The following is a 57,671-nucleotide window of genomic DNA, read 5'->3' on the forward strand; positions in this document are numbered from 1 at the left end:
CGAAGCGCAGCGTAGGGGGCCGGATGATGGGAGCAGGCGGCTTTGCCTACTTTGGCCAAGACCAAAGTAGGCCGCCGTAAGGGCGGAAAGGTGACGAAAAGCCGCTATCCTCAATGAATGCGCATACATCTACCAAAGCAATCACGATAAGCCCCGAACCCGAACCCCCAGCGCAAATCTGCACAACCCTTAAGACATAAGTCCCATGGCAGCCCCACCCCCGCCAGCCATACTCAACGTTCGCCCTTCAATAACAACAAGTACCGGGTAGCGAACCAATGACCTATCAGCACAGCTACGCCCATTCCATCGCCGACCCCGCGGCCTTCTGGCAGGCCCAGGCCGAACAGCTGGCCTGGCAGCGCAAGCCAACCCTCACCCTGCAACAAAACCCCGACGGCACCCACCGCTGGTTCGAAGACGGCCGCCTGAACACCTGTCACCTGGCCCTCGACCACCAGATCGAGCAAGGCCGCGGCGAGCAACTGGCGCTGATCTACGACTCACCCGTCACCGGCACCCAGCAAAGCTTCACCTACCACCAGCTACGCGATGAGGTGGCGCGCCTGGCCGGCCTGCTGCGCTCGCTGGGCGTGGGCAAGGGTGACGGGGTGATCATCTACATGCCCATGGTGCCCCAGGCCGCCATGGCCATGCTCGCCTGCGCGCGCATCGGTGCCGTGCACTCGGTGGTGTTCGGCGGCTTTGCCGCCAATGAGCTGGCCCTGCGCATCGACGATGCCCGGCCCAGGCTGCTGCTCACCGCCTCCTGCGGGCTGGAGTTCGACCGGGTGATCGAATACAAGCCCCTGGTCGACCGCGCCCTGCAACTGGCCCGCCATCAGCCCGGGCATGTGCTGGTGCTGCAACGCCCCCAGGCCACCGCCCAGCTGCAACCTGAAAGGGATCTGGACTGGCAGCAGGCGCTGCTAGGCGCCGAACCGGTAGCGCCGGTGGAGCTGGCCGCAGGCGACCCGCTGTACATCATGTATACCTCCGGCACCACCGGCAAACCCAAGGGCATCGTGCGCGAAAACGGCGGCAACGCCGTGGCCCTGTGCTACGCCATGCGCCACGTCTACGGCATGCAGGCGGGCGATGTGTGGTGGGGGATTTCCGACGTCGGTTGGGTGGTGGGCCATTCGCTGATCGTCTACGGGCCGCTGATGAGCGGCTGCACCACGGTGTTCTACGAGGGCAAGCCGATCCGCACCCCGGATGCCTCGGCCTACTGGCGGGTGGTGCAGCAGTACAAGGTCAATGCGCTGTTCTGCGCACCCACCGCCATGCGTGCGATCCGCAAGGAAGACCCCGAAGGCGAGCTGATTCGCCGCCACGACCTCGGCTCGCTGCGCCAGCTGTTCCTGGCCGGCGAAAAGCTCGACTCCAGCACCCATGAGTGGCTGGAGCAGGTCAGCGGCAAGCCGGTGCACGACCACTGGTGGCAGACCGAGACCGGCTGGCCGGTCACCGCGCCCTGCGTTGGCCTTGAAGGCAGCGCGGCGCGGCCAGGCTCGAGCAACCGCGCGGTGCCGGGCTATCACGTGCAGGTGCTGGACGACGACGGCAAGCCGCTGGGGCCGAACCAGCAGGGCGCCATCGTCATTGCCCTGCCATTGCCGCCGGGCTGCAGCCAGACCCTGTGGGGCGACCACCCGCGCTACCTGGAGGCCTACCTGCATAGCTACCCCGGTTACTACCACACTGGCGACGGCGGCTACCTGGACGATGATGGCTTCGTCTACATCATGGGCCGCACCGATGACGTGATAAACGTGTCCGGCCACCGGCTGTCCACTGGCGAGATGGAAGACCTGGTCGCCCGCCACCCGGCGGTGGCCGAGTGTGCGGTGATTGGCGTGCATGACGAGATCAAGGGTCAGGTGCCGCTGGCGCTGGTGGTGCTCAAGGACGGGCAGGGCATTGGCGAGGCGCAGTTGCAGGGCGAGTTGGTGACCAGCGTGCGCGAGCACATTGGCGCGCTGGCCTGCTTCAACCGTGTGCGGCTGGTCAAGCGCCTGCCCAAGACCCGCTCGGGCAAGATTTTGCGGGCGGTGCTACGCAAGATCGCCGACGGGCAGGCCTATGTGCCGCCGTCGACCCTGGATGACCCGGCGGTGCTGGGGGAAATCGAAGGGGTGCTGGCGGACCTGCCCAGGGCGGGGTGAGGTAGTGGCCGTACTGGCCTCATCGCCGGCAAGCCGGCTCCTACAGGAGATCGCATGCCCTTGTAGGAGTCGGCTTGCCGGCGATGAGGCCGGTTCAGGTTAACCCATCCTGCGGCCCCACCTGATGCAACTGCCCCAATCGGCTGCGGGTGCGCATCAGGTCGGCCAGCGGCCCGTCCAGGCTGTCGGCCAACGGTCGCTGGCCAATCACGGTCACCTGCCGGTCCTGGTCGTACAGCACATCCACCAGGTTGACGAAGCGCTGCTGCGCCGCCAGCGAGCATTCGGCCAGGTCGTCCAGGCCGTCGATGATCCAGTGCGCGTAGCGCTCGGCGAGCACCAGGTAATCGATCACCGCAGTGGCCTGCTCGCACAGGTCGGCAAAGGCGAACATCACCCGTTGGCCGTCCTCGGCCAGCACCCGCAGCGGGCGCTTGTTGACTTCCAGCACCTGCGGTTGCGGTGCAGGCAGTTGCAAGGCTTCGCGCTGCGCCGCATCCCCCGGCCACACATAGTGCCCCTGGGTGAACCGTTGGTGCGCGCGGTTGGCCGGCAGGCTGCGAAAGTCCGTGTCGCCGCCGACTTCCAGCACCTGCATGCGGCCATGGATCAGGCGGATCACCGGCAGGAAGCGTTCGTGGTAAAGCGGGTTGGGCAACAGCCCCTCGGGGGCGTAGTTGGAGGTCACCAACAGCAGGATGCCGCGCTCGAACAGGGCATTGAACAGCCGGGTCAGCAGCATCGCATCGCCGATGTCATGCACGTGGAACTCGTCGAAGCACAGCACCCGCACCTCGCCCAGCAGTTCGTCGAGGGTGGCGCCGAGGGCATCGGGCAGCGCGCGGTGGCGGTGCATGCCCTGGTGCAGGCGGGCAAAGAAGTCGTGAAAGTGCAGGCGACGTTTTTCAGCCACCGGTACCGCCGCGAAAAAGTTGTCGAGCAGCCAGCTCTTGCCGCGGCCCACCGAACCGTACAGGTACAGGCTGCTGGGCTGGCCCTGGTCAAGGGCGGCCAGTTGCGCGGCCATGGCCTCGATCACCCGGCACTGGCCCTCGCTCAGGGTGTAGCCGCGCTCGGCGGCCTTGGCCTGGAAGTGCGTCATCAGCGTGCATTGCTGCGCGGCGGTGTGGCGCTGGCGGCGCAGCGGGGCGGGGATCCAGGTGGACAACGGGTGGCTCCTAGGCGAGGGCAGGGCGCGGCTTGCTTGGGGGATGGATTTTGACCAATAGGCAGGCGGGTGGGCAAGCGCCGGGTTCAGGGTCAGAAACTGTCCTGTGCCGGCCTCATCGCCGGCAAGCCGGCTACAGGTACAGCGCAGACCCGAAGGCTTGCGCTCCCACAGATGTGCTGCTACAGGGGCAACCTGCTTTCAGCCCTTGCGCTCCAACTGCCGCTCGATCATGTATTTCACCGCCAGGCGCTTCTCCTTCAAATGGCGTAAATCCTCGTCGACGAAATTTCCCGCCGAAATGGCCTCGGCCGCCAGCACCTGGTTGTCGATATCGACGTATTCATCCAGCAGCCGATCGAGCACCTGATCGTGCTGGCGGCGTTGCTGAACGATTTCGCGGGGGTAGTGCAGGTCCTGGTACAGGTCGTGGGAAACTGGCATGGCGCCCTCCTTGTGTCTGCGCGGGTAAGCTCTACCTGATTGGAAGGGCCGAACACGATTGTGTTGAAGCGAAGCGGAAGAAAAACGACGGATGGTTGCCGCGCGCCCCATGGCGGGGCTGGCCGGTTATCAGGCAAACACCAGAGGGAAATAGGTGGGTCGGAGTAACTTGCTGTTTTCCAGCGTTTTTTTTCAAAAAAAGCTTCCCAACCGAAAACTTCGCTGGTAAAGTGCCGCCCATTCCTGCACAGCGGCTCACGCAGTTGGCAGTGAATAGTCAGGTCGACGGTTGCATCAGCCAGCCGTCCTATCCGATACAGGGGCGTCGCCAAGCGGTAAGGCAGCAGGTTTTGATCCTGCCATGCGTTGGTTCGAATCCAGCCGCCCCTGCCATTTCTCTCTGAAGTAGTTGCACATCTCCCCAATCGCCTTCTGGCGATTTTTTTCATTCTGCCTTTTGCTTTTCCAGCAGCTCGGCCAATGCCAGGGCCAGCGCCTGCTCGTGCACCGGTTTCTGGATGACCAGGCTGCGCTCCAGGGCAAACTCTTCCAGCTCGGCGTAGCCTGTCAAAAACACCACCGGCAACTGCGCGAAGCGCTGGCGGGCGGCCAGGGCCAGTTGCTCGCCGTTGAGCCCCGGCATGGCGAAATCGGTCAGCAGCAGGTCGGTGCTGTCATCCAGCAGCGCCAGTGCCTGCCGGCCGTTATCGGCCTGGCGTACCTGGTAGCCCAGGCGGCGCAGCACGTCACCGATCATTTCGCGTACCAGGTGGTCGTCGTCCACCAGCAGAATCCGCTGCCCGGCGCCGCTGGCCGGCAGGTTGCGCGCTTTGCTTTGTTCGGCGAGCGGAGCGGCCTGCGCCGTGCGTACTGACGGCAGGTACACGCTGACTTCGGTGCCGCGCCCGGGGCGGGTGTCGATGCGTACGCCGCCGCCAGACTGCTTGGCAAAGCCGAATACCTGGGCCAGGCCCAGGCCCGAGCCCTTGCCGATATCCTTGGTGGTGAAGAAGGGTTCGAACACCTTGGCCAGCACTTCTTCGCTCATGCCGCAGCCGGTGTCGCCAATGCTCAGCACTACGTATTCGCCAGGCTCGGGGTCTTCCGGGCGGCGCGGGCGGGCGCTGACCCGGGTGTTGCGGGTGGCCAGGGTCAGCTGGCCGCCACTGGGCATGGCATCGCGGGCGTTGATCGCCAGGTTGAGGATGATCATCTCGGTCTGGGTCGGGTCGGTCAGCGCGTGCCACAGGTCACGGGCCAGGTCCAGGCGCACGGCGATGCGCCCGCCCAGGGTGCGGCTGAGCAACTCCTCCAGCCCCGAGAGGGTGTGGTTGAGGTTCAGCGGCACCGGCTCCAGGCGCTGCTTGCGCGAGAAAGCCAGCAATTGCGCGGTGAGCTTTGCGCCACGCTCGCCCGCTTCGCGAATGTGCTGCAGGCGCTTGTCGGCCTTGTCCAGCTGGCCCTTTTCCAGGTCGCGCTGCAAAAAGCTCGCACCAGTGAGGATCACCGTCAGCAGGTTGTTGAAGTCGTGGGCCACGCCGGCGGTGAGCTGGCCCACCGCTTCCAGGCGCTGCATCTGTTGCAGCGCGGCCTCGACGCGCTCGCGCTCGGCGATCTGCTCGCGCAGCCGGGTGTTGGCCTCGGCCAGGTCCAGGGCGGCTTCGCGCTCGCTGGTGATGTCGCGGGCGACCACATGCAGCAAGGTGTCATCGGGCACCACCACCCACGACAGCCAGCGCTGCTGGCCGCTGGCATGCAAAATGCGCCCGATGAAACGTGCACTGGTGCGCCCCAGCGACAGCGCGGCCAGTTCGGCCAGCAGGGCGTCCTGGTCGACCTCCGGCAGCAACTGCAACAGTGAAACTTGCCCAAGGCGCTCGCGGGTGAAGCCCAGGCTGGCTTCCCAGGCCGGGTTCAGGGCAACGGGTGTGAGGTCTTTGTTCAGCACCGCCAGCAAGTCCTGGGACAGCTCCCAGGCGCGGTCGCGCTCGCGGGTGCGGCGCTCCACGCGTTCGCCGAGCATCTGGTTGAGCTGCTCCAGGGCGCGGGTGGCCTGGCGTTGCTGGTGAATGTCCTGCAGCACGCCGGAAAACCGCACGCAGTGGCCATCGACGAACTGGGTCTGGCCGCTGGACAGCAGCCAGCGTGGCTCCAGGCCTTTGGGCTGGGCGATGCGGAACTCCACCCGGTAATGGCCGTCGCCGTCCGGGCGCATGGCTTGCTCGACGGCGCCCTGCACCAGGGCGCGGTCATCCGGGTAGACGCCTTCATAGAACACCTCAAGGGTCATCTCGGTGTCGGCAGGCACGCCGAACAGCGCCTTGCAGCGGTCGTCCCAAAGCAGCTCGCCCTGCCCGGGGCGAAAGTCCCAGGTGCCCATGCCGGCGGCGTCGATAGCGATGCGCGCGCGGGCCTCGACATCGGCCAGGGCTTCTTCGGCGCGGCGCCGACGCTGGCGTTCCTGCACTTCGGTCAGGGCCCGGCGCACAGCCTTGGGCAGCAGTGGCAGGTTCTTCTTCAGCACATAATCGGTGGCACCCAGGCGGATCATTTCCACCGCGTGCTCCTCGCCATAAATGCCGGAGAGGAAGATGAACGGCACATCCGGGGCCAGGCGCTGGGCGATGGCCAGCACCTCGGTGCCGGACGAGCCGGGCAGCACGCAGTCGCAGAGGATCAGGTCGAAGCGGCCCTCGGCCAGGGCATGCTCGACGCCGATGTGGTCGAACACCAGCCGTGAGCGAACCTGCAGGCCACTGCGCTCAAGGCTGGCCAGGGTCAGTTCGGCGTCCAGGCTGCTGTCTTCGACCATCAGCAGGTTGAGTGGCGCGTGCTGCATCCTTTGCCCTCAGTTGCCGGCGCGGCGGTTCAGGCGCAGCGAGCCGGGTGGCGGCTCGTTGAGCACCGCCCAGAACACCCCAAGGTCGGAGATGGCGGCGACGAACTCCTTGAACTCCACCGGCTTGACCACGTAGGCATTGACGCCCAGCTCGTAGGCGCGCAGCAGGTCCGGTTCCTCGCGCGAGGAGGTCAGCATGACGGTGGGGATGCTGCGCAGCTCGGCGGTGCCACGCACCACCTTGAGCACCTCCAGGCCATCGACCTTGGGCAGCTTGAGGTCCAGCAGCATCACCGCCGGGTTGCCGTCGTCACGCTCGGCGTAGGTGTTGCGCCGCAGCAGGTAATCGAGGGCTTCGGCGCCATCGCGCAGCACGATGACTTCGTTGGCCAACTGGCTGCGCTCCAGCGCAAGGAGGGTCAACTCCAGGTCCCTGGGGTTGTCTTCGACCAGCAGGATGGGCTTGAGCATGGTATGCGTGGTGCCTCAGTGTGCCGCCGCAGGGCGGGGCAGGGTGAAATGAAAACTGGCGCCCTGGCCTGGCTGGCCTTCGGCCCAGACCCGGCCATCGTGGCGCTCGATGATGCGCCGCACACTGGCAAGGCCGATGCCGGTGCCTTCGAACTCTTCCATGCGGTGCAGGCGCTGGAACACGCCGAACAGCTTGCCGGCATAGGCCATGTCGAAGCCCACGCCGTTATCGCGCACGTACACTTCGGTCTCGTGGGCGTGTTGCACGGCGCCCACTTCGATACGCGCAACATCGCGCCCGCGGGTGTACTTGAGGGCGTTGCCGATCAAATTGGTCAGCGCCATGTTGAGAAAGGCCGGGTCGGCGTGGACCTTGGGCAGCTCGGCGACCTGCCATTGCACCTGGCGCCCGGCATAGTCGGGCGCCGTTTCGTTGCGGATGGCCTCGACCAGCGTGTTGAGGTCCACATCCGACAAGCGTAGCGCCGAGCGGCCCATCTGCGAGAAGTTGAGCAGGTTGTCGACCAGGGTGCCGGCGAAGGCGGCCGCCTCCTCGATATGCGACAAGAAGCGCCGGCCGCGCTCGGACAGGTGCTCGCCCTCGATTTCGCCGAGCAGCTCGCTGTAGCCGGCAATGTGCCGCAGCGGTGCACGCAGGTCGTGGGACACGCTGTAGGAGAACGCTTCGAGCTCCTTGTTCGAGCGTTTCAGCTCACCGGCCAGTTCAGCCAGCTCTTCGGCCTTGCGCAGCACGATGCCCAGTACCGCGCTGCGCAGCTCCAGCACGCTTTCGATGATCAGCGGGTTCCACGGGGCGCTGAAACCGCGCACTTCTTCCTGCCAGCGATCGAAACTGTGCCGCGGGTGCAGGTTGCCTTGGGTGTCGGGCAGTTTTTCCGGGCGCCCGGCCCAGTTCACCGTATGCCGCTGTTCGGGGCGGAACCACAGCAGATAGTGCGAGTGGATCTGCGAGATGGCCACTGCCAGCACGCCACCGACGTGCTCGGCCAGCTCCGGCAGCAGGTCGATGTCGCGGCGCACATTGTCGCTGTGAAACACTCCGTCGCCATCATGTTGCCCCAGCCAGTGCACCAGCGCGTTGACCTGGGCGGCCGGCGGGGTGCTGCCGATCAAGTCGCAACGTTCGGCGCTGATGATCGCAGCGCCCGTGGCGTCGGCGAACTGCAGCATGACCTCGGGCAGGGCCTGCAGGCCCTCGCTGATGCTGTCGTGGTCGGCCATCGCGGCGAGCATGCGCACGATGCGCTGGCGCAGGTCGAGCAATTGGCGCGTGCTGTTGTGCGACTCGTGCGCCTCGATCTGCAGCGACAGCATGCTGGCCAGCAGTTCGCAGGCGGTGCGGGTGCGAAAGTCCACGCGGCGCGGGGTGGTGTGGTGGCACGACACCAGGCCCCAGAGCTTGCCGTCGACCACGATCGACAGCGACATCGACGCCAGCGTGCCCATGTTGCGCATGTACTGCAGGTGCACCGGCGACACGCTGCGCAGCGAGGCGAAGCTCATGTCCAAAGCCTTGCCGCTGCGCGGGTTGATGGCCGGTACCAGCATCGAGGGCTGATAGTCGGCGTCCTCGATCACCCGGATGCGGTTTCTGCGGTACAGCTCGCGGGCCTGCTGCGGAATGTCCGAGGCCGGGAAGCAATGGCCGAGAAAGCGTGGGTAGCCGGGGTCGGCTTCTTCGCTCAGCACCTTGCCCACGCCCGCCTCGTCGAAGCGGTAGGCCTTGACCCGGCCGAAACCGGTGATCTGCTTGATCTGTTGCACCGATTGGCGCAGCAGTTCGTCGATGCTGGTGGCCTGGTGCAGGGTGCTGACGAAGGCGCGCACCAAGGGGTAGTAGTCGCCCTGCGGGCCATCCAGGCGGTTGTCTTCGAGCTCGAGGATCAGCACCTGGTCATGGCGGTGGGCGAGCACCCGCAACAGGCCCTGGCATGGGGCATCGGGGTGCAGGCGCAGGTCACCGATGTGAAACGGGAAGATCTCTTCGTCAGGCACTGCGCTGAGTTGGCCGCGCAGGTCGAACCCCGGGGCCAGCAGCTCGGGCAGCGCTCGGCCGAGCAGTTCGCTGGCCGCCAGGCCCAGCCAGCGCTGGCTGTTCTCGCTGGCCTGGAGAATGCTCAGGTCGCGTTCGTCCAGCACCAACAGGAAACCTTGCGGCTGAATGCTGCCCGGGATCTGGATCGGTTCCTCGGCGCAGCGTTCGATGGCCTGGTCGAGCGGAGTCGGGGCAGTGCTCAAGTGAATCTCCTGATGGGGCCTTCCGTGTATGGCTTGCACGGTACCAGAAGCAGGCCCGCTTTGCCGGCATATGGCCTTTTGAGGGGCAGGAAGTTCAAGGGTTTCGTCACAATCGCGGTAAATGTCTCACCGGGGCGTTGGGGTTGATCCCACATTGTTCACTCCCTTTTTACTAATGCCAAAGAGAGATATCCATCGCCCGCCACGAGCATTTCCCACTGCTACGCTCAAACTCAACCTCTTCAGACAAGGATCGACAGGTGACGGAGCGCTTTTTGGCCGGGTGGTTGGGCCTGTGGTTGAGCGGCAGTGCCGTGGCGGCGGACTTTCTGGTCGACGTGCAGGTGCTTGTGCAGCGCGGCTGCATGCTGGTCAGCCAGCAACGTGACGCCGGTGCCCAGGCCCTGGGCGTCATCGACCTGGGCAGTGCCGCGCGTCTGGATGGCCCGGGCGCGCCCTTGAGCGGCGTGCTGTACAGCCCGCGCCCGCCGCGCCTTGAGTGCAACCCCGATACCACCTACCAGGTGCGCGTCGACGGCGGCCAGCACGGTGGCGTCGGTCAGGTGCGCTACCTGGCCAATGCCGATGAGCGTGCCCGCCCGATCCCTTACCGCCTGTACCGCGATGCCGCCTGGCGTGAACCGCTGGAAGTGGGCGTGGCGCAATCGGCGCGGGTGCCGGACAGCGGCTCGGTGGAGCTGCCCCTGTACGCACGTATCGACAAACTGGCCTGGGTGCCACGGGCCGGGCTGTACGCCGACCTGCTCAAAGTCACCGTCACCTGGTAAGGAGCCCGTATGGCCAAGGACGCGCTGCAACGTACTTCACTGCTATTGCTGACACTGGGCCCGATCCTGCTGCCGGGAGGCCTGGCCCATGGCAGTAGCACCGGCTTCATTCAGGCACGCCTGGTGATCAGCGCCGCCTGCCAGGTCAACAGCAACCCGCAGCAACCGGCGACCCTCGGCAACCCCGGGCTGATCGACTTCGGCGCCCAGGGCCCGACCTGGGACCAACCTCTGGCCACACGGGTGGACGAGGCCGGCGGTGAAGGCAGCCTGCAGATCAGTTGCTCGCCGCAGGTGCGCGCGTTCAGCGTGCGCATCAACGAAGGGCTCAACGGCAGCGATGGCGTGCGTCGCCTGAGCAATGGCCGCGAAACCATCCCGTACCAGCTGGCCATCGACCCCGCCGGCAACAGCCGCTATGCCATCGGCCAGGCCCGCAACTTCGCCATCAGGGGCACCCAGCAGGTGCCCGTGCCCATTTACGGCGTGGTGGTCGCGCAGCCGCGTGCGCTGCCGGCCGGGCTGTACCGCGACACCCTCAGAGTGACCCTGGACTGGTAACACCCAAGGAGATCCCGATGCCCAAGCACTACACCCGCTGCCTGCTCGCAGGCCTTGGCCTGGCCCTGGCGTCACAGGCCCAGGCGGCCACCGTGACCGGTACCATCAGCTCGACCCTGACCCTGACCGCTGCCTGCCAGGTCAACGGCGGTACCGGTACCTCGGGGTTGAACTTCGGTACCCTGAACTTCGGTACCCAGGATGCCCTGTTCACCACCGCCAATGCCCAGGTGCTGGGCCCTGGCGGCGGTGCCATGAGCATCCTCTGCTCGTCGGGCACGGTGCCGGCGGTGCGCGTGCGCGCCGGCAGCCATGACGGCCAGTCCACCGGCGGTACCCGGGCGCTGGCCGATGGCGCCGGCAACTTCGTGCCCTACGACTTCTATACCGACTCCGGGCGCACCCAACTGCTGGCCATCGACGGCACCATCACCCTGCCCACCAGCACGGGGGTTGCCCAGACCGTCAACCTGTATGGCCAGGCGCGCGGCAAGGCGGGCCTGCCGGCGGGGGTGTACACCGACACGGTGGCGGTCGAGCTGAGCTTCTGAGCCATGCCCGGCGCGTGGCGGTTGCTTGGCCTGGGCCTTGCGCTGGCGCTGGCGCCACCGGTGCAGGCGGTCACCACCAGCACCTTCCAGGTGTCGGCGACCATTGCCGCCGGCTGCCTGGTGGTGGGCGGGGTGACGGCTTATGGCGTGCTCGACTTCGGCACCCGCTCGGCGCTGGCCACGGGGTTGGTCGGCACCTCGCTGGGCGGCACCACGGTAACCTTCCAGTGCACCCCGGGGGTTGGCCTGAGCATGAGCCTGGACGGTGGCCAGAACAGCGCCAGCGGTACCCGCAACCTCAAGCGCAGCGGCGGCACTCAACTGCTCGCCTATCAGCTGTACAGCGACGCCGCCTACAGCCAGGTGCTGGGCATCGGCAGCAGCGTCACGGTGAGCTACAGCGACCCGACCGCCATCAAGTTGCCGGTCTACGGCCGTACCACCTTGCCCGGCAACCTGCCGGCCGGGACCTACACCGATGTCGTGCAAGTGACGGTGACCTGGTAAGCCCAGGCGCCGCAAAACCAGAAGAAGGAGAGGGGCATGCGGGCAGGCGCGAAACTGGCGCGAGGAATCATCGGGCTGATGTGGCTGGCAAGCCTGCCAGCCTTCGCCGCCACCTCGGTGCTGATCTGGCCGATCGACCCGGTGCTGGAGGCCGACCAGAAGGCCGGCGCGCTGTGGCTGGAAAACCGCGGCAGCACGCCCACCAGCCTGCAGGTGCGGGTATTCGCCTGGCGCCAGGGCGAGTACCAGGAGCAGTTCCAGGCCCAGCGCGAGATCATCGGTAGCCCGCCGGTGGCCAACATCCCGCCGGGGCAGAAGCAGCTGATTCGCCTGACCCGCACCGGCAGCTCGCCGGCCGGGCAGGAGCAGGCCTACCGCATCATCATCGACGAGATCCCTTCACCGCTGCCCAGCGACCCGGCCAGCGAAGGGCCGAAAGCGGCCATTCGCCTGCAGATGCGCTACTCGGTGCCGCTGTTCGTCTATGGCGAGGGGCTGTGGGGCAAGGCCGACCCCGAAGGCAAACGCAGCGCCGACGGCGTCGGCAAGCCGCAGTTGAGCTGGCGGGCGGTGTCGGTGCAGGGCAAGCCCTATGTAGAGCTGCGCAACACCGGCCCGGTGCATGCACGGCTGACCGACGTGGTGCTGCAGCAGGGCGGCCAGGAGCGGCCGCTGGTGGAGGGGCTGTTGGGCTATGTGCTGCCCGGCGCCAGCATGCGCTGGCCGGCCCCGTCCGCACCCGGCGCGGCCAGTGTGCTCAAGGGCCGGGTCAACGGCCAGGATACGGCCCAGGCAATCAAGCAAGGCCAGTAGTGACAAGAACCGGTGAACGTCAGGGCCCAGGGAGGACCCGGCAATGGTTGGAAATCGTGTGTGAGCTGGGCGCGGGCGGTAACGCATCGGTTGTGGCTGGGCCTGGCCGTGCTGGGGCCCGGCCTGGCGGTGGCCGACGAGCTGCCGCCGCCGCCGACCGAAAGCGCGGCCACAGCCGATGCCACGCTCTACCTCGACCTGCTGGTGAATCAGGTGGGCAAGGCTGAGCTGGTGCCGGTGCAGCAGCGGGCAGGGCGCCTGTACCTGCCAAGCGAGGTGCTGCGTGACGCCGGCATCAAGCTGCCGGGCAACCCGCAGGGCGAGGTGGCACTGGACGACATCCCCGGCCTGCACAGCGACTACGACAGCCAGAACCAGCGCCTGCTGCTGCAAGTACCGCCGGCCTGGCTGCCCGACCAGCAGGTGGGGGACCGTGGCCTGTACCCGGCCAGCGATACCCGCACCAGCTTCGGCGCGCTGCTCAACTACGATGCCTACCTCAACGACACCGACGATGGCGGCACTTACCTGGCTGCCTGGAACGAGCTGCGCCTGTTCGACACCTGGGGCAGCTTCTCCACCACCGGGCAGTGGCGCCAGTCGTTCAACGGCGCGCAAAGCGACACGCGCCAGGGCTTCTTGCGCTACGACACCACCTTCCGCTACACCGACGAGCAGCGTCTGCTCAGTTACGAGGTGGGCGACCTGGTGACCGGCGCCTTGCCCTGGACCACCTCGGTGCGGGTCGGCGGCCTGCAGCTGTCGCGGGACTTCGGCGCCCGCCCGGACCTGGTCACCTACCCGCTGCCGGCGTTTGCCGGTGAGGCTGCGGTGCCGACTTCGCTGGACCTGTTCATCAACGGCTACAAGACCAGCAGCACCGACCTGCAGCCAGGCCCCTACACCCTGACCAACGTGCCGTTCATCAACGGTGCCGGCGAGGCGGTGGTGGTGACCACCGATGCCCTGGGCCGCCAGGTGTCCACCACGCTGCCGTTCTACGTCACCAGCAGCCTCTTGGCCAAGGGGCTGTCGGACTTCTCGGTGGCGGCCGGCAGCCTGCGCCGCGACTACGCCGTGCGCGACTTCGCCTATGGCCCCGGGGTGGCCTCGGCCAGCCTGCGCCATGGGCTGTCGGACTTCTTCACCCTGGAGACCCATGCCGAGACGTCCGAATCACTGATGCTCGGCGGCCTGGGCGGTAACCTGCGGGTGGGGACGTTCGGTGTGCTCAACGCCGCCGTGGCGCAGAGCCGCTTCGACGGCGACAGCGGCCAGCAGGTGGCGTTGGGTTACCAGTACAACAGCCGGCGCCTCGGCTTCAATTACCAGCGCATCGAGCGCCACGGCGAGTACGCCGACCTGTCGCTGGTCGACAGCCCCTACACCCGCCTGAGCCGGCGCAGCGAGCAGGCCACCGTGAGCCTGAACCTGGACAGCTACGGCAGCCTGGGCGCCGGCTACTTCGACATCCGCGCCGGTGATGGCTCGCGCACGCGGCTGCTCAACCTCAGCTGGAGCAAGCCGCTGTGGGGCAACAGCAGCCTGTACCTGTCGGCCAACCGCGACATTGGCGACAGCCAGTGGGCGGTGCAGGCGCAACTGGTGATCCCCTTCGACCTGCGCGGCACCCTGGCCCTGAGCGCCGAGCGCAGCAAGGACGGCCAGGACCTGCAGCGGGTCAACTACAGCCGCGCGGTGCCGGTGGGCGGCGGCGTGGGTTACAACCTGGGCTACGCCACCGGCGGTACTACCGGCGACTACCGCCAGGCTGACCTGACCTGGCGCCTGCAATCGGTGCAGTTGCAGGCGGGGATGTACGGCAGCAGCGAGCAGATGACCCGCTGGGCCGATGCCAGCGGCTCGCTGGTACTGATGGATGCCGGGCTGTTTGCCGCCAACCGCATCGATGATGCCTTTGTGGTGGTCAGCACCAGTGGCTATGGCAATGTGCCGGTTCGCTACGAAAACCAGCTGGTCGGCCGCACCGACCGCAACGGCCACCTGCTGGTGCCCTACAGCAGCGGTTACTACCGCGGCAAGTACGAGATCGACCCCATGGAGCTGCCGGCCGATGTGCTGGCGCCGCAGGTGGAACAGCGCGTGGCGGTGCGCCGTAACAGCGGCTACCTGCTGGAGTTCCAGCTGCGCCGGGTGCTGGCGGCCAGCCTGGTGCTGGTGGACAGTAAGCAGCAGGACCTCAAGCTGGGCAGCCGCGTGCTGCACCAGGAGAGTGGCGCAGAGGCAGTGGTGGGCTGGGATGGCCTGGTATACCTGGAGAACCTCTCACCGAACAACCACCTGCAGGTGCAGAAGGCCGATGGCGGGCAGTGCCAGGTCGAGTTCGCGCTGCCCGAAGGGGAGGGGCCGATCCCGCTGATCGGCCCGCTGGTGTGCCAGTGAGGTTGCGCCATGGGCTGTTGTTGCTGGCAGCACTGCTGCCGGGCACGTCCTGGGCGTTGTGTGGCGTGGTGGCCACCGCGCCGGCGGCGTTCGGCTCGATCAACTCGACCCTGGTGCGCACCACGGTGCAAAACGCCTCCACCACCAATGCCGGGTTGCAATGCACCGGCTCGCTGCTGTCGCTGCTGGTGAGTACCGACCATATCTACGCCACCATTACCGCCACTACCGGCGGGCTGGTAGGGCCGACCGGCGATGTGATCCCGTACACCATCTATGCCAACAACACGACCAGCTACCCGATCACCCGCGGCACCCAGTTCGATTTCGCCCGCAACAACCTGATCGACGCCCTCGGGCTGCTCAATGGCAACACACCCAAGACCGTTCCGCTGTTCATGCGCACCGTGGTAGGGGCCAATGTTGCCGCCGGCACCTACACCGAAACCCTGAACATTGCCTGGGCCTGGAACTACTGCGCGGGGATCGGCCTGGGCAATATCTGCCTGGGGCGCGATAACGGCGCTGGCAACCAGACCGTCACGGTGACCCTGACGGTGACCAACGATTGCCAGATCACCACCCCCAACATCAGCTTCGGCAGTGCGCCGGTGGTGGCCGGGTTCGCTACGGTGAATCAGAGCGTGAGCCTGTCGTGCACCAAGGGCAGCGCTTATACAGTGGGGCTGGATGACGGCCAGAACGTTTCGGGTGGGCGCCGGCGGATGAAGTCGGGTACCGGCAACTACCTGGCCTATGACATCTTCAAGAGCGCCGGCACTACCCGCTGGGGCTCGGTGGGCGCGGCGCGGCGTTCGAGCAGCGATGCCAACGTGAACCCGGGCAACGGCACCGGTACCGGCAGCCAGGTGTTCAACTACAACGCCAAGGTGTACACCGACCAGGCCACGCCGCCAGCGGGGAGTTACCTGGACAATGTGATCCTGGATGTGGCGTTTTGAGCAGTCCTGCCGCCTGACGTGCGCAACTCTGTAGGAGCGGGGGGGGGTGGGGGGGGGGGGGGGGGGGGGGGGGGGGGGGGGGGGGGGGGGGGGGGTGGTGGGTTGGGGGGGGGGGGGGGGGGGGGGGGGGGGCGGGGTANNNNTGTCGCGAAAGGGCTGCGCAGCAGCCCCGGCGATTTTGCATGATGTCGAGATCCTGGGGCTGCTGCGCAGCCCTTTCGCGACACAAGGCCGCTCCTACAGGGGGCGCGCGACTTTCAACGCAAATCGTCGACCATCTTCAACAGCGTCTCCAGCACCGCCCCGGCCAGCTTCTTCGAGCGTGCGCCCGACCACTCGGCTACAGGCTCCGGCGCATCGTCGTGGTCCTTGAACGGCATTTCCAGGGTCAGCGACAGGCAGTCGTAAGTCTGGCCCACGGCATTGCACGCCAAGGTCATGTTGGCCTGACCGGGTTCGTCGCGGGTGTAGCCGTACTTCGTCTGGAAGTCTGCGGTCAGGCTGCACAGGGTGCTGCGAAACTGCTCCTCAAGCTTGGCGATGCGCGGGGTATAGCCCGGGTTACCTTCGCAGGCGGCGGTGAACACGTGGGGGATTTCCTCGTCGCCATGGGCATCGACGAAGGCGTCCACGCCGTACAGCTTCATTTGGCTCTGGGCGAAGAACACCTCGGGGCTGTGCTCGACACTGGCGTCCTGCCAGGCGCGGTTGAGGTCCTTGCCCTTGAAGTTGGTGCGCAGGTGGCCGAGGAAGGCGCCGTCGGGATTCATGTTGGGGATCAGGTACAGGTCGGCCTTGGTCAGCAGTTGCTGGATGCTTGCATCGTTGGCTTCGAGGCGGTCGATCACACCTTCCATGAACCACTCGGCCATGTGCTCGCCGGGGTGCTGCTGGGCGATGATCCACAGCTTGCGCTTGTTCGCGTCACCGGTACCGGCGCGCAGCAGCGGGATATCGCGGCCCTGCACGCTGCGCCCGCTGGCCAGCAGTTCGACGCCGGGGATGCCACGGGCGCGCTCGATCAGCTGGTTGTGGCGGGCGCGGGGGTAGGGCTCGAAGTAGGCGAACCAGATCTGCTCCTGCTCGGCCTGCACCTCGAAGCGCAGGGCCTGGCCATCGAACTGGCTGGGTACGCGGAACCAGCTTTGCTGGTCGTAGGAGGCAACGGCGTTGTAGCCGCTCCAGGCGTTCTTGTAGGCGGACTGGTGGGCGTTGTCCAGGCTGAAGCGATGGACCTGGCCGGGGGTGAGGCCGCTGACCTTGAAGTGGAACCACTGGAAGTGGCCGCTGTGGGTGTCGGGGCGGATGTTCAGGCGAACCTGCGCGGGGTTGCTGGCGTCCAGCACCTGAATGTTGCCGGAATCGAAGTCGCAGTCGATGTGCAGCGGGGACAGCGTCACGGTCATTGCCAGGCTCCTGTCTTGGCGTTGTTGTGACGCTAACTGTACACCGCTTGGCGGTGGGGGTGTCATGCGCTTGGCATGGCCGGCTGGGTACTTGTAGGAGCGGCCTTGTGTCGCGAAAGGGCTGCGCAGCAGCCCCATATTCTCGGCTTCATGCAAAATTGCTGGGGCTGCTGCGCAGCCCTTTCGCGACACAAGGCCGCTCCTACAAGGGGATGCGGCGCCTGTGCAGGCCGGGCTTCAGGCCAGCAGGCCTAGCGCCAGCAGCGCGGCGGCGCCGAGCCCGATGGCAATCGAGCAACCGCCCAGCGACAACGCCGCGCGGCCCTGGCGGTACCAGCCGTCATGGCCAAGCTGGCGCGCTGGGGCCAGCAGGCTGCGCCAGCGCAGTTCGGTCTGGTGGAAGGCGTGCAGGTGTTCGGGGGCGGCGTCCAGCCAGCGGCGAAAATCAATGCGCTCGCAAGCGGTGGCCTGCGGGCTCTGCAGGCGTACGTACCACTGGATGGCAACACTGGCCAGGGCATCGCCCGGCTCGCGGGTGGTTTGCAGAGCCTGGTTCATGTGGCGTTCGATGCTGAGCAGCGGCAGCGACAGGCGCTGGGCAATGTCGGCGAAGCCCAGCTGGTCGAGGCGGCCCAGCAGAAACACCTGCTGTACCCGCCGCGGCAGGCGCTTGAGCGCATGCAGCAGGGTGTCTTCAGCGTGCTGTTCGGCGGTGCGCGGGTCGTGCTCGAGGGGCAGCAGCAAACGGCTCATGGGCAGCTCCTTGCTCAGCATATAGAAGGGGGAGGGGGCATCTTCCGTGACGCGAAACCAGCTTAGTCTTAACGAGATTGATTCTCAAGTGCTGATTCGGCAAAGATTTGTAATGAGCGTTCACGCTCTGAAACATTTTTGCTATCATCGCCGCCATCAACGATCTTCATTAGCCTGAAGAGCAAAAAAAATGACCCGGCAAAAAGCCGGGTCAAAAACCGTGATTAGCCTGATGAGGAGATAATCTGAGAGTCCGACCTGAGGACTTTGCAGGTTATCCAGCGGGTCTCGCGACCAGCTGAGTGCAATAATAATCGTTATCATTTGCCAGTCAATTGTTTTTTGCCGTATCCGGTAAAAAACTTTGCTGGCGCACGCCTCATCCCCGCCAAGCGGCGTTCTGCCGCTGTGCGGCCATCACGTCTCCCTTGCTTTCTTTATTCCTGTTCCATGGCTTCGCGCTGCTCCAGCAGGGCGCGGGACATGTTGATCATGTGCATCAGCGCAAATACCACTTCACGTGTCGTGCCCTGCAGGTGGCTGGCGGTTTCGTGCGCCGTGGCGGCGGCGCAACGCAGCAGCTCCGAGGCGTGGTCGCTGGCCTGTTGGCGGGTGACGCCTTCGCGCAGCGTCCATAGCGTGCGTTCCAGGTCGGGGGCGCTGGGGGTGGGGTTGAGGTAGAAGTCGAGGGCGCGACGGGCGGCTTCGGTGTCGAGTTCTGTATCCGTTTTTTTCGAACTGCTCATCCTGATGTACCTGCAAATGCCAATCGGGTAAGGGTGTCAGCCGATATTAATACTTGAAGTATTTTTCCGTGATTCAAGAAATAATACTTGATGTGTATTGAGCGCTGAGGGGCAGTCCGTATCGTGCCTGCGATGAACATGGACAAATGGATTGCCCTCGTCCGGGAACGGATCGAGGAGCTGGATATCTCCCAGGAGTACCTGGCAGAACGCGTCGGGGTTTCCCAGGGCAGCGTCGGCCATTGGCTGCGCAAACGCCGGCAACCGCGGGTCGATTCGATGAACCGGGTGTTCGTCGAGTTGGGCATGCCCCACTACCAGGTGAGCATGCAACTGCGTGTGCTCGGCCAGGTGGGCGAGCAGCCCGGCCGCTATGCACTGGAAGACGACGATGATGACGATGACGGCCAGGCCAGGTACTTCGTGTGCTTTCGCTACCCGCTACGCCAGTGGGCGGCTTTGGGGCAGGCGCAGGCCGAGCCGCCCGAAGCCTTCGAACAGACCGACTACATGGCTCGGGGCAAGGCGTTCTGGCTGACGGTGGAAAACGACACCATGAGCGCCGCCAGCGGCAAGAGCGTGCCAGAAGGCGCGCGTATTCTGGTCGACGATGGCGTGGCGGCCGAGCCGGGCAAGCTGGTGATCGCCCGGTTGCCCGGCAAGTCGGCGATCTTCAGGCAACTGGCCGAGGAGGGCGGGCAGCTGTACCTCAAGGCCCTGAACAACGCCTACCCGACGCTGGTGTGCGAGGAGGGCTGCGAGTTTCTCGGCGTCGTGGTGAAGATGCACGCCAGTTTGTAGCCTGTACCGGCCCCATCGCCGGCAAGCCGGCTCCTACAGAACAAATCACAAGTCGTTGATTTAACAGATGACTCTGTGGGAGCGGCTTCAGCCGCGAACACCGGCGAAGCCGGTGCCATCTACCGCGGCGCCTGATTCGCGGCTAAAGCCGCTCCCACAGGTACGGCGCTTGCTTCAGACCTGTGGTGTGCCTGTAGGAGCCGGCTTGAGCTCAGGCCTCCATCTCCACCAGCACCGCCCCCTCACTGACCATTTCCCCCTCCTGGCACATCACCGCCTTCACCATGCCATCGTGCGGCGCACGGATGCTGTGCTCCATCTTCATCGCCTCCAGCACCACCAGCGCGGTACCTGCCGCTACCTGTTGGCCCGGCTCCACCAGCACCCGCACGATACTGCCGTTCATGGGCGCAGCCAGGCCGCCCTGGTGGCCGTGGCTGGCCTCGGCAGCGGCGATCGGGTCATGGCGGGTGACGGTATGCAGTTCGCCTTGCCACTGCAGGTACAGGCTGTCGCCACGACGCACGGCCAGGTAGCGGCGGCGCACGCCGTCCTGGTCATGCCACAGCTGTTCGCCATCGAGCTGCCAGTTGGACGGCGCGCTGCGCTCCAGGGCGACGGCTTGCTCCTCGCCGTCGCATTGCAGGTGCAGGCTGCTGCGCGCTGGCAGGCCCAGGCGCAGGCCGTCACGGACGGGCCATGGTGAGCTGGGGTCATCCGCTCGCAGGCGCGCGGGCTCGCTCTGCAGCCAGGCTTCGGCGGCCGCTTCCCAGAACGTGGCGGGCAACGGCTCCACGGCGGGCAACAGCACCTGCTGGTGGCGCGGGATGAAACCGGTATCCAGCTCGGCAGCGGCAAACGCCGGGTGCGCGAGGATGCGCCGCAGGAAGGCGATGTTGGTTTTCAGCCCGCCGATGGCGAACTCATCGAGCATCGCCAGCAGGCGCAGGCGCGCCTGTTCGCGGTCCTGGCCCCAGGCAATCAGCTTGCCCAGCATTGGGTCGTAGAACGGCGATACCACATCACCCTCGCTGACCCCGCTGTCCACCCGGCGCCCCTCACCCGGTGCCGATTCGCGGTACAGCGCAAGCGTACCGGTGGCCGGCAAGAATTCATTGGCTGGGTCTTCGGCGTAAAGCCGCACCTCGATGGCGTGGCCGCGCAGCGGTACCTGCTCTTGGGTGATCGGCAGTGCCTCGCCGCAGGCCACGCGAATTTGCCAGGCCACCAGGTCCAGCCCGGTGATGGCCTCGGTGACCGGGTGCTCCACCTGCAGGCGGGTGTTCATTTCCATGAAGAAAAACTCGCCGCGGGCATCGAGCAAAAACTCCACGGTGCCGGCCCCTACGTAGCCGATGGCCTGGGCCGCGCGCGCCGCAGCCTCGCCCATGGCCTGGCGCAGCTCGGGCGACAGCCCCGGCGCTGGCGCTTCTTCCACCACCTTCTGGTGGCGACGCTGGATCGAGCAGTCGCGCTCGTTGAGGTACAGGCAGTGGCCGTGCTGGTCGGCAAACACCTGAATCTCCACATGGCGTGGCTTGAGCACGTACTTTTCCACCAGCATGCGCGCATCGCCGAACGAAGCCTGGGCTTCGCGTTGCGCCGAGGCCAGGGCATCGGCCAATTCACTTTCCTGCTCCACCACCTTCATGCCCTTGCCGCCACCGCCGGCGCTGGCCTTGAGTAGCACCGGGTAGCCGATGCGCTGGGCGGCGGCGCGGAAGGTCTCGAGGTCCTGGGCTTCGCCGTGGTAACCGGGCACCAGCGGCACCCCGGCCGCCTCCATCAGCGCCTTGGCCGCCGATTTGCTGCCCATGGCGTCGATGGCGCTGGCCGGCGGGCCAAGGAAGATCAGCCCGGCTTGTTCGATGGCGCGGGCAAAGCCTGCGTTCTCCGACAAAAAACCATAGCCCGGGTGAATGGCCTGGGCGCCGCTGGCGCGGGCGGCGGCAATCAGTTTGTCGACCACCAGGTAGCTGTCGGCGGCCTTGCTGCCGCCCAGGTCGACGCGAGTATCGGCTTCGCGGCTGTGGCGCGCATCGCGGTCGGTGGCGCTGTGCACCGCCACGGTTGTCAGGCCCATGGCCTTGGCGGTGCGCATCACGCGGCAGGCGATCTCGCCGCGGTTGGCCACCAGCAAGGTGGTCAGGGTAGGGCGGCTCATGGGCGCGGCTCCTTCTTGTATTCGGCTTGCCAGGCGGGGCGGCGCTTTTCGAGGAAGGCGCGCAGGCCTTCCTGGCCTTCTGCGCTGACGCGAATGCGGGCGATGGTGTTCTCGCAGTAGCGGCGCAGGGCCGGGCTCAGTTCACCGTCGTCCACCTCGCGCAGCAGGTCCTTGGTGGCGCGCAATGCCTGCGGGCTGTTGTGCAGCAGGTTATCGACCCAGGCTTCAACCTGGGCGTCCAGCTCGGAGGCCGGGTAAACCTCGGCCAGCAGCCCCAGTTCGCGGGCGCGCTCGCCGCTGAAGCGTTCTGCGGTGAGGGCGTAGCGGCGGGTGGCGCGCTCGCCGATGGCCTTGACCACGAACGGGCTGATCACCGCCGGGGCCAGGCCGATGCGCACCTCTGACAGGCACAGTTGCGCGTCAATAGTACCGATGGCCATGTCGCAGCAACTGATCAGCCCCAGCGCACCGCCAAAGGCCGCGCCCTGTACCACGGCCAGGGTAGGCACCTTGAGCCGATGCAGGGCGTACATCAGCTCGCCCAGCTCGCGGGCGTCATCCAGGTTGGTGTTGAAGTCCAGTTGTGCCGACTGCTGCATCCAGGCAAGGTCGGCCCCGGCGCTGAAGTGCCGGCCACGCCCGCGCAGCAGCACGAAGCGCAGGCTGGTGTCGTCGGCCAGGCGGTCGAGGGCGACGATCAGCTCGCGGATCATCTGCGCGTTGAAGGCGTTGTTCTTGTCCTCACGACTGAGCCACAGGGTGGTGAAGCCGCGGGGGTCTTTTTCCAGTTCAAGGGTGTCAAAGTCGGTCATGGGTCACATCCGGAAAATGCCGAAGCGGCTCTGTTCGATCGGCGCGTTCAGCGCGGCGGACAGCGCCAGGCCCAGTACATCGCGAGTCTGCGCCGGGTCGATGACGCCGTCGTCCCACAGCCTGGCGCTTGAGTAGTAGGGGTGGCCCTGGCGCTCGTACTGGTCGAGGATCGGCTGCTTGAGCGCGCGCTCGTCCTCGGCGCTGAACACCTCGCCACTGCGCTCGCTCTGCTCGCGCTTGACCTGCGCCAGCACGCCTGCAGCCTGCTCGGCGCCCATCACGCCGATGCGCGCGTTGGGCCACATCCACAAAAAGCGCGGGTCGTAGGCGCGCCCGCACATGCCGTAGTTGCCGGCGCCAAAGCTGCCGCCGATGATTACCGTGAACTTCGGCACCTGGGCGCAGGCCACGGCGGTCACCAGCTTGGCACCGTGCTTGGCGATGCCGCCTTCTTCGTACTTTTTGCCGACCATGAAGCCTGTGATGTTCTGCAGGAACAGCAGCGGGATGCCGCGCTGGCAGGCCAGCTCGATGAAGTGCGCGCCTTTTTGCGCCGCCTCGGCGAAGAGGATGCCGTTGTTGGCCAAAATGGCCACCGGGTAGCCGTGCAGATGGGCGAAGCCGCACACCAGGGTGGTGCCGAACAGCGCCTTGAACTCGTCGAACTGCGAGCCGTCCACCAGCCGCGCGATCACCTCGCGCACATCGAACGGCTGCTTGGCATCGGCCGGTACCACGCCGTACAGCTCCTCGGCGTTGTACAAGGGCGCAATCGGCGCCTGGCACTGCAGCTTGCCCTGCTTGTGCCAGTTGAGGTTCGCCACGCAGCGCCTGGCGATGGCCAGGGCATGTTCGTCGTTGTCGGCATAGTGGTCGGCCACGCCGCTGGTGCGGCAGTGCACGTCGGCACCCCCTAAGTCTTCGGCGCTGACCACTTCACCGGTGGCCGCCTTCACCAAGGGGGGGCCGGCGAGGAAGATGGTTGCCTGCTGGCGCACCATGATCGCCTCGTCGGCCATCGCCGGTACATAGGCGCCACCGGCGGTGCACGAGCCCATCACCACGGCGATTTGCGGGATGCCCAGCGCGCTCATGTTGGCCTGGTTGAAGAAGATCCGCCCGAAGTGCTCGCGGTCGGGGAACACCTCGTCCTGGCGCGGCAGGTTGGCGCCGCCGGAGTCCACCAGGTAGATGCACGGCAGGCGGTTCTGCAGGGCAATGGTCTGCGCGCGCAGGTGCTTTTTTACGGTCAGCGGGTAGTACGAGCCGCCTTTGACCGTGGCGTCGTTGGCCACGATCATGCATTCCACGCCTTCGACCCGGCCAATGCCGGCAATCACCCCGGCGGCAGGCACGTCTTCGCCATACACCTCATGGGCGGCCAACTGGCCGATTTCCAGGAATGCCGAGCCGGTATCCAGCAGGCGGTCGATGCGCTCGCGCGGCAGCAGCTTGCCGCGCGAGGTGTGCCGCTGCTGGGCCTTGGGCCCGCCGCCCTGGGCGATGTGGGCGAGCAGGCCGCGCAAGGCGCCGACCTGTTCGAGCATGGCCGCGCGGTTGGCGGCAAATTCTGCCGAGCGCGGGTTGAGCTGGGTATGCAGGGTAGCCATGAACGCCAGTTCCTTGTGCTCAGCGGGTTTCGTTGAACAGTTCGCGGCCGATCAGCATCCGGCGGATCTCGCTGGTGCCGGCACCGATCTCGTACAGCTTGGCGTCGCGCAGCAGGCGCCCGGCCGGGAATTCATTGATGTAGCCGTTGCCACCGAGAATCTGGATCGCCTCCAGGGCCATCTGCGTGGCGCGCTCGGCGGTGTAGAGGATTACCCCGGCGGCGTCCTTGCGCGTGGTCTCGCCGCGGTCGCAGGCCTGGGCCACGGTGTACAGGTAGGCGCGGCTGGCGTTGAGCTGGGTGTACATGTCGGCGATCTTGCCCTGGATCAGCTGGAACTCGCCGATGCTTTGGCCGAACTGCTTGCGGTCGTGGATGTACGGCACCACCAGGTCCATGCAGCTTTGCATGATGCCGGTCGGCCCGCCAGACAGCACCACGCGCTCGTAGTCCAGGCCGCTCATCAGCACCCGCACGCCGCCGTTGAGCTGGCCGAGAATGTTTTGCTCAGGCACCTCGACATCATCGAAGAACAGCTCGCAGGTGTTGGAGCCGCGCATGCCGAGCTTGTCGAACTTGTTGCTACGGCTGAAACCTTTCCAGTCGCGCTCGACAATGAACGCAGTGATGCCGTGGGCACCCTTGTCCAGGTCGGTCTTGGCGTAGATCACGTAGGTGTTGGCGTCGGGGCCGTTGGTGATCCAGGTCTTGCTGCCGTTGAGCACATAGCGGTCGCCGCGTTTTTCGGCGCGCAGTTTCATCGACACCACGTCGGAGCCGGCGTTGGGTTCGCTCATGGCCAGGGCGCCGATGTGCTCGCCGCTGATCAGCTTGGGCAGGTACTTGAGCTTCTGCTCGTGAGTGCCGTTGCGGTTGATCTGGTTGACGCACAGGTTGGAGTGGGCGCCGTACGAAAGGGCCACCGAGGCCGAGCCGCGGCTGATTTCCTCCATGCTCACCACGTGGGCCAGGTAGCCCAGGCCGGCGCCGCCGTATTCTTCGGCAACGGTGATGCCCAGCAGGCCCATGTCGCCGAACTTGCGCCACATGTCGGCGGGGAACAGGTTGTCGTGGTCGATCTGCGCGGCGCGCGGGGCCAGCTCTGCGGCGACGAAGGTGCGCACCTGGTCACGCAGCATGTCGATGGTCTCGCCCAGGGCGAAGTTCAGGGTCGGGTAATGCATGGCGGGGCACCTTGTTGTTCTTGAAATTGGGTTACACCCTAGTCCATGGCCTTGTCGCCGTCCCTGTAGGAGCGGGCTTGCCCGCGAATGCGTCAGCAGGCCCGGCACTGTTGCCCGAGGGGGCGCTATCGCGGGCAAGCCCGCTCCTACAGGGGATGCGTAGCACCATTGACCTGGGTTTTGCTTTTCACCTTTACGTTAACGTAAACCTCGATATGCCCCTTGTCTAGTCACCTTTACGTAAACGTCAACATGGTCCACAGTTAACGCCGCCTGCTTCAGTCATGCCCAGAACAATCACAAGAAGGGATGCCCATGCCTCAACCCAGCCATACCTGCGGCCGCCAGGACAAACCGCTGCTTACCCTCACCATCGGCCAGGCCTTCGACGCCACCGTGGCCCGCCATCCCGAACGCGAGGCGCTGGTGGTGCGCCACCAAGGCCTGCGCTACAGCTGGGGGCAACTGGCCGAGCAAGTCGACACCCATGCCCGGGCGCTGATGGCGCTGGGCGTGGCGGTGGGCGAGCGGGTCGGCATCTGGGCGCCCAACTGCGCCCAGTGGTGCATCCTGCAACTGGCCGCGGCCAAGGTCGGCGCGATCCTGGTCAACATCAACCCCGCGTATCGCACAGGCGAGCTGGAATACGTACTGCGCCAGTCCGGCTGCCGTTGGCTGGTGTGCGCCGGTGCGTTCAAAACCTCCAACTACCACGCCATGCTGCAGGAACTGGTGCCGGAGCTGACCAGCCAGGCGATTGGCCAGTTGCACAGCGAGCGCCTGCCCGACCTGCGCGGCGTGGTCAGCTTGGCTGCCGAACCGCCGCCAGGTTTTTTGCCCTGGGCGGCGCTGGCGGGGCGGGCAGGGGAAATCGACCCCGGCATATTCGAGCAGCGTCAGAACAACCTGCAGTTCGACCAACCGGTGAACATCCAGTACACCTCCGGCACCACCGGCGCGCCCAAGGGCGCCACCCTCAGCCACTACAACATCCTCAACAACGGCTACATGGTCGGCGAAAGCCTGGGCCTGACCGAGCACGACCGCATGGTGATCCCGGTGCCGTTGTACCACTGCTTCGGCATGGTCATGGCCAACCTTGGCTGCATCACCCATGGCAGCACAATGATTTACCCCAACGACGCCTTCGACGCCGAACTCACCCTGCGCGCCGTGAGTGACGAGCGCGCCAGCATTCTTTATGGCGTGCCGACCATGTTCATCGCCATGCTCGACCACCCGCTGCGCCCGCAACTGGACCTCACCACCCTGCGCAGCGGCATCATGGCCGGCGCCACCTGCCCGATCGAGGTAATGCGCAAGGTCATCGACCAACTGCACATGGCCGAAGTGCAGATCGCCTACGGCATGACCGAAACCAGCCCGGTGTCGTTGCAGACCGGCCCCGACGACGGCCTTGAACTGCGCGTGACCACGGTAGGCCGCACCCAGCCGCAGCTGGAAACCAAGCTGGTAGGCGCCGACGGCGGCATCGTCCCGCGCGGCGAAATTGGCGAACTATGCACCCGCGGCTACAGCGTGATGCTCGGCTACTGGGGCAACCCCCAGGCTACCGCCGAGGCCATCGACCCGGCCGGCTGGATGCACACCGGCGACCTGGCGGTGATGAACGATGACGGCTACGTGCGCATTGTCGGGCGCAACAAGGACATGATCATCAGGGGCGGCGAGAACATCTACCCGCGCGAACTGGAGGAGTTCTTCCACACCCACCCGGCGGTGGCCGAGGCGCAGGTGGTGGGCATTCCGTGCAGCCGCTACGGCGAGGAGGTGGTGGCGTGGATCCGCCTGCACCCGGGGCACAGCGTCACGGCGGATGAATTGCAGCAGTGGTGCAAGGCGCGGCTGGCGCACTTCAAGGCGCCAAGGCATTTCCGTTTTGTCGACGAGTTCCCGATGACGGTGACGGGCAAGGTGCAGAAGTTCAGGATGCGCGAGATCAGTGTGGAGCTGCTGTCGGGGCAATAGCCCCCGTAGAAACCGGTCGGGCGTGCGGTAATGTCAGTCAGTCAACGAAATTGGGGCCGCTGTGCGGCCCTTCGCGGGCAAGCCCGCTCCCACAGGTAAAGCGCCAGCTTGAGGCTTTGCGCGTTCCTGTGGGAGCGGGCTTGCCCGCGAAGGGCTGCAAAGCAGCCCCATTGGAAACGCTGAAACGCTAACTGACAGGTATCAGGGCGGGCGGCCTGTTTCTCTTCAAACTCATGGCTTTCGCACAATCCCGATAAGTTCGTCTACTGTCATCGGCTCGGCGAAGTCGATGTGCACCTGTGTGGGTGAGCGCGATCAGCTGCCTTTTGCGTTCTTTTTGATGTAGTCCACGACTTGTTGAACAGTGGTGAGCTTCTCTGTGTCTTCTTCCTTTATTTGGAAGTCGAACCTGTCTTCAAGCTCCACGACCAACTCGACTGTGTCGAGCGAGTCCGCCCCCAGATCTTCGCTGAACGAGGCCGCGTTTGTGACGTCGCTGTACGGTACACCCAGCTTGTCAGAAATGATTTTTTTCACGCTTGCTTCAATATCGTCATCTTCTGTGCTCATGACCGTCTCCAGATCATTGGGGTTATGACCTCTGTGGTGTAACGCTCACAGGCATTTTGCGAAACTGGCAGAAATGTCAGTTGCTGGATGCGCCAAATCAGCAGCGCAGCGCTGCACCGCTCCTGAGCACCAGCGTGAGCAGTTCGTCGAAGGTGATGTAGGTGGGCAACTGGCGAGGTATTTGAATGCCGAAGGCTTCTTCCACCAGCGCCTGCAACTCGACCATATCGAAGCTGTCGGCACCCAGCTCGTCCATCGACAGGTCCGAACGGACCATCGCCGGGCTTTGTTCGAGGAAGCTGCTGACGATCCACAGCAGGTAGGCGTCGGTGTAGTGGTGGGAACGCATGGGGCGGCCGCCGGTTGAGGGAGCTTTTTTATTTACCCGGCCAGCCGATTGGGCGCTACTGGTAGAAATGTCAGGTGCGCCTGGCCTGTATTTGTGCTCGCCTGTGTGGCCCTATCGCGGGGCAAGCCCCCCAGGCTTGTCTATCCTCTACCTCTCACCGGCGGCTCCTCGCTCGGCGGGTCGCCTACGGTGGGCGGCACGCTCGGTTTGATTGGCAGCTCGTCCGGCTCTTCTTCGGGCACCGGCGGCGGCAACGTCGGGTCGTCGATGTTCGGGTCGGGAGTTTCCGGTGGAATGGGAATGCTCATGGGCCTGACCTCGCGTGGTGAATGAAGCGGTGTTGCAGGCTTGGACTCACGCCCCGCGCCATTCGCTCAGTTTTTTTGAACCCCCACGCCCGATCACGGTTCTGAACCCTTACCGTCACAACTCTATGGAGCGAGTGCGATGTCAGGTAACGAGCCCTTCGAAAGCGTGCCGATGGCGGGCGACCACCCGGACCAGGCCATCAGCCTCTCCCAGGCGCTGCTGGCGCCGCGCATCGTGATCGAGGATGTGGGCCCCGCGCTGGACGGTGGCACCTTTGCCAGCAAGACAGTGCGCGGGCAGCAGGTCCTGGCCAGTGCCAAGGTCTACAGCGACGGCCACGACCGCCTGGCAGTGATGTTGTACTGGCGCCAGGCCCACAGCCGGCGCTGGCATACCGTGGCCATGCACTCGCCGGGCAACGACCTGTGGCTGGCCGAGTTCACCCCCACCGAACTGGGTTTGCACCTGTTCAGCATCGAGGCCTGGGTCGACCCGTTCGCCACCTACTGCCACGACCTTGAGAAAAAGTACGGCGCCGGCCAAAACGTCGAGCTGGAGCTCGAAGAAGGCCGGCTGATGCTCGGCAAGGGCATCGAGCGCAGCGAGGGTTTGCTCGGCGAACAATTGCTCGAATTGCAGCAGCGCCTGCCAAGCCTGGCAGTGGACGACCAGGTGGCGCAGCTGTTGAGTCCCGACACTCAGCGTCTGATGAGCGAGGCCGAACACCGCAGCTACCTCACCCGCAGCCGCGAATTCCCGCTGGATGTGGACCGCGAGGCGGCGCAGTTCGCCAGCTGGTACGAGCTGTTCCCGCGTTCGTGCACCGACAGCCCCGAACGCCACGGCACCTTTAACGACGTGCACCAGCGCCTGCCGATGATCCGCGACATGGGCTTTGACGTGCTGTACTTCCCGCCCATCCACCCGATCGGCCAGCAGCACCGCAAGGGCCGCAACAACGCCCTCAAGGCCCAGCCTGACGACCCCGGCAGCCCCTATGCCATCGGCAGCGCCGAGGGTGGCCACGACGCCATTCACCCGCAACTGGGCAGCCGCGAGGACTTTCGCCGGCTGGTGGCCGCCGCCGCCGAGCACGGCCTGGAAATCGCCCTGGATTTTGCCATCCAGTGCTCCCAGGACCACCCCTGGCTCAAGGACCACCCCGGCTGGTTCAGCTGGCGCCCCGACGGCACCATTCGCTACGCCGAGAACCCGCCGAAGAAATACCAGGACATCGTCAACGTCGACTTCTACGCCCCCGACGCCGTGCCCGGCCTGTGGCTGGCCCTGCGTGACGTGGTGGTGGGCTGGGTGGAGGAGGGGGTCAAGACCTTCCGCGTCGACAACCCGCACACCAAGCCGCTGCCGTTCTGGCAATGGCTGATCGCCAATGTGCGCAGCCAGCACCCCGAGGTGGTGTTCCTCGCCGAGGCCTTCACCCGCCCGGCGATGATGGCGCGCCTGGGCAAGGTGGGGTACGCCCAGAGCTACACCTACTTCACCTGGCGCAACAGCAAGCAAGAGCTGCGCGAGTACTTCGAAGAGCTCAACCGCCCGCCGCTGAGCCTGTGCTACCGGCCCAACTTCTTCGTCAACACCCCCGACATCAACCCGTACTTCTTGCAGACCTCCGGGCGCCCGGGCTTTCTCATCCGCGCAGCGCTGGCCACCATGGGGTCGGGGCTGTGGGGCATGTACTCGGGCTTTGAGCTGTGCGAGGGCACGCCGCTGCCGGGCAAGGAGGAGTACCTCGATTCGGAGAAGTACGAGATCCGCCCGCGCGACTACACCGCCCCCGGCAACATCGTCGCCGAGATTGCCCGCCTTAACCACATCCGCCGCGAAAACCGCGCCCTGCAGACGCACCTGGGGGTGCTGTTCTTGAACTGCTGGAACGAGCAGATCCTGTACTTCGCCAAGCGCACCTCCGAGCGCGACAACATCATTTTGGTAGCTATCAGCCTGGACCCGTACAACGCCCAGGAGGCCAGTTTCGAGCTGCCGCTGTGGGAGCTGGGGCTGGACGACCACGCCGACACCCAGGGCGAAGACCTGATGACCGGCCACCGCTGGACCTGGCATGGCAAGACCCAGTGGATGCGCATCGAGCCCTGGCACCAGCCGTTTGGTATCTGGCGAATCAGCAAGCAGCACTGACCCCTGTAGGAGCGGCCTTGTGTCGCGAAAGGGGCGCGAAGCGGCCCCGGGATCTCGGCGACATGACAGATTGTCGGGGCTGCTGCGCAGCCCTTTCGCGACACAAGGCCGCTCCTACAAAGGGCGTGCCTAACCCGTAAATGAAAGGAGTCGAACATGGCCAAGCGTTCCCGCCCGGCAGCCTTCATCGATGACCCGCTGTGGTACAAGGACGCGGTGATCTACCAGCTGCACATCAAGTCGTTCTTCGATTCGAACAACGACGGCATCGGCGATTTCGCCGGCTTGATCAGCAAGCTCGACTACATCGCCGAACTGGGCGTCAACACCCTGTGGCTGCTGCCGTTCTACCCCTCGCCACGGCGCGACGACGGTTACGACATCGGCGAGTACAAGGCCGTACACCCCGACTACGGCAGCATGGCCGACGCCCGGCGCTTCATCGCCGAGGCGCACAAGCGCAACCTGCGGGTGATCACCGAGCTTGTCATCAACCACACCTCCGACCAGCACCCCTGGTTCCAGCGCGCCCGCCACGCCAAGCGCGGCAGCAAGGCCCGGGACTTCTACGTGTGGTCGGACGACGACCAGAAATACGACGGCACCCGCATCATTTTCCTCGACACCGAAAAGTCCAACTGGACCTGGGACCCGGTGGCCGGCCAGTACTTCTGGCACCGCTTCTACTCGCACCAGCCCGACCTCAACTTCGACAACCCGCAGGTGATGAAGGCGGTGATCGACGTGATGCGTTTCTGGCTCGACATCGGCGTCGATGGCCTGCGCCTGGACGCCATCCCCTACCTGATCGAGCGCGACGGCACCAACAACGAAAACCTCCCCGAAACCCACGCGGTGCTAAAGGCCATCCGCGCCGAGATCGACGCCAACTACCCCGACCGCATGCTGCTGGCCGAGGCCAACCAGTGGCCCGAAGACACCCGCCCGTACTTCGGCGAGGGTGACGGCGACGAATGCCACATGGCCTTCCACTTCCCGCTGATGCCGCGCATGTACATGGCCCTGGCCATGGAAGACCGCTTCCCGATCACCGACATCCTGCGCCAGACGCCGGAGATTCCGGCCAACTGCCAGTGGGCGATCTTCTTGCGCAACCACGATGAGCTGACCCTGGAGATGGTCACCGACCGCGAGCGCGACTACCTGTGGAACTACTACGCCGAAGACCGCCGCGCGCGCATCAACTTAGGCATCCGCCGGCGCCTGGCGCCCTTGCTGCAGCGCGACCGGCGGCGTATCGAGCTGCTCACCAGCCTGCTGCTGTCGATGCCCGGCACCCCCACGCTGTACTACGGTGACGAGCTGGGCATGGGCGACAACATCTACCTCGGTGACCGCGACGGTGTGCGCACCCCCATGCAGTGGTCGCCCGACCGCAACGGCGGTTTTTCCAAGGCCGACCCGCAGCGCCTGGTGCTGCCGCCGATCATGGACCCGCTGTACGGCTACCAGACCATCAACGTCGAGGCCCAGGCCCACGACCCGCATTCGCTGCTGAACTGGAACCGCCGCCTGCTGGCAGTGCGCAAGCAGCAGAAGGCCTTTGGCCGCGGCACCCTGAAAATGCTCACCCCCAGCAACCGGCGCATCCTCGCCTACATCCGCGAGTACACCGGCGTCGATGGCCACACCGAGATCGTGCTGTGCGTGGCCAACGTCTCCCGTGCAGCGCAGGCGGCGGAGCTGGAGCTGTCGCAGTACGCAGACAGGGTGCCGGTGGAGATGCTCGGCGGCAGCGCCTTCCCGCCCATCGGCCAGTTGCCGTTCCTGCTCACCCTGGCGCCCTACGGTTTCTACTGGTTCCTGCTGGCCTCCCACGACCGCATGCCCAGCTGGCACATCCAGGCCACCGAGGGCCTGCCCGAACTCACCACCCTGGTGCTACGCAAGCGCCTCGAAGAGCTGCTCGAAGCGCCGTCCAGCGACACCCTGCAAGGCACCATCCTGCCCCAGTACCTGCCCAAGCGGCGCTGGTTCGCCGGCAAGGAGGCGCCGATCGACCAGGTGCGCCTGCGCTACGGCGTGCGCCTGGGCACCTCGGCGTTGCCGGTGCTGCTGGCCGAAATCGACGTGCACAGCGACGGCGCGGTCAGCCACTACCAGTTGCCGTTCGGCCTGCTGCCCGAAGAGCAGATCAACGCCGCGTTGCCCCAGCAGCTGGCGCTGTCGCGGGTACGCCGTGGCCGCCAGGTGGGGCTGATCACCGATGCCTTTGTGCTCGAACCCTTCGTGCGCGCCGTGTTGCGCGCCTGCCAGGACGGCCTGCAACTGCCGTGCGGCGATGGCCTGGGCGAGCTGCAGTTCCACAGCAACCCGCAACTGGCCACCCTGGCGCTGAACGATGACAGCGAAGTGCGCTACCTCGGCGCCGAGCAGTCCAACAGCTCGGTGGTGGTGGGCGAAAGCCTGGTGCTCAAGCTGATCCGCCGGGTCAACCCCGGGGTGCACCCAGAGCTTGAGATGAGCGCCTACCTGACCGCCGCCGGCTTTGCCAATATCTCGCCGCTGCTGGCCTGGGTCAGCCGGGTCGACGAAGGCGGGCAGCCCAACCTGCTGCTGATCGCCCAGGGCTACCTGAGCAACCAGGGGGATGCCTGGGACTGGACCCAGAACACCCTGGAACGGGCCATCCGCGACGAAATGGAGCCCAACAGCCTCGAGCAAGAGGCGCACACCGACGCCCTGGCCGAGCTCAGCGGCTTTGCCGCCTTGCTCGGCCAGCGCCTGGGCGAGATGCACCTGCTGCTGGCCGCGCCAAGCAATGATGCGGCGTTCGAGCCGCGGGTCAGCAACCGCCAGGACAGCGAGCACTGGGCGCGGCAGATCAGCACCGAGCTGGGTCATGCCCTCGACCTGCTGGCCCAGCACCGCGCCAGCCTCGACCCCGACAGCCAGGCCCTGGTCGACGACCTGCAGCATCAGCGCCAGGGCCTGCAGCAGCATGTCGCTCAGCTGGCCCGCCAGGCCGAAGGCGGTCTGTTGATGCGGGTGCACGGCGACCTGCACCTGGGCCAGGTGCTGGTGGTGCAGGGCGATGCTTACCTGATCGACTTCGAGGGCGAGCCGGCCCGCCCGCTGGACGAACGCCGGGCCAAGCACAGCCCGTACAAGGATGTCAGCGGCGTGCTGCGTTCCTTCGACTATGCTGCTGCGATGATTCTGCGCAGCGCCTCGGCAGTAGACCTCTCCGAGGCTGCGCGCCAGGCCCGCCAGCGGGTCGCCCGGCAGTACCTGCATCAGTCGCGTCACGCCTTCGTCGAAGCCTATGGCCTGGCCACCGCCGCCATGCCCCACGCCTGGCAGCAGGCCGAGGGCGAGCGCGCGGCGCTGGAGCTGTTCTGCCTGGAGAAGGCTGCCTACGAGATCAGCTACGAAGCGGAAAACCGCCCGGCCTGGCTGGCCGTGCCCTTGCATGGTTTGCACGGGCTGGTCAGTGCCTGGGGAGAGGGGTGAGCCTTGCGACAAAACGATGCTTGAGGCAGGTCCCCTGTGGGAGCGGGTTTACCCGCGAAACAGGCGACACGGTATATGGCACCGGCTACGCCGGTGTTCGCGGGTAAACCCGCTCCCACAGGGGTGGGGATGGGCTGAAAGAAATCCAGCCCTCGACACCCTGAAAAACACATGGAAAGGGGCAGCAAGATGAATGCAACCACGCGTGACACCGGTGGCCTTCGGCAACGGGACCTCGATGCCCTGGCCAGCGCCGAGCACGCCGACCCGTTCGCGGTGCTCGGCTCGCACCCCGATGGTGCAGGTGGCCAAGCGATACGCGCCTACCTGCCCAACGCCCTCAATGTGAAGGTACTGGCCCGCCACGATGGGCGCATCCTCGCCGAAATGCAGCAGGCCAGCCTGCCCGGGCTGTTCAGCGCGCACCTGACCGAGGCCCACCCCTACCTGCTGCAGATCGGCTGGGCCGGCGGCGAGCAGGTCACCGAAGACCCGTACAGCTTCGGCCCGCAACTGGGCGACATGGACATGTACCTGTTCGCCGAGGGCAACCACCGCGACCTGTCCGGGCGCTTCGGTGCCCAGCCCACCGAAGTCGACGGCGTCAACGGCGTGTGCTTCTCGGTGTGGGCGCCGAATGCCCGGCGGGTATCGGTGGTGGGCGATTTCAACAACTGGGACGGCCGCCGCCACCCCATGCGCCTGCGCCACAGCGCCGGGGTGTGGGAGCTGTTCATACCCAGGCTGGGGGTGGGCGAAACCTACAAGTACGAAGTGCTCGGCCACGACGGTGTGCTGCCGCTCAAGGCCGACCCGCTGGCCCGCGCCACCGAGCTGCCGCCGAGCACCGCCTCGAAGGTGGCCGGCGAGCTGGCCCACGCCTGGCAGGACCATGACTGGATGGCCCAGCGCGCGCAGCGCCACGCCTACAGCGCGCCGCTGTCGATCTACGAGCTGCACGCCGGCTCCTGGCGCTGCGAGCTGGACGATGCCGGTGAAGTGACCCGCTACTACAACTGGCGCGAACTGGCCGAACGCCTGGTGCCCTACGTGCAGGAGCTGGGCTTTACCCACATCGAGCTGATGCCGATCATGGAGCACCCGTTCGGCGGTTCCTGGGGCTACCAGCCGCTGTCGCTGTTCGCCCCCACCTCGCGTTACGGCAGCGCCGAGGACTTCGCCTTCTTCGTCGATGCCTGCCACCAGGGCGGCATTGGTGTGTTGCTTGATTGGGTGCCGGCGCATTTCCCCACCGACGAGCACGGCCTGGCGCGTTTCGACGGCACCGCGCTGTACGAATACGACAACCCGCTGGAAGGCTTTCACCAGGACTGGAACACGCTCATCTACAACCTGGGGCGCAACGAGGTGCGCGGCTTCATGCTGGCCTCGGCACTGCACTGGCTCAAGCATTTCCACATCGACGGCCTGCGGGTCGATGCGGTGGCCTCGATGCTGTACCGCGACTACTCGCGCAAGGCCGGCGAGTGGGTGCCCAACCGCCACGGCGGGCGCGAGAACCTCGAAGCCATCGATTTCATCCGCCACCTCAACAGCGTGGCCGCCCATGAAGCGCCCGGCGCACTGATCATCGCCGAGGAGTCCACCGCCTGGCCCGGGGTCAGCCAGCCGGTGCAGCAGGGCGGCCTGGGCTTTGCCTACAAGTGGAACATGGGCTGGATGCACGACACCCTGCACTACATCCAGAACGACCCGATCCACCGCACCTACCACCACAACGAGATGAGCTTCGGGCTGATCTACGCCTACTCCGAGCACTTCATCCTGCCCATCTCTCACGACGAGGTGGTGCACGGCAAGCACTCGCTGATCGACAAGATGCCCGGCGACCGCTGGCAGAAGTTCGCCAACCTGCGCGCCTACCTCACCTTCATGTGGACCCACCCGGGCAAGAAGCTGCTGTTCATGGGCTGCGAGTTCGGCCAGTGGCGCGAGTGGAACCACGACCAGCAGCTGGACTGGTACCTGCTGCAGTACTCCGAACACCAGGGCGTGCAAAAGCTGGTGGGCGACCTCAACCGCCTGTACCGCGCGCTGCCGGCGCTGCACGAGCAGGACTGCCTGCCCCAGGGCTTCCAGTGGCTGATTGGCGATGATGCGCAAAACAGCGTGTACGCCTGGCTGCGCTGGAGCAGCCAGGGCGAGCCGCTGCTGGTAGTGGCCAACTTCACCCCTGTGCCGCGTGAGGGGTACCGCATCGGCGTGCCGTTCGGCGAGCAGTGGCAAGAGCTGCTGAACAGCGACGCCGAGCTGTACGCCGGCTCCAACGTCGGCAACCTGGGTGCGGTGGCCAGCGAGGCCATCGCCAGCCACGGCCAGCCGCTGTCGCTGGCGCTGAATTTGCCGCCGTTGGGGGTGTTGGTGATGAAACCGGCCTGACCGGTTGGCTGTACCGTCCTCTTCGCGGGTAAACCCGCTCCCACAGGGACCGCACAAGATTCAGACTTTGTGCAGTCCCTGTGGGAGCGGGTTTACCCGCGAAGAGGACGAACCTGCCTACCAGCGCATCCGCACCCCCAAACTGCCAATCAACCCGTTCAGGTCGTTGTCATCCACGTCACTGCTGTAATCGGCGCTGACGAACAACGCCACATTGGGCGTAACCCGTGCCACCAGGCCCAACCCCAGTTCCACCGTTGCCGAACTGCGCGAGCTGGAGATCTTGTCCACCTGGTCGAGCTTCACCGTGTCGTAGTTGCTGAAGTCGTACCACACGTTGGTGCGAACGTAGGGTTCGATGGGCATGCCGCGCACCTCGTAGCGCCCGGACAGTTTCGCCCCCACTCGGCCACTCCAGCTCGGCTGGCTGTCGAACGCCTGCAGGGTTTGTTCCTGGGCCTGGTTGCCGGGGAAGAACTGCTGGTTGATCAACTGCGCCTGGGGCTCGATCACCCAGCCGCCGCCCAGGCCGATGGGGAAGCCGCCCTCCACAGAAAAGGTCATGGCGTGGCCGCTGTCGTCCACCCGCTGGCCGCTCTCGCTGCGGCCGTTCACGTCGATACGCGTGCCCATGGCCACGGCGTCCACATGCCAGCCCTGTTCATGGGTCATGCTCCAGTACACCCCCAGGCTCTCGCCGCTCAGGTTCACCGCGTTGCGCTGCTTGTCGCCCAGCAGCGGGCGCATGCCGTTGAAGCTGCTCTGCAGGTTGTTGTGGCCAACGAAAATCCCCGCGCGGTGCACATTGCCACTGGCGGTTTCACGTACGAACAGGTCCGGGCCGACCATCATCTGCTGGCTGGGCGCCTCCAGTTGCGCCGGCTCCCGGCCGCCCGGGCGCGGGGCACCGGGGAAGAACTGCGCCCACTGGCTGGCGATCAGGTCCGGGGCGGTCTGGCCATGGCGCTCGGCCATGTGCTCGCTGAACGCCGCCAGCATGCCCTGGTTCAGGCCGCTGGCGCTCAGCGGGTCGAGAGACAGCTGGGGTACCGCAGGTGTTTCCAGAAAGCGCGCGAGCGGCTCGCCCTCCTGCGGTTCGAAGGCGAAGGTTTCCACAGGGGTTGCGAGAAGCAGCGACGTGGAAACCGCGCAGAAAATGGCGTCGAAACGCGAGGTGTTCGAAGTGCTTTTCATGGCGTGTCTCCTGTTTTGTCATCGGTAAGCAGCAAGTTGAACAACCCACTACCTGGCGTGATGTCACGTGCTGACGGCAAAACAGGGGCGACACAAACCAGCGCGCCAACCTTTGCGAACGCGCACGAAGGCGCGAGCTAGAGGCCCGGCACGAATTTTTACTACAGGTGGTCCTGTTCAGCTAAGGAGACGCAGGGGCTTGCGTCAAGAAATCGTGAAGGAATCATTCGTTGTTTGTTAATTTTGCTAACTGAATAATTTTTATAGGTTTTATTTCTCCAATAGCGAGCTTGGCTATTTGCCCTCTTTGCGCTATGCCGAATGATTGCTAACCGCTGGCGACAGCTGGAAGACAGAGGCGTTGTGGCTCGACTTCCCTCTGATGGCCGAGGGTTCGAATGCACAGGATCCAAGGACGCGGTTGATCCGCCCTACTGGAACTGTGCTGGAGAACATCATGAGCAAACACCTGCTGCTTGCGTCTGCGTTGGTTTTTTTCGTCTATCAGGCCCCTGGCGTAGCCAGTACCTGTGATGCGCAACTGAACATCGGTTCGTGGAACATCGAATGGCTGGGTTCGGCGCAGCGCAACAAGATTGGCCACCAGGCACCTGAGGATATCGCTTCCTACATTGGTGCGGCCAAGGTCGATGTACTGGCACTGATGGAAATCTCGATCACCCGCTCTGCCACCGGGGGCGCGATCAACCAGCAATTGGATGAAGCATTTGCACTGCTCAATAGCCAGGGCGCAGCCTGGGAATACAGGCTTTTCGAGAAGCACCCCCAGGCCGGCGCGTCCAGGGACCAATGGACGGGGTTGGCCTGGAATACCCACAAGGTGCAGATGACCGCAGGCCCCTGGAATGTGGCTGGCGTCGATGAGCAGCGGCGTGTCGAAGTGCTCGGGGCGGATTCGAAAAAAGTGCCGCTCAACCGCACCCCCTATGCAGTCAAACTCTCTGCCGGTGAAGGCAAAAGTGACTTTCTGTTCGTACCGCTGCACCTGAAGGCCAACAGTGGCAAGACCAGCGAGGCACAACGCGAGCTCGAAGTGCACCTGATCCTGAAAGGGTTGGAGTCGGTGCGTGCCGAAACGGGCGAGAACGATGTGATTCTTCTGGGGGACACCAACATGCTCAATGCCGATGAGCCGGGAGCGCACCTGCTTGCCGCCAATGGGCTGCGTGATTGCAACAGCGCAGACCTTGGTACCTGGCTTACCACTGAGGCCAGGTTTGCCGATGCGCCCTTTGACCGCATCTTCGTCATGGGCGACCAGCCAGAGACCCAGGCAACCTGCACGCAAGCCACCGCAGGGGCACTGGCATTCAGTGTCGTGACAGCGGATGACTGGATACCGGGCATGGACGCCGAAACCTTCCGCCAGCGCCTATCCGACCATCAGATGGTCCGCACCGCTGTCTGTATCGGGGCGGATGACGACTGACAGTGCTCCGCTCTACAGCCGTACTTCGACACTCAGGGGCAGGTGGTCAGACAAATGCGTCCACGGCTTGTGCCCGAGAATCCGCGGCCTGTGGCTGTCGGCGTTGCGCAGGTAGATGCGGTCCAGGCGCAGCAGCGGCAGGCGCGCAGGGTAGGTGCGCGCCAGCAGCCCATGGTGGCGCTCGAAGGCCTCGTGCAGGCCTTGCTCCAGCCCCAGGGTACGGTTGCCGCGCAACTGCCAGTCGTTGAAGTCGCCGGCAATGATCACCGGCGCATCGGCGGGCAGGGCGTCGAGCAGTTTGCGCAGCAACTGCAACTGCTTTTGCCGGTGGCTTTCGAGCAACGACAGGTGCACGCAGATGGCGTGCACCTGACGCCCGCCCGGTACATCCAGCACGCAATGCAGCAGGCCGCGGCGTTCGGGGCCGGTGATCGACACGTCGAGGTTGCGGTGCTCGATGATCGGGTATTTGGACAGCAGCGCGTTGCCGTGGTGGCCGTCGGGGTACACCGCGTTGCGCCCGTAGGCGAACTCGCTCCACATGCTGTCGGCCAGAAATTCGTACTGCGAGGTTTTCGGCCAGCCGGGGTGGCGTGCGGCATGCCGGTCATGGCTGCCGAGCACCTCCTGCAGGAACACGATATCGGCCTGCGTACTGCGCACCGCCTCGCGCAACTCCGGCAGGATGAAGCGCCGGTTGAAGGCGGTGAAGCCTTTGTGGGTATTGACCGTCAGCACCTTCACCCGGTGCACCGGCGGGGCCTGGCTGACGCTGGCGAAACCTGGACTGCCGGCTTCGAGGTTCACGGCTGCTCCTGTTTTGGGGTACCTGTAGCGGCCCTATCGCCGGCAAGCCGGCTCCTACAGGAGCCGGCTTGCCGGCGATAGGGCCGGTACTGCTTACGACCCACCGGCGCCTTGCAGGTTCATTCCTCCTCCCGCTGCAACACCAGCAACAGCAGCGAGCGCCCCTGCACCTCGAACAGGTTGTCGAACGCCAGGTGCTGGGCCTTGCGCAGTTGCGGCCGGTCGGTGTCCACCAGCAGGCTCCAGTAGTCGCCCTCGGGCACGGCCGGCAGCTTGAACGGCACCACGTCGTGGTAGGCGTTGACGATCAGCAGCATGGTCGCCTCGGCACCGGGGCGGGCGATGCCGCTTTCCTGGGCACGGCCGTCCATCAGCATGCCCAGGCAGCGGCCGTGCGGGTCTTCCCACTGCTCGACGCTCATCTCGCTGCCGTCCGGGGCCAGCCAGGTGACGTCCTTCACGCCGATGGCCTCGTTGTAGTCGCCCACCAGAAAGCGCGAGCGGCGCAGAATCGGGTAGGCCAGGCGCAGCCGGGTCAGGCGCTTGACGAAGGCCATCAGCTCGGTGCCGTCCTGGTCCAGGTCCCAGTTCACCCAGCCGATCTCGCTGTCCTGGCAGTAGGCGTTGTTGTTGCCGTGCTGGGTGCGGCTGAACTCGTCACCGGCAACGATCATCGGCGTGCCCTGGGCCAGCAGCAGGGTGGCGAAGTAGTTGCGCATCTGGCGCATGCGCAGGGCGTTGATCGCCGGGTCGTCGGTGGGGCCTTCGACGCCGCAGTTCCACGACAGGTTGTTGTTGGTGCCGTCCTGGTTGTTTTCGTCGTTGTCCTCGTTGTGCTTGTCGTTGTACGACACCAGGTCGCGCAGGGTGAAGCCGTCGTGGGCGGTAACGAAGTTGATCGAGCTGTACGGGCGCCGGCCACGGTTGTTGAACAAGTCGCCGGAGGCGGTGATGCGTGCGGCAAAGTCGGCGAGCATGCCTTCATCGCCCTTCCAGAAGCTGCGCACAGTGTCGCGAAAGCGATCGTTCCACTCGGCCCAGCCAGGGGCGAAGTTGCCCACCTGATAGCCGCCCGGGCCGCAGTCCCAGGGCTCGGCGATCAATTTGACCTGGCTCAGCATCGGGTCCTGGCGGCAGGCGACGAGGAAGCCGTGACGCTCGCTGTAGCCGTCGTGGTAGCGGCCCAGGATGGTCGCCAGGTCGAAGCGAAAACCGTCCACGTGCATTTCGCCGGCCCAGTAGCGCAGCGAGTCGGTGACCAGTTGCAGCACGCAGGGGTGGCTGAGGTCGAGGGTGTTGCCGGTGCCCGAATCATTGATGTAGTAGCGCTTGTCGTCGGGCATCAGCCGGTAGTACGAGGCGTTGTCGATGCCGCGCATCGACAGGGTCGGGCCGCGCTCGTTGCCTTCGGCGGTGTGGTTGTAGACCACATCCAGAATCACCTCAAGGCCCGCGTCATGCAGGTGCGCGACCATCTCCTTGAACTCGGCGATCTTGCCGCTGGCCAGGTAGCGCGGGTGCGGGGCGAAGAACGCGATGCTGTTGTAGCCCCAGTAGTTGTTCAGGCCCTTGTCCAGCAGGTGCTGGTCGTTGACGAAGGCGTGGATCGGCAGCAGCTCGATGCTCGATACGCCCAGCTCCTTGATATGCCCCAGCAGCTCGTCGTTGGCCAGCCCCGCGAAGGTGCCGCGCAGGTGCTCCGGCACGCCGGGGTGGCGCATGCTGATGCCGCGGGTGTGGGCCTCGTAGATGATCGTGCGCTCCCACGGGATCAGCACACGCTGGTCGCGCCCCCAGGTGAAGGCCGGGTCGATGACCTTGCACTTGGGCACGAACGGCGCGCTGTCGCGCTCATCGAACGACAGGTCACCGTCGGGGTGGCCGATGGTGTAGCCAAACAGCGCCTCGGACCATTTCAGGCTGCCCACCAGCTGCTTGGCGTAGGGGTCGATCAGCAGCTTGTTGGGGTTGAAGCGGTGGCCGTTCTGCGGCTCGTACGGGCCGTAAACCCGGTAGCCGTAGACCAGCCCGGGGTGCGCGTCGGGCAGGTAGCCGTGGTAGATCTCGTCGGTGTACTCGGGCAGCTCGATGCGCTCGAGCTCGTGTTCGCCGGTTGAGTCGAACAGGCACAGTTCGACCTTGGTGGCGTTGGCCGAGAACAGGGCGAAGTTGACCCCCAGGCCGTCCCAGGTGGCGCCCAGCGGGAAGGGCAGGCCTTCGCGGATGCGCGACGGGGCGACGGAGCGGGTTTTCTTCGGGGTGCGGGGGCTCATGGCAGTCCTCGTGGGGCCGTGGAGAGAGAGGAAGTTGTGAATACCTGCACCGGCCTCTTCGCGGGTAAACCCGCTCCCACAGGAATATCACCTGGCTTGAACGAGGCGCGGTCCCTGTGGGAGCGGGTTTACCCGCGAAAGGGCCGGAACAGGCTCAACCAGAAGCTGGTTTTTTCGCGGCCCGAGGTTTTTTCACTGCGGCCGCAGGCAACGCCGCCACTTTGGGCTCTACCGGTGCCTTGGGCTTGGCCGCCGCCTTCTTGCGTGGCGGGGCTTTGGGCGCCAGAGCCTCGGCTTCGGCCAGCTTGCGCGCCTTGTCCCAGTGCTCCTCCTCGCGCCCCTCGGGCTTACCCTCCGACTCCCAGATCTGATACGCGAATTCGCGAATACGCTTTTCATCGACACTCATCACGACGCTCCTGAATGCAATTAGGCAAGATCAATCAACACATTGACCGGAAACTCCGCCAGCACGGTGCTCAAGTTCAGCTCCCTTGAAGGGCTGACCGCAGCACCACCGAAAAGTCCCGAGCAGTTGGCAGGCGACAAGGCAAACGGCAATACCAGCCGGGTATCGTCCCAGTTCTGCGCCGGGATCTGTGGGGTAGTGGCCGGGCCCAGCAGTGCGCTGGCCAGCCGCGGTACAACGATGATGGCGCGTACGCCGTCGCCCAGACGGGCGAAGGCCAGCACCTTGTCGGCGTGGCGGCCCTGCACGGCAAGCGGCAGGTAGGCGCCACGCTGGAACAGTTCGGGGTGGGCCTGGCGGCAATCCAGCACCCGGGCCACCAGCGCCTGCTTGATATGGCCATTGCGCCAGTGTTCGAGCAGCGCCGGCACGGCTGCGCCGTCGGCCAGGCAGGCCCGCCTTGCAGCGTAGTCCACCGGGCGGCGGTTGTCCGGGTCGACCAGGCTCAAGTCCCAGTACTCGTTGCCCTGGTACAGGTCGGGTACCCCCGGGGTGGTCATGCGCAGCAGGCACTGGGCCAGGCCGTTCAGTGCGCCGGGGCAGTCGAGCTGGCGCGCCGCGTCATGCAGCGACTGGCGCAGCTGCTGGCTCTGTTCATCCAGCAACAGGCCATCGACATAGGCCGCGCAGGCCTGCTCGTAACCCTCGCTGGGCGCCGCCCAGCTGCTGCGCAGCTTGGCCTCGCGCAGGGCTTTTTGCTGCCACTGGCGGATGCGCCCGGCGTAGTGCTGCAAGGCGTCGTGGTCGTGCAGCGCGAGCGTCAGCGGCCAGCTGCCGAGCAGGGTCTGCAACAGCAGCAGCTCATCGCCCGGGCTCGGTGCCGGGCCATCGTCCAGGGCTTCGCGCAGCGGCGCCGCCAGTTCCAGCCAGTGCGCCACGCGGCTGGCCAGCCAGGGGCCGCGTTCGCTGAGCACGGCCAGGCGCGCCCGGCAGTCCTCACCGCGCTTGTGGTCGTGGGTGGCGGTGGCCAGCAGGTTGTCGGGGAAGTCGCGCAGGCGGCGCTGGGCTTCGTTATGGAACCACAGCGCATCGGCGCTGAAGCACTCGGCGGCAAAGCCCACGTCATTGCGCGACAGCAGCCGCCCCGAGCGGTAGAACGCGGTGTCTTCCACGGCCTTGGCGGCGCTGGGGGCGGTCAACTGCTGAAAACGCACGCAGGCGTGGCGCAGGTGCTTGCGCGGCCGCCCCGGTGGCAGCTGGCGCCAGGGTTGGCCGCCCAGCCAGCGCTCCAGGTGCCCCAGCAGCGGCCAGTCGGCCTCGCCCAGGGATTGCCGGGCATCGCTCATGGCCTGCTGGAAGAACCCTTCGTCTTCGGCCGGGCGGCCGCAGGCGTTGATGTAGGTGCGGTACACCGGGTAGTGCGCCACCAGCGCCTGCAAGGCCCGGCGGATGGCGCCGAGGGTCAGGTCGCGGGTCATCAGGTCGTCGCGGGCCACCTGCAGCAGGGCCTGGGCCACCGATTCGCAGTCGCCGGCCAGGCTTGCGTTGAGCACCAGCTGGCGGGCCGTGCGCACTTCCTCGGCAAAGTCCGGGCGCTCGCTGACGCTTTGCCACAGCTCGGTCAGCGGGGCTTCGCCGGCCGGGTCGTGTTGCAGCAGCGACACCTCGTTCATGAACTCGTAGCCGGTGGTGCCGTCGGTGAGCCAGTCGCGGTGCAGGTGCTCGCTGGCGCCGAGGATTTTCTCGACGTAGATCGGAAAATGCTCGACGGCAGCCTGTAGCGGCCGCTTTGCCAGCAGCCCGTCAACCCGCCGGCGCAGGTTGCGGCAGTAGCGGCGCGGGTCGGCCAGGCCGTCGATATGGTCGATGCGCAGGCCGTCCACCAGGCCGCGCTCGATCAGCTCGAACAGCTTGGCGTGGGTGGCTTCGAACACCGCTGCGCGCTCCACCCGCAGGCCGCCGAGTTCGTTGATGTCGAAAAAGCGCCGCCAGTTGATGTCGTCGGCGGCGGTGCGCCAGCTGGCCAGGCGGTAGACCTGGCGCTCCAGCAGCAGGTGCAGGCGCTTGAAGCCGGCTTCTGTGGTGCTGTCGAAGGCGGCCAGGGCGCCAGCCAGGCTCGCGCCGCTGGCAGCCAGGCGGGCCAGCTCAAGGTGCAGCGGCGCAGCATCGGCCAGCGGGTCGGCGGCTTCGTGCAGCGCACTGAAGTGCTGGGCCAGTGCTTGCAGGCGCGCATCGTCGGCCTGGCCGAGGATGCGCCCGTAGTCCAGCGGGCAAATCGGGAAGCGGTGCTCGTAGTGAGCCACCTCGAGCAGGCCGTGGGCGGCGTCGAAGGTCAGCGGAATCTGCCCCTGCTGCAAGGCCACGCCATAGTCGCTGCCCAGAAACGGCAGCAGCAGTTGCCCGGCCAGCAGCGGGTCGCTGGAGTGCCACTGAATATCGAAGAACTCGGCATACGGGCTGCGCCGCCCCCAGGCCAGCAGGCTCTGCCACCAGGGGTTGTCGGCGCCGCCCACGGCCATGTGGTTGGACACCGTGTCGAGGATCAACCCCATGCCGTGCTGGCGCAGCGCGGCCACCAGCCGCAGCAACGCCGCCTCGCCACCCAGCTCGGGGTTGACCCGGGTCGGGTCGACCACGTCGTAGCCGTGGCGCGAGCCTGCGCGGGCGGTGAGGATCGGCGAGGCGTACACATGGCTGATGCCCAGTTGGGCGAAGTAGGGCACCAGCGGCACCGCGTCGTCCAGGCTGAAGTCGCTGTGCAGTTGCAGGCGCACGGTGGCGGTCAACGGCTTCATCGGTCGCGCTCCCAGGCTTGTTCGCGGGCCTGGGCCAGCAGCTCCAGGCGCCGCGCCGCGTGCTCGTCGTCCAGCAGCTCGCGCACCGGCGCGGCAAAGCGCCGGCGCCAGTTGGGGTGGCCGTCGGTGGTGCCGGGCAGGTTGGGTTGTTCGTCGTTGCCCAGCAGGTCTTCCAACGGCACCAGCACCAGCGGCGCGCGGGTGTGGCCGACGTAGCGGATGGCCGCGTCGATCAAGGCATTGTTGTCCGCCTGCGGGCCGTAGTTGGCCTCCAGGGTGCGGCGCAGGCCGTCGCGCTCCAGCGCCCGTTCATGGCGCCAATGCAGCTCGGTGGCGGCGTCGATCAGTTGCAGGCGGTGGTTCCAGTCGATGTCACGCCCCGCCAGCCAGCCGGCCAGCGGCGCCAGGTCGTGGGTGCCGGTGGTGGCCAGGGCGTTGTCGGGCCAGTCGAGGATCGCCTTGAACTGCCCGGGTGCAGTCTGCTCGAAAGGCAGCACGCGCATGCCCAGCACGGCCTTGTCGGCCAGGCGCTCGCGCAGGCCCTCGGGCACCGTGCCCAGGTCTTCGCCGAGAATGATCGCGCCATGGCGCGCCGACTCCAGCGCCAGCAGGCGCAGCAGGTCGTCCAGCGGGTAGTTCAGGTAGGCGCCTTCGCCGGCCTTTGCCCCGCGCGGGATCAGCCACAGCCGGCGCAGGCCCATCACATGGTCGATGCGCAACCCCCCGGCGTGGGCCAGGTTGGCCCGCAGCATCTCGATGAAGGCGCGGTAGCCGTTGCGCTTGAGGCCTTCGGGGCTGAAGGCGCAGATGCCCCAATCCTGGCCTGCGCGGTTGAGGATGTCGGGCGGCGCGCCCACCTTGAGGTCGGCCAGCAGCTCGTCCTGGCGGCTCCAGGCCTGGCTGCCGGCGCCGTCGGCGCCCACCGCCAGGTCGGCGATCAGGCCCACGCTCATGCCGTTGCCGCGGGCGGCGTCCTGGGCCCGTTGCAGGCTGCGTTCGGCCAGCCATTGGCAGAAAGCGTGGAATTCGACCCTTGCCGGGTAGGCATTGGCGAAGGCCTCCACCTCGGGGTGGTAAGGGTCGTGCCAGGCGGCGGGCCAGTTGCGCCAGTCGGCGCCAAGGCCGCTGCCCACGGCTTCGGCCTGCAACACCTCGAAGCGGCAGTGGTGCTCCAGGCACTCGCCGCCGGCCGCGCGAAAGCTCTCGAAGTCCTTGCGCAGCGGGTGGTCGGCCTGGCTGAACTGCTGGTACAGCGCCTCGAGCAGGCGCAGCCGCGCATCGGCGGCCAGCGGCCAGTCCACCAGCGGCTGTTGCTCCAGGGCCTCCAGCGTTTGCTCAAGGCCGGCGGCCTCGATGGCCATGCGCACCTCGCGCTCGCCGAAAAGCACCGTGGGGCTGGCGTACAGCACATTGAGCAACAGGCGGCTGGAGGGCGAGTAGGGGCTGAAGTGGTGCTGGCCGAAGGCCGACAGGGTGTGCAGCGGGCTGATGGCCAGGGCATCGGCGCCGCGTTCGGCGGCGCTGCGGGCCAGTTGCTCCAGGGCCAGGCAGTCGCCGTAACCGCCGTCGCCCGGGCGGCGCAGGCTGTAAAGCTGTACCGACAGGCCCCAGCAACGCGGTGGCGGTTGTTCGACGCGGTCTTGCAGGGCGTGGCAGCGCGGTGGCGCCACGGCCAGGGTGAAGGTGCGAGCGTCGATGGTCAGCTGGTGGTAACCGATGGGTAGCTCGCCGGGCAGGCGGGCCTGGGCATCCAGCTGCAAGGCGCGCTCGGCGCCGTCTTCCAGGGCGCACAGCACCGGGCTGCCTGCACTGAAATAGCGCTGCAGGTCGAGGGGCTGGCCCTGGTCGGCGGTCAGCAGCGGTGGCAGGTGTTCGCTGTCGGCCGCTTGTTCGACCGCCTGCAGGCTGGCGGCAATGGCCTGGTCGTCGCCTGCCGGGTGGCCGAGGCCGGCCAGCACGTTGCGCAGCACCTGGTCGCTGACCTGCTGCGGGCGGTTGTTGGCGTCGATCCAGTCGCGCGCCAGGCCCGCCTTGGCGGCCAGGCGGTGCAAGGGGTGTTCGCTCATGGCGTCTCCTGTGCGGGGGGCAGCAGGCTGACCACGCAACTGTGCGCGGCCAGCGTCGAGTCGGGGTGGACGTTGTCGCTGCTGTCGTACAGGCGTTGTTCCAGGGCCGGCAGTTGCGCCGGCTGGGGTTGAGTGTCGAGGTTCAGGTCGATGCGCAGTTGCTGGCCATTGCCCATCTGCCAGCGGGCGCTCAGTGCCTTGTCGCCGAGCACTTCGCAGCCCAGGGCGTGGGCCCCGGGCAGGTGCGGGGTAACGTGTTGGCGGCGCAGGGTCAGCAGTTGCTGGTACAGGCCGTGCCAGCCGGCGAGCACGTCCTTGTGCCTGGGCCGCGAGGCTTCGAAGGTGGTGGCGGCATTGGGGTCGGGGATGCGTTCGCGCTGCTGCGGGTCGGCAAAGGCGGCGAAGTGGGCGAACTCGCCGCGCCGGCCTTCGCGCACGGCATCGGCCAGTTCGTCGTGAAAGTCGGTGAAGAACAAGAACGGTTCACGGCTGCCGTCGTCGTCGCCCATGAACAGCAGCGGAATCATTGGCGCCAGCAGTAATAGTGTGGTGGCCGCGCGCAGCGCCGGCGGCGGGCACAGGCGGGTCAGGCGCTCGCCCAGGGCGCGGTTGCCGACCTGGTCGTGGTTTTGCAAAAACAGCACGAACGCGCTGGGCGGCAGGTGCGCGCTGGGTTCGCCGCGGGGTGTGCCGTGGCGGTTGGGCTGGCCCTGGAACACGAAACCCTCGGCCAGGCAGCGCGCCAGCTGGTCGATGGGCCGCGCCTTGTAGTCGGCGTAGTAACCCTCGGTTTCGCCGGTCAGCAGCACGTGCAGGGCGTTGTGGCCGTCGTCGTTCCACTGGGCGTCGAAGCCCTGCTCGAGCAGGCCGGCCTGGTTGTTTTCGTTTTCCAGCACCAGCCACACCTGGCGGCCAGGCTCCACCGCAGCGCGCACCCGCTGCGCCAGTTCGCGCAAGAAATCCGGCTGGTCGATGGCGTGCACGGCGTCCAGGCGCAGGCCGTCGCAGCGGTAGTCGCACAGCCACATCAGCGCGTTCTGGATGAAGTATTCGCGCACCTCGGTGCGGCGAAAATCGATGGCCGCGCCCCACGGGGTCTGGCGGTCCTGGCGAAAGAACGGGCTGGCGTACTGGTGCAGGTAGTTGCCGTCGGGGCCGAAGTGGTTGTAGACCACATCCACCAGCACCATCAGGCCATTGCCGTGGGCTTCGTCCACCAGCCGGCACAAGGCTTGCGGGGTGCCGTAGCTGTGCTGCGGGGCGAATGGCAGCACGCCGTCGTAGCCCCAGTTGCGCTCGCCGGGGAACTGCGCCAGGGGCATCAGCTCGATGGCGCTGACCCCCAGCTGCGCCAGGCGCGGCAGCACCTGGGCCACGCCTGCGTAACCGTCCAGCAGGCCCACGTGCAGCTCCTGGATCACCGCCTCGTGCCAGGGCCGGCCCTGCCACGGGTGGCGCCAGGTGTAGGCGCCGGGGTCGACCAGCTGACTGGGGCCTTGCACGCCCTCGGGCTGGTAGCGCGAGGCAGGGTCGGCCACCTGCAGTTCATCGTCGATGCAAAAGTGGTAAAGGTCGCCCGCCTGGCAGGGGGCGACGCCGGTGTACCAGCCGTCGTCGGGCAGCAGCTCGATGGCTGGCTGCCCGGCAATTTCCACGCTCACGCGGCGCGCATCCGGTGCCCACAGGGCAAAGCGCGCCGAGGTGGCGTCCAGTAGCTGTGCGCCATGCCTGTGCATCGTCACGCTCCGTTTAAGGGTGGGCTTGCTGGGTCTGCTTGACCAGGTCCTCGTACAGGCGCGCGTAGGGTTCCACCGCCTGGCACCAGTTGAACGGCTGGGTCATCGACAGGCAGCGCATGGCGTTGAGCAGGTCTTTCTTGCTGTAGGTGTAGAAGGCCCGGCTCAAGGCTTCGCGGTAGCTTTCGACGGTGGAGTCGTCGAACAAAAAGCCGGTCACGCCGTTCTCGATGGTGTCGGCCAGCCCGCCGGTGTTGCGCGCCACCGGCAGCGAGCCGAAGCGCTGGGCGTACATCTGGCTCAGGCCGCAAGGCTCGTAGCGCGAGGGCATCAGCAGGAAGTCGCTGCCTGCGAACATGCGCCGGGCATCGGTTTCGTTGAAGCCGATGCGCACGCCGATGCGCCCCGGGTGGCGCAGCGCCAGTTCGCGCATGGCTTGCTCTTCTTCAGGCTCGCCACGGCCGATAATGGCGATCTGGCCGCCTTGCTCGACGATGTAGTCGGCCACCCCCAGCGTGAGGTCCAGGCCTTTCTGGTACACCAGACGCGACACCACGGCGAACAGCGGCCCATCGCTCGGCTGCAGGCCGAACAGTTCGCGCACCTGCTGGGTGTTGCGCGCCTTGCCGTCCCAGTCATTGATGCTGAAGGTGTGGTGCAGGTGCTGGTCGGTGGCCGAGTCCCAGCTTTCGTCGATGCCGTTGGGGATGCCGCCCAGCAGCCCTTGCTGGGCCTTGCTGGCCAGGAAACCGTCCAGGCCGCAGCCAAACTCTGGCGTGGTGATTTCGCGGGCGTAGGTGGCGCTTACCGTGGTGATGTGGCTGGAGTAGGCAAGGCCGGCCTTGAGGAACGACAGCTTGCCGTAGAACTCCATGCCCTCTTGCTGCATGGCATGTTCGGGAATCGCCAGCTCCGGGCTGCAGCCACGGCCATACACGCCCTGGTAGGCCAGGTTGTGGATGGTGAACAGGGTCGGGGTGCTCAGGCCGCGCCAGTGCATGTAGGCCGGGGCCAGGCCTGCCGGCCAGTCGTGGGCGTGCACCAGGTCGGGGCGCCAGTGGGCCATGCCTTCGCCAGCGGCAATCTCGGCCGCTGCCAGGCCCAGGCGGGCGAAGCGGATGTGGTTGTCGGGCCAGTCGCGGCCGTTGTTGGCGCCGTAGGGGGTGCCGTCGCGCTGGTACAGCTCGGGGCAGATCAGCACATAGATCACCAGGCCGTCGGCCAGGTCCATGCGGCCGATCTTGCACGGCGGCAGTGCGGCGTGGCCGCCCAGTTCGCCGACGATATGAATGGGGTTGTCGCTTTCCATCACCTGGCGGTAACCGGGGATCAGCACCCGCACATCGTGCAGGTGGGCCAGCGCCCGGGGCAGGGCAGAGGACACGTCGCCCAGGCCGCCGGTCTTGACCAGGTCGGCGATTTCCGAGGTGACGAACAGGACTTTGCGCTTGTTCGGGTTGTGCTGGCGCAGCGCGCCGGGTGCCTTGACTGTCGGGGCGAGGCTGGGTGGCAGCGGCTCGCGGTTATCCGGGTTGAATGAATCTGCGTGTGGCTCGACAGCGGCACTGATCATACTTCTCTCCGTCCCTTGTGTTCGCGGGGTGCGTTGCGTTGGCTCGTTGTGGTTCTCTCTGTTTTCGGTGTTGCATCTTCGTAGTGCGGTCCTTGCCCCATATTTGTGCGCGCAGGCACGGCACGCCTGGCACTCCGGCCAATAGGCGTGTGGACTGGTTGGGGTGGGTGGGCCGAGCGAGAGGAAGTCCCTTTGCAATGGCCTACTTAGTTCCTGACCTGCCCGTGTTTCGGAAAGTTCGACTTTTTTACGTCACGTTTTCCGAGCAAATCGCGGGCCGAATCTGCAGTGTAGGAGACGAAGCGGCATTTATGTGACCAGCGGGTCACTAAACTGACGACCGTTCGTCCTCGCAAACGTTGGCGGGTTGGGGCGTGTGAGTGAGGCCGCTCCCACAGGGACTGATGGCGTTCAGGCCTGCGCTGTCCCTGTAGGAGCCGGCTTGCCGGCGATGGGGCCAGACCTGCAAAAGGGGAAGGGTCAGAGCCGCGTCATCAATCCCGCGGCAGCATCGACGAATGATGCTGGCTGATCAGCCAGCGTTGGCCATCGAAGCGGTAGGTAAAGGTGTAGCGCGCTGCCAGCCGCTGCCCGGTGGCGGCAAAGTCGAAGGTATACAGCCCGGCTGCGGTGGCCTCGTTGCAGCCGCTTTGCACCTCGTGGGTGTCGAGCTTGCCGCTGGGGCGGTCCAGCAGGAACTTGCGAAAGTAATCCAGGCGCGCTTCAGCGGTGAGCCGCGGGGTGGCAGAGACGGTCGGCAGCAGCACCGCATCATCGCGGTACAGCGCGGCCACCTGGGCGGCATCGCCGCTGAGCAGGCTGGCATTCCACTGGTCGAACAGCTTGAGCAGCTCGGCGGCGCCTGCGCTTCGGCATTCTTGAGCATTGGCCTGGGCGTGCAGGCTGGGCAGGCAAAGCAGGGCGAGGGTGCAAGCGAGGGTTACGCGTTTCATCGGTAGCGCCTGTGGCAGGGCAGGCCCGGGGCGGGCCTGCGGCGCGGTTCACTGTAGGAACGGCGCCGCCCGTGGCGTATCGGAAAAACCGTCAGCGGCTGAGCGCTTTTTCCTCGTTGCCGGCCTGTTGCAACAGGCTGTTCAGCAGGGCCACCTGCTGCAGCAGTTGGTCACGTTCGTCTTTCAACTGGCGCAGTTCGTCACGGCGGATGGTGACGTAGAGGGTCTGGGTGGGGGTTGCAGGCATCAGAGTACCCATGAGCACACCTCGCGTTTCTGGCTGGTGACAAGGGAAAGCGTAGTCGCTTCACGCGGCGCGCATTCTGAATTCTTTCCCTGCCCATGGGAACTTTTTTGTTTATCGTGGTCGTGCCGTTCGTCGGTGAACCCTTGGGCGGCAGGCTGGACTAACCTGAAACCTTCAACGCGTGTCATCCATTGCTAACGGGAGCGTCGGCACATGCAACTGGGAATCGTCGGGCTGGGCCGCATGGGCGGCAATATCGCAAGGCGCCTGATGCGCGCCGGCCATCGCAGCGTGGTGCACGACCGCAGCCGCGAGGCCATCACCACCCTGGAGGGCGAAGGCGCGCAAGGGGCCCACGACCTCGGTGCGCTGGTGCAAAAGCTCAAGGCGCCGCGCGCGGTGTGGGTGATGCTGCCGGCCGGCGAGCCCACCGAGCAGACCATCGCCCAGCTGGCCGAGCTGCTGGAGCCGGGCGATGCGATCATCGACGGCGGCAACACCTTCTACAAGGACGACATGCGCCGCGCCGCCGAGCTGGCCAGGCGCGGCCTGCACTACCTCGACGTGGGCACCTCCGGCGGCGTCTGGGGCCTGGAGCGTGGCTACTGCATGATGATCGGCGGCGAAAAGGACGTGTTCGAGCGCCTTGAGCCGCTGTTCAAGGCCCTGGCCCCCGGCGTTGGCGACATCCCCCGCACCCACGGGCGCAGTGGCGAGCACCAGCGCGCCGAGCATGGCTATATTCACGCCGGGCCCCCCGGTGCCGGCCACTACGTGAAGATGGTGCACAACGGCATCGAGTACGGCCTGATGCAGGCCTACGCCGAAGGCTTCGACCTGCTGCGCAGCAAGGGCGGCGACGAGCTGCCGGAAGATCAGCGCTTCGACCTGAACCTGCCGGAAATCGCCGAAGTGTGGCGCCGTGGCAGCGTGGTCACCTCGTGGCTGCTGGACCTCACCGCCGACGCCCTGGTGGCCGACCCGCAGCTCAGCCAGTTCAGCGGTTCGGTGTCCGACAGTGGCGAAGGGCGCTGGACCATCGATGCTGCCGTGGAGCAGGCGGTGCCGGTTCCGGTGCTGTCCAGCGCGCTGTTCGCGCGTTTTCGCTCGCGCCAGCAGCAGGGTACCTACGGTGACAAGGTGCTCTCTGCCATGCGCCTGGGCTTCGGTGGCCATGTGGAGAAAAAAGGCCAATGACCGAACAGAAAATCCCCGCTGCACCGCCTTGCACGTTGTTTCTGTTCGGCGCCAATGGCGACCTGGTCAAGCGCCTGCTGATGCCGGCGCTGTACAACCTCAGCCGCGACGGCCTGCTCGACCGCAACCTGCGCATTGTCGGCGTCGACCATAACCCGGCCACCGCCGAGGAATTTGCCGGTCGCCTGCATGCCTTCATGCAGGAGCGCGACAAAGGCGGCGAAGGCGCCGCCAAGTGCCTGGATGAAAAGCTCTGGGCGCGCCTGGCCAAGCGCCTGGATTACCAGACCGGAGATTTTCTCGACCCCGCCACTTACCAGGCCCTGGGCAAACGCATCGACAAGACCGCCCACGGCAATGCGATTTTCTACCTCGCCACCTCGCCGCGCTTCTTCCCCGAAGTGGCCCAGCGCCTGGGCGAGGCGGGCCTTCTGGATGAGTCCGCCGGCGGTTTTCGCCGGGTGGTGGTGGAAAAGCCCTTCGGCACCGACCTTGCCAGCGCCGAGGCGTTGAATGCCTGCCTGCTCAAGGTGATGAGCGAACGGCAGATCTACCGCATCGACCATTACCTGGGTAAAGAGACGGTGCAGAACATCCTGGTCAGCCGTTTTTCCAACGGCCTGTTCGAGTCGTTCTGGAACAACCACTACATCGACCACGTGCAGATCACCGCCGCCGAGACCGTCGGCGTCGAAACCCGCGGCGCCTTCTACGACAACACCGGCGCGCTGCGTGACATGGTGCCCAACCACCTGTTCCAGCTGCTTGCCATGGTGGCCATGGAGCCGCCAGCAGCGTTCGGCGCCGATGCCGTGCGCGGCGAAAAGGCCAAGGTGATCGGCGCCATTCGCCCCTGGTCGGCGAAGATGGCCCTGAAAAACTCGGTGCGCGGGCAGTACGCGGCCGGTAAGCAGGGCCGCAGGAAGCTCGCCGCCTACCGCGACGAGCCCAACGTGGCCGAGGGCAGTCAGACCGAAACCTACGTGGCGTTGAAGGTGATGATCGACAACTGGCGCTGGGCCGGGGTGCCGTTTTACCTGCGTACCGGCAAACGCATGAGCGTGCGCGACACCGAGATCGCCATCTGCTTCAAGCCGGCGCCCTATGCGCAGTTTCGCGAAAGCGAGCTGGAGCGGCCCAAGCCCAACTACCTGAAAATCCAGATCCAGCCCAACGAGGGCATGTGGTTCGACCTGCAGGCCAAGCGCCCGGGGCCGGAGCTGGTGATGGAGAACGTCGAGCTGGGCTTTGCCTACAAGGACTTCTTCAAGATGACCCCGGCCACCGGCTACGAGACGCTGATCTACGACTGCCTGACCGGCGACCAGACCCTGTTCCAGCGCGCCGACAACATCGAGAACGGCTGGCGCGCGGTGCAGCCGTTTCTGGATGCTTGGAGCAGCGGGGAGGTGCATGAATACGCCGCTGGCGAGGATGGCCCCGAAGCCGGCAACGAGCTGCTCAGCCGCGACAAGCGCGAGTGGCATAGCCTGGGGTGAGCCCTGTAGGAGCGGCCTTGTGTCGCGAAAGGGGCGCGAAGCGGCCCCAGGTTCTCGACTCCATGCGAAATCTACGGGGCCGCTTTGCGGCCCTTTCGCGACACAAGGCCGCTCCTACAGGGATATGCTTCGGCTTTGCTGACCAACCCCAGCGGAACGACCAGCCCGATCCCGGCATCCAACCCTGCGAACCCCGCCAACCGCAGGAGCCCCGATGCCCGCCCACATCGAAGACTACGCCCTTATCGGCAACTGCCGCAGCGCCGCCCTGGTCAGCCGCGACGGCGCCCTCGACTGGCTGTGCCTGCCGCGCTTCGACGCCCCCGCGGTGTTCGCCGCCTTGCTCGGCAACGAAGAAAACGGCCGCTGGCGCATCGCCCCCAGCGACCCGGTAGAACACTGCAGCCGCCGCTACCTGGACGACACCCTGGTGCTGGAAACCACCTGGGTCACTGCCAGCGGCCGCGCCCGGGTGCTCGACTGCATGCCCCTTGGCGAGAGCAATGCGGTGCTGCGCATCGTCGAAGGCCTGGCCGGCGAAACCGCCTTCGAAATGGACCTGGTGCTGCGCTTCGACTACGGCCGCAGCGTGCCCTGGGTGGAGAAGATCGACCCGCTGACCCTGAGCGCCGTGGCCGGCCCTGACCGGCTGATTCTGCGCAGCACCACCGCCACCCACGGCCAGGACCACCACAGCGTCGCGCGTTTTCGCGTGTGCGCCGGCCAGCGCCAGGTGTTCAGCCTGTGCCATCAGCCCTCGCACCTGCCAGTGCAGCCCGGCTGCGATGCCGACCACGACCTGGAACACACCATCAACCACTGGCAGGCCTTCGCCGCCCGCTGCCCCGACGTCGGCCCCTACACCGCGCTGGTGCGCCGCTCGCTGTTGACCCTCAAAGCCATGACCTACGCCCCCACCGGCGGCATGGTCGCCGCCGTCACCACCTCGCTACCCGAACGGGTGGGCGGCGAGCGCAATTGGGACTACCGCTACTGCTGGCTGCGCGACGCCACCATGACGCTGCTGGCGCTGATGAACCTGGGCTACTTCGACGAAGCCCAGGCCTGGCGCGAATGGCTGCTGCGCTCGGTGGCCGGCAACCCCGAGCAGATGCAGATCATGTACGGCCTGGCCGGCGAGCGTGACCTGACCGAGTTCACCTTGCCGTGGCTGGCCGGCTACGAGCACTCGCAGCCGGTGCGGGTGGGCAACGCTGCCGCCGACCAGTTGCAGCTGGACATCTATGGCGAGCTGGCCGACGCCATGAGCCAGGCGATTCGCGGCGGCCTGCCGCGCCACCCGCGCAGCGCCGCCATTGCCCGGGCGATCATGCCGTACCTGGAGCGTATCTGGCGTGAGCCGGACGAAGGGCTATGGGAGGTGCGCGGCGGGCGTCAGCACTTCGTGCATTCCAAGGTCATGGCCTGGGTGGCCTTCGACCGCTCGGCGGGGCTGGCCGAAACCACCGAGGAGGGGCGTGAGCAGGCGCGGCATTACCGCGAGGTGGCTGACCGCATTCGTGACGAGGTTTGTGTAAAGGGGTTGGATGCCGGTGGCAGTCATTTCGTGCAGGCCTATGGGTCTACCGAGCTGGACGCCAGCTTGCTGCAAATCGCCTTGACCGGTTTTTTGCCGGCGGATGATCCGCGCTTCTTGCGCACCCTGGAGCAGATCGAAAAGCGCCTGCTGCGTAACGGGCTGTTGCTGCGCTACGACAGTGACAACTGCAGTGATGGGCTGACGCCGGGGGAGGGGACGTTTTTGGTGTGTTCGTTCTGGTTGGCGGATGTGTATGTGCTGTTGGGGCGGCAGGGGGAGGCTCAGGCGTTGTATGAGCGATTGACCGGGCTTTGTAATGATGTGGGGTTGTTGGCCGAGCAATATGACCCGGCGGGGGGGCGCATGTTGGGGAATTATCCGCAGGCGTTTAGTCATATTGGGATTATTAATACGGCGTTGAATTTGTATCGGGCGCAGTGTCCGGTGCGGGATCGGGCTAGTTGTGGGTAGCTGACAAGTGTTCGCCGAAGGTTTTGCAGCGCCTATCAGATCGAGCGCCGCCCGCGCGGCGCATCGCGACACAAGGCCGCTCCTACATCTGTTTCGGGCCAGTTATGCCTGTGAACGTATCGGCGCCTGCCTTGGTGCATGCCTTGAGTCATGTGGAGCGGCGGCGATGCCCACGCTGAACTCGCGTCGAACCAACAAGGCGGACCAGGTGATGGCACAGAACAGACTGGCCCGAAACAGATGTAGGAGCGGCCTTGTGTCGCGATGCGCCGCGCGGGCGGCGCTCTATCTTATAGGCGCTGCAAGGGTTGTGGCGAGCACCTGGCTGCCCTGACGCGAACACCTTGAAATGGATGGCCCTAATGGCGGATGAGCCACTAGCTAGAACCACCCAAAAATCTAGCGACTTCCTACAAACCCCAATCAGATCTTCCCTATTGCCTGTAGTCCATTTCCGAAACACCCTTTTACCGCCCCTGAGCCATTGCGACCGGCCCCGCAGCTCCCTAGTCTCGCTCCGTCGTTGCCAATTCAACGACCGGGTCTGCAAGCCCGTGTGTGATAGGAAGCCTAGCGCTCACCGCTATGCCGCCGACGCTTGTCTGTGGCTCTGTTTATGGCGGCTGTGTGTGGGTGGCCTTCGGGCCAGCCGGGTTTTCTCCTATTGCCCCGGTCTTGCAGCCCTGCACACAGCCGCCACCCTTACTTGCAAGGTAGTGAATGGCGGTAACTCTCATGCAAATGGAGCATCGTCATGCTGAAAATCGTCCCCGACCCACCCGCCCGCTACCACCTCGAAGACA

Annotated in this window: 43 protein-coding genes and 1 tRNA gene (1 of these 44 running past the window's edge); 19 read left to right on the top strand and 25 right to left on the bottom strand. The window is 66.0% G+C overall.

From position 1 onward, the window contains the following. Nucleotides 1-278: 278 nt before the first annotated feature. On the top strand, nt 279-2,168 hold the full coding sequence (locus tag ACI2KK_RS14325) for a propionyl-CoA synthetase (protein ID WP_404669370.1): 1,890 nt from the start codon (nt 279-281) through the stop codon (nt 2,166-2,168). A gap of 94 nt (nt 2,169-2,262) precedes the next feature. Here ACI2KK_RS14325 and zapE read toward each other — a convergent pair whose 3' ends face one another. Beyond that, complete coding sequence (gene zapE, locus ACI2KK_RS14330) at nt 2,263-3,336, bottom strand: cell division protein ZapE (protein ID WP_404669371.1); 1,074 nt, start codon at nt 3,334-3,336, stop codon at nt 2,263-2,265. Nucleotides 3,337-3,537: 201 nt separating this feature from the next. Next, nucleotides 3,538-3,780: a hypothetical protein gene (locus ACI2KK_RS14335; protein ID WP_217842760.1), complete on the bottom strand. Its 243-nt coding sequence runs from the start codon at nt 3,778-3,780 to the stop codon at nt 3,538-3,540. Nucleotides 3,781-4,098: 318 nt separating this feature from the next. On the opposite strand from ACI2KK_RS14335, the gene ACI2KK_RS14340 reads away from it, so the two are divergent. Continuing rightward, nucleotides 4,099-4,173, top strand: a tRNA-Gln gene (locus ACI2KK_RS14340). A 52-nt stretch (nt 4,174-4,225) separates the two neighbouring features. On the opposite strand, the gene ACI2KK_RS14345 is transcribed toward ACI2KK_RS14340, so the two are convergent. From ACI2KK_RS14345 to ACI2KK_RS14355, 3 genes are read right to left on the bottom strand one after another with little or no spacing between them, the layout of a single operon-like run. Continuing rightward, nucleotides 4,226-6,619: a response regulator gene (locus ACI2KK_RS14345; protein ID WP_404669372.1), complete on the bottom strand. Its 2,394-nt coding sequence runs from the start codon at nt 6,617-6,619 to the stop codon at nt 4,226-4,228. A 9-nt stretch (nt 6,620-6,628) separates the two neighbouring features. Then, nucleotides 6,629-7,090, bottom strand: a complete 462-nt coding sequence (locus ACI2KK_RS14350) for a response regulator (RefSeq protein ID WP_217888527.1) — start codon at nt 7,088-7,090, stop codon at nt 6,629-6,631. A 15-nt stretch (nt 7,091-7,105) separates the two neighbouring features. Beyond that, entirely contained in the window at nt 7,106-9,349 is a 2,244-nt protein-coding gene (locus ACI2KK_RS14355; RefSeq protein WP_404669373.1) for an ATP-binding protein, read from the bottom strand. Between the two features lie 260 nt (nt 9,350-9,609). Between ACI2KK_RS14355 and ACI2KK_RS14360 the strand changes: the two genes are divergently transcribed. The 7 genes from ACI2KK_RS14360 (at nt 9,610) to ACI2KK_RS14390 (ending at nt 15,934) form a co-directional block, all read left to right on the top strand. Then, on the top strand, nt 9,610-10,137 hold the full coding sequence (locus tag ACI2KK_RS14360) for a spore coat U domain-containing protein (RefSeq protein ID WP_217842764.1): 528 nt from the start codon (nt 9,610-9,612) through the stop codon (nt 10,135-10,137). A gap of 24 nt (nt 10,138-10,161) precedes the next feature. After that, nucleotides 10,162-10,698, top strand: a complete 537-nt coding sequence (locus ACI2KK_RS14365; protein WP_404669456.1) for a spore coat U domain-containing protein — start codon at nt 10,162-10,164, stop codon at nt 10,696-10,698. Nucleotides 10,699-10,715: 17 nt separating this feature from the next. Continuing rightward, the gene (locus ACI2KK_RS14370) at nt 10,716-11,249 is read left to right on the top strand and encodes a spore coat U domain-containing protein (RefSeq protein ID WP_404669374.1); all 534 of its coding nucleotides are present in this window, start codon (nt 10,716-10,718) and stop codon (nt 11,247-11,249) included. A gap of 3 nt (nt 11,250-11,252) precedes the next feature. After that, entirely contained in the window at nt 11,253-11,756 is a 504-nt protein-coding gene (locus tag ACI2KK_RS14375) for a spore coat U domain-containing protein (protein WP_404669375.1), read from the top strand. 36 nt (nt 11,757-11,792) lie between these two features. After that, nucleotides 11,793-12,569 (top strand): molecular chaperone, encoded by a 777-nt coding sequence (locus tag ACI2KK_RS14380; protein WP_404669376.1) that lies wholly within the window; start codon nt 11,793-11,795, stop codon nt 12,567-12,569. A gap of 108 nt (nt 12,570-12,677) precedes the next feature. After that, nucleotides 12,678-14,972, top strand: coding sequence for a fimbria/pilus outer membrane usher protein (locus ACI2KK_RS14385; protein ID WP_404669457.1), 2,295 nt, complete (start codon nt 12,678-12,680; stop codon nt 14,970-14,972). After that, nucleotides 14,969-15,934, top strand: a complete 966-nt coding sequence (locus tag ACI2KK_RS14390; protein ID WP_404669377.1) for a spore coat protein U domain-containing protein — start codon at nt 14,969-14,971, stop codon at nt 15,932-15,934. The genes ACI2KK_RS14385 and ACI2KK_RS14390 overlap by 4 nt, the downstream gene beginning before the upstream one ends. A 257-nt stretch (nt 15,935-16,191) precedes the next feature. Here the strand turns inward: ACI2KK_RS14390 and ACI2KK_RS14395 are convergent, their stop codons facing one another. The 3 genes from ACI2KK_RS14395 to ACI2KK_RS14405 all read right to left on the bottom strand — a co-directional run bounded on the left by ACI2KK_RS14395 (nt 16,192) and on the right by ACI2KK_RS14405 (nt 18,839). Next, on the bottom strand, nt 16,192-17,340 hold the full coding sequence (locus tag ACI2KK_RS14395; RefSeq protein ID WP_404669378.1) for a M14-type cytosolic carboxypeptidase: 1,149 nt from the start codon (nt 17,338-17,340) through the stop codon (nt 16,192-16,194). Between the two features lie 237 nt (nt 17,341-17,577). Then, nucleotides 17,578-18,093, bottom strand: coding sequence for a DUF4880 domain-containing protein (locus ACI2KK_RS14400; RefSeq protein WP_404669379.1), 516 nt, complete (start codon nt 18,091-18,093; stop codon nt 17,578-17,580). A gap of 437 nt (nt 18,094-18,530) precedes the next feature. Then, nucleotides 18,531-18,839: a DUF6124 family protein gene (locus ACI2KK_RS14405; protein WP_217842771.1), complete on the bottom strand. Its 309-nt coding sequence runs from the start codon at nt 18,837-18,839 to the stop codon at nt 18,531-18,533. A gap of 132 nt (nt 18,840-18,971) precedes the next feature. Between ACI2KK_RS14405 and ACI2KK_RS14410 the strand changes: the two genes are divergently transcribed. Beyond that, complete coding sequence (locus tag ACI2KK_RS14410) at nt 18,972-19,640, top strand: S24 family peptidase (RefSeq protein WP_404669380.1); 669 nt, start codon at nt 18,972-18,974, stop codon at nt 19,638-19,640. Nucleotides 19,641-19,851: 211 nt separating this feature from the next. Here ACI2KK_RS14410 and ACI2KK_RS14415 read toward each other — a convergent pair whose 3' ends face one another. Genes ACI2KK_RS14415 through ACI2KK_RS14430 form a run of 4 tightly spaced genes read right to left on the bottom strand, consistent with a single transcriptional unit; the run spans nt 19,852 to nt 25,410 of the window. After that, the gene (locus ACI2KK_RS14415) at nt 19,852-21,804 is read right to left on the bottom strand and encodes an acetyl-CoA carboxylase biotin carboxylase subunit (RefSeq protein ID WP_404669381.1); all 1,953 of its coding nucleotides are present in this window, start codon (nt 21,802-21,804) and stop codon (nt 19,852-19,854) included. Next, nucleotides 21,801-22,616, bottom strand: coding sequence for a gamma-carboxygeranoyl-CoA hydratase (locus ACI2KK_RS14420; RefSeq protein WP_404669382.1), 816 nt, complete (start codon nt 22,614-22,616; stop codon nt 21,801-21,803). Before ACI2KK_RS14420 ends, ACI2KK_RS14415 begins: the two co-directional genes overlap by 4 nt. A 3-nt stretch (nt 22,617-22,619) precedes the next feature. Further along, nucleotides 22,620-24,227 carry a carboxyl transferase domain-containing protein gene (locus ACI2KK_RS14425; protein WP_404669383.1) on the bottom strand — a complete coding sequence of 536 codons (1,608 nt, stop codon included), beginning with the start codon at nt 24,225-24,227 and terminating at the stop codon, nt 22,620-22,622. A gap of 19 nt (nt 24,228-24,246) precedes the next feature. Beyond that, nucleotides 24,247-25,410, bottom strand: coding sequence for an isovaleryl-CoA dehydrogenase (locus tag ACI2KK_RS14430; RefSeq protein ID WP_404669384.1), 1,164 nt, complete (start codon nt 25,408-25,410; stop codon nt 24,247-24,249). 315 nt (nt 25,411-25,725) lie between these two features. Here ACI2KK_RS14430 and ACI2KK_RS14435 point away from each other — a divergent pair, with 315 nt between their 5' ends. Next, nucleotides 25,726-27,399 carry an AMP-binding protein gene (locus ACI2KK_RS14435; RefSeq protein WP_404669385.1) on the top strand — a complete coding sequence of 558 codons (1,674 nt, stop codon included), beginning with the start codon at nt 25,726-25,728 and terminating at the stop codon, nt 27,397-27,399. A 315-nt stretch (nt 27,400-27,714) separates the two neighbouring features. Here ACI2KK_RS14435 and acpP read toward each other — a convergent pair whose 3' ends face one another. The 3 genes from acpP to ACI2KK_RS14450 form a co-directional block, all read right to left on the bottom strand. Beyond that, nucleotides 27,715-27,969: an acyl carrier protein gene (gene acpP / locus ACI2KK_RS14440; RefSeq protein ID WP_404669386.1), complete on the bottom strand. Its 255-nt coding sequence runs from the start codon at nt 27,967-27,969 to the stop codon at nt 27,715-27,717. Between the two features lie 97 nt (nt 27,970-28,066). Next, the gene (locus ACI2KK_RS14445; protein WP_404669387.1) at nt 28,067-28,318 is read right to left on the bottom strand and encodes an acyl carrier protein; all 252 of its coding nucleotides are present in this window, start codon (nt 28,316-28,318) and stop codon (nt 28,067-28,069) included. Between the two features lie 140 nt (nt 28,319-28,458). Further along, complete coding sequence (locus ACI2KK_RS14450; RefSeq protein ID WP_217842781.1) at nt 28,459-28,626, bottom strand: hypothetical protein; 168 nt, start codon at nt 28,624-28,626, stop codon at nt 28,459-28,461. A gap of 139 nt (nt 28,627-28,765) precedes the next feature. Between ACI2KK_RS14450 and ACI2KK_RS14455 the strand changes: the two genes are divergently transcribed. The 3 genes from ACI2KK_RS14455 (at nt 28,766) to glgB (ending at nt 36,658) form a co-directional block, all read left to right on the top strand. Then, a complete protein-coding gene (locus tag ACI2KK_RS14455; protein ID WP_404669388.1) occupies nt 28,766-30,784 on the top strand; it encodes an alpha-1,4-glucan--maltose-1-phosphate maltosyltransferase in 2,019 nt (672 codons plus the stop codon). Between the two features lie 156 nt (nt 30,785-30,940). After that, nucleotides 30,941-34,258, top strand: a complete 3,318-nt coding sequence (gene treS, locus ACI2KK_RS14460; RefSeq protein ID WP_404669389.1) for a maltose alpha-D-glucosyltransferase — start codon at nt 30,941-30,943, stop codon at nt 34,256-34,258. Nucleotides 34,259-34,447: 189 nt separating this feature from the next. Beyond that, a complete protein-coding gene (gene glgB / locus ACI2KK_RS14465) occupies nt 34,448-36,658 on the top strand; it encodes a 1,4-alpha-glucan branching protein GlgB (RefSeq protein WP_404669390.1) in 2,211 nt (736 codons plus the stop codon). Between the two features lie 117 nt (nt 36,659-36,775). Here the strand turns inward: glgB and ACI2KK_RS14470 are convergent, their stop codons facing one another. Then, nucleotides 36,776-37,852, bottom strand: coding sequence for an autotransporter domain-containing protein (locus tag ACI2KK_RS14470; protein WP_404669391.1), 1,077 nt, complete (start codon nt 37,850-37,852; stop codon nt 36,776-36,778). A gap of 361 nt (nt 37,853-38,213) precedes the next feature. Between ACI2KK_RS14470 and ACI2KK_RS14475 the strand changes: the two genes are divergently transcribed. Next, nucleotides 38,214-39,302: an endonuclease/exonuclease/phosphatase family protein gene (locus tag ACI2KK_RS14475; protein ID WP_404669392.1), complete on the top strand. Its 1,089-nt coding sequence runs from the start codon at nt 38,214-38,216 to the stop codon at nt 39,300-39,302. A gap of 12 nt (nt 39,303-39,314) precedes the next feature. Here ACI2KK_RS14475 and ACI2KK_RS14480 read toward each other — a convergent pair whose 3' ends face one another. From ACI2KK_RS14480 to ACI2KK_RS14520, 9 genes are all read right to left on the bottom strand, one after another. Continuing rightward, complete coding sequence (locus ACI2KK_RS14480; RefSeq protein ID WP_404669393.1) at nt 39,315-40,109, bottom strand: endonuclease/exonuclease/phosphatase family protein; 795 nt, start codon at nt 40,107-40,109, stop codon at nt 39,315-39,317. Between the two features lie 119 nt (nt 40,110-40,228). Further along, nucleotides 40,229-42,382: a glycogen debranching protein GlgX gene (gene glgX / locus ACI2KK_RS14485; protein WP_404669394.1), complete on the bottom strand. Its 2,154-nt coding sequence runs from the start codon at nt 42,380-42,382 to the stop codon at nt 40,229-40,231. A gap of 154 nt (nt 42,383-42,536) precedes the next feature. Further along, nucleotides 42,537-42,794 (bottom strand): DUF2934 domain-containing protein, encoded by a 258-nt coding sequence (locus ACI2KK_RS14490; RefSeq protein ID WP_404669395.1) that lies wholly within the window; start codon nt 42,792-42,794, stop codon nt 42,537-42,539. 17 nt (nt 42,795-42,811) lie between these two features. Next, the gene (locus ACI2KK_RS14495; protein ID WP_404669396.1) at nt 42,812-45,586 is read right to left on the bottom strand and encodes a malto-oligosyltrehalose synthase; all 2,775 of its coding nucleotides are present in this window, start codon (nt 45,584-45,586) and stop codon (nt 42,812-42,814) included. Next, a complete protein-coding gene (gene malQ, locus ACI2KK_RS14500) occupies nt 45,583-47,652 on the bottom strand; it encodes a 4-alpha-glucanotransferase (RefSeq protein WP_404669397.1) in 2,070 nt (689 codons plus the stop codon). Before malQ ends, ACI2KK_RS14495 begins: the two co-directional genes overlap by 4 nt. Then, nucleotides 47,649-49,388, bottom strand: coding sequence for a malto-oligosyltrehalose trehalohydrolase (gene treZ, locus ACI2KK_RS14505; protein WP_404669398.1), 1,740 nt, complete (start codon nt 49,386-49,388; stop codon nt 47,649-47,651). The genes malQ and treZ overlap by 4 nt, the downstream gene beginning before the upstream one ends. 13 nt (nt 49,389-49,401) lie before the next feature. After that, nucleotides 49,402-50,961, bottom strand: a complete 1,560-nt coding sequence (gene glgA / locus ACI2KK_RS14510; protein ID WP_404669399.1) for a glycogen synthase GlgA — start codon at nt 50,959-50,961, stop codon at nt 49,402-49,404. Between the two features lie 494 nt (nt 50,962-51,455). Continuing rightward, nucleotides 51,456-51,914, bottom strand: a complete 459-nt coding sequence (locus ACI2KK_RS14515; protein WP_404669400.1) for an SgcJ/EcaC family oxidoreductase — start codon at nt 51,912-51,914, stop codon at nt 51,456-51,458. A 91-nt stretch (nt 51,915-52,005) separates the two neighbouring features. Continuing rightward, nucleotides 52,006-52,173, bottom strand: a complete 168-nt coding sequence (locus ACI2KK_RS14520; RefSeq protein ID WP_369990692.1) for a DUF6026 family protein — start codon at nt 52,171-52,173, stop codon at nt 52,006-52,008. Nucleotides 52,174-52,374: 201 nt separating this feature from the next. On the opposite strand from ACI2KK_RS14520, the gene gnd reads away from it, so the two are divergent. From gnd to ACI2KK_RS14540, 4 genes are all read left to right on the top strand, one after another. Beyond that, nucleotides 52,375-53,358 carry a phosphogluconate dehydrogenase (NAD(+)-dependent, decarboxylating) gene (gene gnd / locus ACI2KK_RS14525; protein WP_404669401.1) on the top strand — a complete coding sequence of 328 codons (984 nt, stop codon included), beginning with the start codon at nt 52,375-52,377 and terminating at the stop codon, nt 53,356-53,358. Continuing rightward, complete coding sequence (gene zwf / locus ACI2KK_RS14530; RefSeq protein ID WP_404669402.1) at nt 53,355-54,857, top strand: glucose-6-phosphate dehydrogenase; 1,503 nt, start codon at nt 53,355-53,357, stop codon at nt 54,855-54,857. The genes gnd and zwf overlap by 4 nt, the downstream gene beginning before the upstream one ends. A 214-nt stretch (nt 54,858-55,071) precedes the next feature. Then, nucleotides 55,072-56,868, top strand: coding sequence for a glycoside hydrolase family 15 protein (locus ACI2KK_RS14535; protein ID WP_404669403.1), 1,797 nt, complete (start codon nt 55,072-55,074; stop codon nt 56,866-56,868). Nucleotides 56,869-57,622: 754 nt separating this feature from the next. Beyond that, on the top strand, nt 57,623-57,671 hold the 5' portion of the coding sequence (locus tag ACI2KK_RS14540; RefSeq protein ID WP_404669404.1) for a hypothetical protein. It continues 188 nt past the right edge of the window; 49 of the gene's 237 nt are visible here — the first part of the coding sequence; it begins with the start codon at nt 57,623-57,625; its stop codon lies off the right edge, out of view.

This window comes from Pseudomonas sp. NPDC089406 (genome assembly GCF_044900265.1).
Lineage (GTDB): Bacteria > Pseudomonadota > Gammaproteobacteria > Pseudomonadales > Pseudomonadaceae > Aquipseudomonas > Aquipseudomonas fakonensis.

Bases quoted from the DNA above. Each gene is read 5' to 3' on its own strand.
- gnd (WP_404669401.1), top strand. From the start codon at position 52,375: ATGCAACTGGGAATCGTCGGGCTGGGCCGCATGGGCGGCAATATCGCA.
- ACI2KK_RS14370 (WP_404669374.1), top strand. From the start codon at position 10,716: ATGCCCAAGCACTACACCCGCTGCCTGCTCGCAGGCCTTGGCCTGGCC.
- ACI2KK_RS14445 (WP_404669387.1), bottom strand. From the start codon at position 28,318: ATGCGTTCCCACCACTACACCGACGCCTACCTGCTGTGGATCGTCAGC.
- ACI2KK_RS14335 (WP_217842760.1), bottom strand. From the start codon at position 3,780: ATGCCAGTTTCCCACGACCTGTACCAGGACCTGCACTACCCCCGCGAA.
- ACI2KK_RS14325 (WP_404669370.1), top strand. From the start codon at position 279: ATGACCTATCAGCACAGCTACGCCCATTCCATCGCCGACCCCGCGGCC.
- ACI2KK_RS14395 (WP_404669378.1), bottom strand. From the start codon at position 17,340: ATGACCGTGACGCTGTCCCCGCTGCACATCGACTGCGACTTCGATTCC.
- ACI2KK_RS14515 (WP_404669400.1), bottom strand. From the start codon at position 51,914: ATGAAACGCGTAACCCTCGCTTGCACCCTCGCCCTGCTTTGCCTGCCC.
- ACI2KK_RS14455 (WP_404669388.1), top strand. From the start codon at position 28,766: ATGTCAGGTAACGAGCCCTTCGAAAGCGTGCCGATGGCGGGCGACCAC.
- ACI2KK_RS14400 (WP_404669379.1), bottom strand. From the start codon at position 18,093: ATGAGCCGTTTGCTGCTGCCCCTCGAGCACGACCCGCGCACCGCCGAA.
- ACI2KK_RS14405 (WP_217842771.1), bottom strand. From the start codon at position 18,839: ATGAGCAGTTCGAAAAAAACGGATACAGAACTCGACACCGAAGCCGCC.
- ACI2KK_RS14470 (WP_404669391.1), bottom strand. From the start codon at position 37,852: ATGAAAAGCACTTCGAACACCTCGCGTTTCGACGCCATTTTCTGCGCG.
- ACI2KK_RS14380 (WP_404669376.1), top strand. From the start codon at position 11,793: ATGCGGGCAGGCGCGAAACTGGCGCGAGGAATCATCGGGCTGATGTGG.
- ACI2KK_RS14520 (WP_369990692.1), bottom strand. From the start codon at position 52,173: ATGGGTACTCTGATGCCTGCAACCCCCACCCAGACCCTCTACGTCACC.
- ACI2KK_RS14495 (WP_404669396.1), bottom strand. From the start codon at position 45,586: ATGAAGCCGTTGACCGCCACCGTGCGCCTGCAACTGCACAGCGACTTC.
- ACI2KK_RS14420 (WP_404669382.1), bottom strand. From the start codon at position 22,616: ATGACCGACTTTGACACCCTTGAACTGGAAAAAGACCCCCGCGGCTTC.
- ACI2KK_RS14415 (WP_404669381.1), bottom strand. From the start codon at position 21,804: ATGAGCCGCCCTACCCTGACCACCTTGCTGGTGGCCAACCGCGGCGAG.
- zwf (WP_404669402.1), top strand. From the start codon at position 53,355: ATGACCGAACAGAAAATCCCCGCTGCACCGCCTTGCACGTTGTTTCTG.
- glgB (WP_404669390.1), top strand. From the start codon at position 34,448: ATGAATGCAACCACGCGTGACACCGGTGGCCTTCGGCAACGGGACCTC.
- ACI2KK_RS14450 (WP_217842781.1), bottom strand. From the start codon at position 28,626: ATGAGCATTCCCATTCCACCGGAAACTCCCGACCCGAACATCGACGAC.
- treZ (WP_404669398.1), bottom strand. From the start codon at position 49,388: ATGCACAGGCATGGCGCACAGCTACTGGACGCCACCTCGGCGCGCTTT.
- glgA (WP_404669399.1), bottom strand. From the start codon at position 50,961: ATGATCAGTGCCGCTGTCGAGCCACACGCAGATTCATTCAACCCGGAT.
- ACI2KK_RS14350 (WP_217888527.1), bottom strand. From the start codon at position 7,090: ATGCTCAAGCCCATCCTGCTGGTCGAAGACAACCCCAGGGACCTGGAG.
- ACI2KK_RS14435 (WP_404669385.1), top strand. From the start codon at position 25,726: ATGCCTCAACCCAGCCATACCTGCGGCCGCCAGGACAAACCGCTGCTT.
- glgX (WP_404669394.1), bottom strand. From the start codon at position 42,382: ATGAGCCCCCGCACCCCGAAGAAAACCCGCTCCGTCGCCCCGTCGCGC.
- ACI2KK_RS14345 (WP_404669372.1), bottom strand. From the start codon at position 6,619: ATGCAGCACGCGCCACTCAACCTGCTGATGGTCGAAGACAGCAGCCTG.
- ACI2KK_RS14535 (WP_404669403.1), top strand. From the start codon at position 55,072: ATGCCCGCCCACATCGAAGACTACGCCCTTATCGGCAACTGCCGCAGC.
- ACI2KK_RS14410 (WP_404669380.1), top strand. From the start codon at position 18,972: ATGAACATGGACAAATGGATTGCCCTCGTCCGGGAACGGATCGAGGAG.
- ACI2KK_RS14425 (WP_404669383.1), bottom strand. From the start codon at position 24,227: ATGGCTACCCTGCATACCCAGCTCAACCCGCGCTCGGCAGAATTTGCC.
- treS (WP_404669389.1), top strand. From the start codon at position 30,941: ATGGCCAAGCGTTCCCGCCCGGCAGCCTTCATCGATGACCCGCTGTGG.
- ACI2KK_RS14430 (WP_404669384.1), bottom strand. From the start codon at position 25,410: ATGCATTACCCGACCCTGAACTTCGCCCTGGGCGAGACCATCGACATG.
- acpP (WP_404669386.1), bottom strand. From the start codon at position 27,969: ATGAGCACAGAAGATGACGATATTGAAGCAAGCGTGAAAAAAATCATT.
- ACI2KK_RS14375 (WP_404669375.1), top strand. From the start codon at position 11,253: ATGCCCGGCGCGTGGCGGTTGCTTGGCCTGGGCCTTGCGCTGGCGCTG.
- malQ (WP_404669397.1), bottom strand. From the start codon at position 47,652: ATGAGCGAACACCCCTTGCACCGCCTGGCCGCCAAGGCGGGCCTGGCG.